The organism is Labilibaculum euxinicum, from assembly GCF_009795715.1.
Taxonomy (GTDB): domain Bacteria; phylum Bacteroidota; class Bacteroidia; order Bacteroidales; family Marinifilaceae; genus Labilibaculum; species Labilibaculum euxinus.
In genome coordinates, this window is record NZ_WTCR01000013.1 from 1 (window position 1) to 57671 (window position 57671).

The window sequence follows — 57671 nt, forward strand, 5'->3', positions numbered from 1 at the left end:
GGACAATTTCGCTGTAATCCCCAAGTTTCCTAGGGACTCACGAGCTCGTTAGCTCCCAAAGCGGGTGCAAAGATAAATCATTTATTTCATTATATCCTAATCCCAAAGTGAAAAAATTTCAAAAAAATAAAGCCCGTTCCGGTGATAAAAAAATTACTCCCCAAATCACCCAAAATCCTGCCCACTTTCCGTTGAAAGCGGTGCAAAGATAAACCATTATTTTTCCCAATTCCAAACCATTTCATAAAGTTTTTCCAAACATTAACTTAACTAACTGATAACATGAATAATTATTTTTTATAAAAAATAATTTAGCGAATGATTCCTGATGGTGCTGAGTAAAACATTATTCGCTGATGATCGGGAGAACCCTCCATTAGAAATAGAAGCGATATCCTTTTAACGAGGAACGAAGTAAAAGATTTAGCGGATAGCCCGACCAATTTCTCTATTCTTTCGTATACGAAATTGGAAATGGAATGAATTAAAATTAAAAATTTTAGGCTTTTTAACTATCGTTCGGAAAAGATTTTAGGTAGATATACTATCTTCGTATTGCAAAATTATTTTAACACATTAATCTCTCATGGTGACAAATCGTATTGTTATTATCCCAACTTACAACGAAAAAGAAAACATTGAAGCGATTGTAAGGAAGGTTTTTTCGCTGGATACAGCTTTTGATATTCTGATTATAGAAGATAACTCGCCAGACGGGACTGCTGCTATTGTAAAGAAACTACAAAATGAGTTTTCGCAGCTGCACATTGTAGAACGCAAGGGCAAACTTGGTTTGGGCACAGCATATATTACTGGTTTTAAATGGGCGTTGGAACGCAAATATGAATATGTGTTCGAAATGGATGCTGATTTTTCACACAATCCTGAAGATTTAGTTCACTTATATAAGGCTTGTTCGGAAAAAGGCGGCGATATGGCTATTGGATCGCGCTACGTTTCCGGTGTAAATGTTGTAAATTGGCCTATGGGTAGAGTATTGATGTCGTATTTTGCATCGAAATATGTCCGGTTTGTAACGGGAATGAAGATTCATGATGCTACAGCCGGCTTTAAATGCTACACAAGAAAGGTATTGGAAACGATTAATTTGGATAATATCCGATTTAAAGGCTATGCTTTTCAGATTGAAATGAAGTTTACCACCTGGAAATTTGGTTTTAATATTATTGAAGTACCAATTATTTTTACCGACAGAACCCAAGGAACCTCTAAAATGAGTGGTGGAATTTTTAATGAAGCTGTTTGGGGAGTGATTAAAATGAAATTGAGAAGCTTTTTCACAAAATATAATAGATAGGAGAAGTGAGATGTTAGCTATGAGATTAATTTATTTGATAAAATAGTGAGGCTTCCCAAACATCTATATACTATAATATACAAAATATTACAACGTATTAACTAAGCAACCAAATGTCAAGTTTTCTAATTAAAAACGCCTTGATTATTAATGAAGGCAAAAAGTTTGCAGGAAGTGTTCTTGTAAAAAATCAGCTAATTGAAGAAATATATACTTCAGCTCCTGAAGTTACGGATAAGAATTGGACTGTTGTTGATGCTGCCGGAAGATTACTGATTCCGGGTGTTATTGATGATCAGGTTCATTTTCGTGATCCGGGAATGCCACAAAAAGGTGACTTGTATACAGAATCGAGAGCTGCCGTTGCTGGCGGAACTACCTCGTTTATGGATATGCCCAATGTGAAACCACAAACGGTAACTCAGGAATTGCTAACTGAACGTTATAAATTAGGCTCTGAAAAATCTTTGGCAAACTATTCCTTTTATATGGGCGCTACAAACACAAACCTGGAGGAGATTTTAAAAACAGATCCGAAATCGGTTTGTGGCATTAAGATATTTATGGGCTCGTCGACCGGAAACATGTTGGTAGATGATATTGACACGCTTTCGCAGATTTTTGAAAAATCGCCCATGTTGATCGCAACCCACTGTGAGGACACTCCCACCATTGATAAAAATCAGGCTGAATATCAGAAAAAATTCGGTGATGACATTCCTATGGAGTATCATGGTGTGATAAGAAGTGCCGAGGCTTGCTACAAATCGTCATCGAAAGCTATCGAACTGGCAAAGAAATACAATACACGTTTGCATATTCTGCATTTGTCGAGTGCAATGGAAATGGATTTGTTTGATAATTCGATTCCTGCAAAAGATAAAAGAATTACCAGTGAGGTTTGTGTTCATCATTTATGGTTTGATGATAAAGATTACCTGACTAAGAAGTCGAGAATACGTTGGAATCCTGCAATTAAGACAAAAAAAGATCAGGATGCGCTTTGGGAAGCTCTTTTGGATGATCGTTTGGATGTGGTTGCAACTGACCATGCTCCGCATACTCCGGAAGAAAAGGATGGCAACTACATACAAGCCGCCGGTGGTGGTCCTTTGGTTCAGCATTCGCTGATAGCAATGATGGAACAAGCACGTAGAGGAAAAATCAGTATGGAAAAGGTAGTGGAGAAAATGTGCCATACTCCAGCTGAAATTTTTCAGGTTGAAAAACGTGGATTTATTCGCAAGGGATACTACGCCGATTTGGTTCTTTTAAAGGAAGATGACTGGACAGCTACCAATGCCAATTCGTTATACAAATGTGGATGGACTCCTTTTGATGGTGAGAAATTCCAATATAAAGTAGACAAAACCTTTGTTAATGGTCATTTGGCCTACGACAATGGTGTATTTGATGACAGTACTAAAGGAATGAGGCTGAGTTTTGAAAGGTAGAAGTGAGATTTGAGAAATAAGAAAAAAGGTAAAAGTAAAAAGGTGAAATCTTCAAAATATGAAACACTATAATCTTATAGTTACAGCTCTGATTTTTTCAGGGCTGTTTTTGTTTTCCTGCCAGCAGAAAGACACTGTTGAAAACAAAGAATATTCTGGTGTGAAAATCGCCAATCCTATTATTTATGAGGTTTTGGTGACTAATCCGAATCCGGAAGATGATTGGAAAACTGAATGCCTTGCAAATACCAATATTCACGATCTGGTGAAAGACATTATTAATGCGGTAAGAAATGGCGATCTTCCAGCCTTTGATTATTACGACAATCATCAGTTATCAATTCCTGAACTTGAAAAAATAATAGCCGAAAGTGATTTGATGAATAAAACGGGAAACATTCAGTTTGAAGAGGAATGGTTTTGGGATGCGAAAAAGCTTTCTCTTGAAAAGAGAGTTAAAAAAATGATGTTTGGCTACGAGATATATGATGCTCTGGGAAAAGTCAGAGGATACAAAGCCAGTTTTGTAGTGGATTTAGATGCTGATAAAAAATGATCGTTTGTAATTTTCACTGATTTTAAACCAATTCCAATTCTTAGCTATCAACCGCCATTAATACTTTCAAACAGATTGTTCATTTTCTAAATTTACATTTACTTTTGTACGGCATTTGAGAACATACGGCCTTGCCTAAGAAAAAAAGCCCGAAACTTCTCACATCTACAATCTTATATCATAAAAAGAATGAAAGTACTATTTATAGATTCAACCCACGCACGTTTGAAAGAAATGCTTGAAGAAGCAGGGTTTGAATGCACTTATGCTCCTGAAAAGAACAAAGAAGAACTTCTGGCAATTTTTCATGAGTTCGACGGCTTTATTATCCGCAGTAAATTCAAATTGAACAAGGAAGAATTAGACCAGGCTACTCGTCTGAAATTTATTGGCCGTGTGGGTGCCGGATTGGAAAACATTGATGTAGACTACGCCGAAAGCAAAGGGATTAGATGCTTTAATGCTCCGGAAGGAAACAGAGATGCGGTTGGCGAACATGCTGTAGGAATGTTGCTCTCTCTTTTCAACAACTTGTGCCGGTGCAATTTGGAAGTTAGAAATGGAATGTGGCGACGGGAAGAAAATCGAGGCATCGAAATAAAAGGAAAAACCATTGGTATTATTGGATATGGAAATATGGGCGGTGCTTTTGCCCAACGCCTGAAAGGTTTCGGTTGCAAAGTTATTGCCTACGACAAATATAAATTCGATTATTCGGATAAGTTTTGTGAAGAAAAACAGATAGAAGACTTGTTTGAGCAATGTGATGTTTTGAGTTTACATGTTCCGCAAACGGAGGAAACAATGTTTATGGTGAATGATGACTTCCTTAATAAATTTAAAAAGCCAATTTACCTTATTAATACTGCTCGCGGAAAAGTTGTTCGTATTGCTGATTTGGTGAAAAATTTAGAAACAGGAAAGGTTAAAGGTGCTTGTTTGGATGTACTGGAATATGAAAAAACTTCATTCGAAGATTTGCATGCATCGGAGCTGCCCGCAGAGTTTCAATATTTAATTGAATCGGAAAAAGTACTGCTTAGTCCGCACGTTGGAGGCTGGACACATGAATCGAATATTAAACTATCGGAAGTTACGGCTCAAAAGATTATTGATGAATTTGGAGAGTAATGATTCTTACTAAAATACAAAACCTTTAATTAAATTAAAGGTTTTGTATTTTAAATATGAAGCTCCAGCTTAGGCTCCTCAATCTGAATAATATGACTTCTGATTTCTTCTGCAATGCTGAATAAAGTTTCTATTTTTTCCGGCTCAACGAACCATCTGTCTGTAGTAAAAATTCCAAAATGAGATCTGTTTATTAATGACGGAACAAAACTGGTATTTACAAGATTCACTCCGATTTTAAGCCTTTTATCAAACTCCAATGAGTTACAAATCAATTCTTGTATCTCTAAATTCTTAAAAATATTATTTGTCCCGATAGAATCAAACTCCTCTATCACCACCTGAGAATCGAAAGATTCATTGCCCGTTTTATAATCGCTCTGCGATAAGAAGGGATTAAATATATCCTTTATATTTTTCTTTCTGATAAGTATTTTAGCTGATCTGCACATCGATATTGGGAAAAAAACACCACTAAACGTTGATTTTTCATTTATCTTTCGGGAATCTCCAAAACATACAAAATAACTATTCTCACCTCCATTATTAGGAATATACAGATTTCGAAGATTATAAATAAGAGGATTCAAAGCATTACCATGACAATGCTTCACTGAAAAGTCAATATTTCTATTAGACTGCCTTGCAAATTCTTTTAACTTCTGAATGCTTGTTTTTCGCTTTTTCATGAGTTTAAGTTAATTACATTATTTTATGTAAAAATAATCACCAATACCACAAGTATTACTGTTCAATTCAATTTACCTAAAATCCACTTAATAGAAAAATATTTTTTCTCAAAAATCTTTACTCAATAGCATTTAATCAACAATTAAAAGCCTTTCATCAACAAATATGAACCTATAAACAGAACCTAAAAAACGATATTATTAGAATTATGAGATACGGTACTACGGAAATTATTTTTGCCTATCCATTAAAAGTTTTGACAGAAAAGCAACTGATTACGACAAATTCAACTATTCAGGCGAGTTTTGCGAAGGAAGAATGATGGAAGACTTGTTTGAGCAATGCGATATTATGAGTCTGTATGTGCATGTGTAGCAAACAAAGGAAACAATGTTTATGATGAATAATGAATTCCTGAATAAATTTAAAAAACTGATTTGCCTTATTAATACTGCACGCGGAAAAGTGGTTCGTATTGCCATCTGGTGAAAAATCCGCATCTGGTCAGATGAAAGGTGTTTGTTTATCAGATTGAAGCGAAAAAAAGCATTGCTGAGTCTGCACGTTGGTGGCTGGACTCATGAATCGAATAGGAAACTATCGGAAGTTAGGGCTCAAAAAACTATTGATGAATTTGGAAAATAGAGATATTTAGAACAAAAAACTCCGCCCAAAGCGGAGTTTTTTTTATTTGTAATTGTGAATTCTAAAATCCGTAAGCCATTCCAATTCCAAAGTAATGGTAAGCCTCATCGGTTAATTCAATTTCAGCTTCCATAATCAGCGACCATCCATTACCGACTGCAACTCTTATGCCGATTGGCACCCAAAGAGGGATTGTTGTTTCATCGCCAAAATTAATATCCATATCTAATCCGGTAATCAATTTTGTGCCTGATGCCAGGGGAACCGTTACATTTGCTGTTCCATCCAAACCAAAATCATGAAAATGATGAGCTCCTGCTGACAATGAGAGATTCTTACTGATTCCGAACTCCACATCGCCACCGTAATAGGTTTCATCGCCAAAAGCACCAATCTTAGCTCCCAAATCGATATTTCTTCCAACGCCTACTCCAGCATGGAAAAACATTAAAAATTCATTTGATCCATTGGATACCAACATCGAGGGTTCAAATCCAATCGACGCCTCACCACTTTTTAAAATTCCTGATGTATTAAAAATTTGGGCATTCGAAAATGCTGCAACAAATAAAAACATCAGTACAAATAGTATTCTCTTCATTTCAATAAATTTTATCATTCTCTGTCAAATACACTTCAATCTCTATTTTATAGTGTATTCGCTGAAAATTCAAGGTGCATAGTCAAAAATAAATCGCACATAATTCTAAAAGATTACTTATACGATCTTCTTTGTAAATTTAATAAAAAGCTGCACAAAGTTTTAAATCCCTGAGCAGGATTAATTCACGAAACTCATCATTGGAGAGCTTCCCATCAATAAGCTAATCTTTCCTCTCTGAGCCAAAGGGATTTCCATACTGAGAAATGAGGGCCACTTTGTGAGAGAAAGCGTTCCATTTTATCCAAAAAAGTGCTAATCAAGTAAAAACACAAAGAGACCTCCCATTGCGGGATCGTTTTCTAACTGCCAACAGCTGAATACGAATTACAAATTCTGTTGCTCCTTACCCCCTGATTAAAAATCAGGGGTATGGTATCAGATCTTGAGCCTCTGGTTTAATTTGATACTGGATGCTTCTTTTTTCGAAGGAAAAAATAAACCTTAACGTATTTAATAGATTGCTTTTGCGATATCACGAACACAATCGGATGCCATAAGTGTATAAAAGTGTAAGGAAGGAACCCCGTGCTGAATCAATTCTTTTCCTTGCTGAATTCCCCACTCTATACCAACTTGCTTTACCTCATCATTGGTTTTGCATTTGCGAACTTCGGCAGCTAATGCTTCAGGAATATCGGTTTTGAAAATCTGCGGAAGCACTGTCAACTGGCTTAAAGCAGATATTGGCTTGATACCTGGAACAACAGGAACTGTAATACCGGCATCGCGTACTTTCTTTACAAAATCAAAGAATTTCTGATTATCGAAGAACATTTGGGTAACGATGTATTCAGCTCCGGCATCCACTTTCTTTTTCAACCAATAAATATCGGAATCAATATTTGGAGCTTCTTCGTGTTTTTCAGGATATCCGGCCGTACCGAAAGAAAACGGAGTTGCAAAAGGCTCTACATGTGTGCCATCCAAAAACCCGCCTTTGTTAATTTCATTCACCTGATTGATTAAATCGATCGCATATTTGTGCTCTCCTTCACTGGAAATAAAAGCATGGCGGGAAGATGAATCACCACGCAGTAGTAGTAAATCGTAAATACCCAGAAAATTTAAATCCAAAAGTGCATTTTCAGTCTCTTCCGGGGTAAATCCGCTGCAAATTACATGAGGAACAACAGTTATTTTGTATTCATTTTTTATTGCTGCCGCCACTGCTACCGTCCCCGGGCGCTTTCGGGTAATTTTTTTTTCAATTAAACCACTTTCCGATTCTGTGAAAACCACCTCGTCGCGATGTGCTGTGATATTAATGTACTTAGGATCGAATTCCTTTAGCTTATCTATCGTGTTAAAAACTTTGTATATGCTGTTTCCCCTCAAAGGAGGCAACAATTCAAATGAGAAATGTGTGGTTTTATTCTCAATTGCCTGATTTAATAGTTCGATTACTTTCATTGGTTAAATTTAGATGTGAGATATTAGATTTGAGAAATAAGATTCATTCCCGATACAACCAATTCTCATAAATCATATTTATAATATAGCTGTTAACAGCTTCTTTGCTTTCTCTTCGGATATTCCTTTTCGGGAGGCATAATCCTTTAATTGATCTTCCTTAATTTTATCGATAGAGAAATACAATGCCTCCGGATGAGCGAAAATCAATCCACTTACCGAAGCTGCCGGATACATGGCAAAACTTTCGGTTAATGTTGCTCCTATGTTTTTTTCAACATCCATAAAATCCCAAAGTACCTGTTTTTCGGAATGCTCGGGCAATGACGGATATCCAAAAGCAGGACGAATTCCCTGATAATGTTCACGAAGCATCATCTCTATGTCAAGATCTTCGTCGGCAGCATATCCCCAATCTTCTTTACGGATTTTTTCGTGCAGTAATTCGGTGAAAGCTTCCGCCAAACGATCAGCCAAAATCTTAATCATGATGCTGTTGTAATCATCATGATCTTCGGCAAATTTCTCCAGTATTTCTTCAATACCCAAACCTGCTGTTACCACAAAGGCGCCCACATAATCGATTCTTTCCGATTCGATTGGAGCCACAAAATCGCTCAAACACAAACTGCTCAGTCCTTTTTTAAACTTCTCCTGCTGACGAATGCCGCAGAATCTGGTAATTTCATTTGTTCTGTCTTCATCGGTATACAATACGATATCATCGCCAACACTATTGGCAGGAAACAATCCGTAAACCGCACTTGCTTCAATCAATCCTTCACGCTCAATTACATCCAACATGTAATTGGCATCATCGAAAAGAATTTTAGCTTGTTCCTTAAAATCCAGATCTTCCATAATTTCAGGATACATACACTTTAGCTCCCAGGCTACAAAAAAGAAAGTCCAGTCGATGTATTTACGGATTTCGCCAATCGAAAAGTTATTCAGAACCTGCAATCCTGTTTTGTTTGGCTGGTAAATAGGAGCGGTTTTCCAATCAATTTGCTCTCTGTTTTTTCGGGCCTCATCCAAAGTATAGTATTCAACCGGCTTTTTATTTTCATGATCTTCACGCACAATTTGATACTCATCACGGGTTTTTGCCAAAAAATCTTTTCTTTTATTCTTATCGCACAACTGTTTAAAAATTCCCACCGATTTAGAAGCATCTATAACGTGAACCACACCATTCTCATAATTTGGTTCAATTTTAACCGCAGTATGCAATTCCGAAGTGGTTGCACCGCCTACTACCAAAGGAATATCCAAACCTTGCCGCTTCATTTCTTCAGCAACAAAACACATTTCTTCCAAGGAAGGGGTTATCAGCCCGCTTAAACCAATTGCATCCACATTCTCTCGTATGGCAACTTCTATAATCTTTGAGCTGGGAACCATAACGCCCAAATCAATCACCTCGAAATTGTTACATCCTAAAACTACGCCAACAATATTTTTCCCAATATCGTGTACATCACCTTTAACGGTCGCCATTACTATTTTACCGGCATTTTTCGCATCGGTCAAACTATTTTTCTCTTCCTCGATAAAAGGTTGAAGATAAGCAACAGCCTTTTTCATTACCCTTGCTGATTTTACCACCTGAGGCAAAAACATTTTCCCTTCGCCAAACAAATTGCCCACAATGTTCATTCCATCCATCAAAGGTTGTTCAATCACATCCAATGCACGAGGCAACAACTGTCTGGCTTCTTCAGAATCCTGTTCAATATAATCGGTGATTCCTTTTACCAGAGAATAAGAAAGTCTTTCAAAACAAGGTTTTTCTCTCCATGCATCGGCTTTCACCTGAACTTTCCCTACCGATTTCAATCCTTCGGCCAATTCAATGAGTATCTCGGTAGCCTCAGGCTTGCGATTCAAAACCACATCTTCTACTTTTTGTAAAAGTTCTGGTTCTATTTCATCGTAAATCTGTAACATTCCCGGATTTACAATTCCCATATCCAAGCCTTCTTTTATGGCATGATACAAGAAAACGGAATGCATTGCTTCCCGAACTGTATTGTTTCCCCGGAAAGAAAAAGACAGATTGCTGATTCCTCCACTAATTTTAGCATGTGGCAAATTGGCTTTGATCCACTTTACGGTTTTGATATAATCAACCGCATAGTTGTTGTGTTCTTCGATTCCTGTGGCAATTGCCAATACATTGGGATCAAAAATGATATCCTCGGCCGGAAAGCCAACCGTTTCGGTTAATATTTTATAGGCTCTTGCGCAAATTTCAGTTCTTCGCTGGAAAGTATCGGCCTGTCCTTTTTCATCAAAAGCCATTACAACAGCAGCAGCTCCGTATCTTTTTACTTTGGTTGCATGATCGATAAATTCTTCTTCACCTTCTTTTAATGAAATTGAATTGACCACACATTTTCCCTGCACACATTTCAATCCTGTTTCCAACACCGACCATTTTGATGAGTCGATCATGATGGGAACACGGGAAATTTCCGGTTCAGACACCAATAACTTTAAGAAAATATCCATTTCCTTTTCAGCATCCAACATGGCATCATCCATGTTTACATCGATGATTTGTGCTCCGTTTTCAACTTGATTGCGAGCTATCGAAAGTGCTTCTTCGTATTTTTTCTCACGAATTAAACGGGCAAATTTTATAGAACCTGCCACATTAGTCCGTTCTCCTACATTCACAAAATTGGTGAGCGAATTAATCCGCAGTAATTCCAATCCACTCAAACGGGTTTCCTTTTCTACAACCGGAATTTCTCTGGGAGCAGCACCTTTAACCGCATCAGCTAATATTTTAATGTGTTCTGGTCGGGTTCCACAGCAACCTCCAACAATATTTATCTTCTTATTATCCAATAATTCTTTTAAATCACCCAACATGGTTTGAGGAGTTTCGTCGTACTCTCCCAATTCATTTGGCAAACCTGCATTCGGATAAACACTCACATAAACCGGAAGCAGCGTATCCAATTGTTGAATATACGGCACCAAATCTTTAGCTCCAAAAGCACAATTCAATCCAATACTCAGCAATCGGTCACATTTTACTGAAGTAACAAAAGCCTCCAGGGTTTGTCCCGAAAGAGTTCGTCCACTGTTGTCAGTAATGGTTCCCGAAATCATGATTGGTGTATCCAATCCTCTTTCTTCCAGCAATAAATCAGCCGCATAAATCGCAGCCTTGGCATTTAAAGTATCAAAAATTGTTTCTATCAAAAGGGCGTCTACTCCACCATCCAGTAATCCCTTTATCTGTTCGGTGTAAATTCTCACCAAATCATCAAAACCTACATCCCGATATCCAGGATCTTCAACCTTTGGCGACATGGAAGTCGTTTTGTTGGTTGGGCCTATTGCTCCCGCTACCCAACGTGGAGTATTTGGATCAATAACATTCATTTCATCAACAGCAGCACGGGCATTTTTCACTGCTTCAAAATTCAGTTCATACGCCAATTCTTCCAATTGATAATCGGCCAATGATATTGCATTGGCATTAAATGTATTGGTCTCAATAATATTGGCTCCGGCTTCCAAAAACTTTTGATGAATCTCCTTAATGATTTCAGGCTGAGTCAAAGTCAGCAAGTCGTTGTGTCCTTTCTGATCACTTGAAAAATCTGCAAAACGGGTTCCACGAAAATCTGCTTCAGTCAACTTGTGCGCCTGAATCATTGTTCCCATGGCACCGTCTAAAACAAGAATTTGCTTCTGTAATGCCTCTTTAATAGATGTAAATTTCTGTTCCATATTAATTTGCGACTGTTAGATAGATTGCAGTATTACTATTCTTTTGTTCTACCAAAACATGATGTTTGTTCTGTATTTCTTCGATTGTCGCCGGCGTATAATGCCGAACGGTGATCAATTCCAAATCCTCACTCAATTCAACCTCATACTTTTCTTCCAATTCTGCCACCAAATCCTGCATATTTCTGGCTGAGCTATTGGCACAGAATGCAAAGCTAACCGCAGTGTTCTGAGTAAAATTAAGCTTTATTCTATACTTTGTAACCAGTGTAAAAATAAAAACAAGGTCTTTTTCACCAATAAAAGAAAAATTCAGCGGTTTTAAAGTCACTAACAACTGTCTTTTTTTTACAATGTAATTTGGCAGCAATGGTTGTGGCTGATCTCCTTTTGTAATTAAAGTTCCTTTTTGCGATGGATCGATAAATGATTTCACCCACAAAGGAATCTTCTTTGCCTGCAACGGCTTTATGGTTTTCGGATGAATTACCCTGGCTCCGTAATAAGAAAGCTCTATTGCTTCATGATAAGGAATTAAATCCAATTTGGTTGTCACATCAAAATAATCAGGATCTGCATTCAAAATTCCCAATACATCTTTCCAGATGATCATTTTATCAGCGCCAAGCAAATGAGCTAAAATTGCCGCTGTGTAGTCTGATCCTTCTCTTCCTAATGAGGTGGTGAAACCATTCGGATCTCTGGCAATAAAACCCTGCGTAATGTACAATGCAGCCGGATTATCTGGAAATACGGCATTGGCTTTTTCTTTCGACGAATCCCAAAGAATGTTGGCATCTACGTAATTATCATCGGAATCCAAACAGGTTCGAACATCAATCCACTTATTATTTTGTCCGATATGATTTAAATAAGCAGCTACAATTGTTGTTGATAAAAGTTCTCCAAAACCAATCACCTGATCGTATTCAAAATTGAACTGATCGGATGATGGTTTTGAAATTTTGGTTTTCAGCTCGATGAAAAGAGCGTTTATTTCCGAACTGACCTTCGCCGGAACTTCTTCGAATAAATCATCGATCACTGAAGTGTGGTTTTCCTTCAGCAGATCAAAAAGTTCCAAGGCCTTATCATTTCCGGAAAAATAAGCATCTACAATTTCTTCCAGCAAGTTGGTTGTTGTACCAATTGCCGAAATCACTACTGTAAGCGGACGCTTTACTTTGCCAATAATTTGACAAATATTTTTAATAGCAGCAGCATCTTTTACCGATGCACCGCCAAATTTGTATATGATCATTTCTAGTTAGATTTGAGATGCAAACCCCGATAGTTATCGGGATGAGATTTTACATTGATTTCCATTATTCAAAATTACTCATCACCCAAATAAGCCAGGAAAATATCTTTCCCTGCAATTTGCTTACGGATATTTATCAGTTTGGAAAGATTCAATGTTCCAATTACATAGTTAAAATCTTTTCCAGTCAGCGATTCCGATATCTCCTTGAAATCAAATAATTCCAAATCGTTTTTATCTGTGTACCTCAAATAAATCTCAACATCCATATCGTTGGTGTATTCCAAACCACCATAATATTTCAGCTTTTTATATTCGTATTTGTAATTGTAGGCCAAAGCTGTTATATCCGATAAAACTGCCGATCCGGTTGGATGCGCACCAGCTCCTTTTCCATACATAAACTGGTTGTCGTAGAAATTCCCCTGAATTAAAACGCCGTTGTAATGACTCTCAACCGTATAAGCATGCTCTGTTGGTCTCACAAATTTTGGAGCCACAAACAAATTCACCCTATTGCCGTTTACTTTGGTTACTTTTCCCAGCAATCGAATTTTATATCCCTTTTGCGATGCCAACTCAATATCTTTTGGTGAAAGATTCGCGATTCCCGAATTAAAAACCTCATCGGGATGCACAAACAAACCAAATCCGTGAACGGTAAGGATAATCAGTTTGTATAAAGTATCGAACCCACCAACATCCGATGTAGGATCACTTTCAGCAAATCCTAAATCCTGTGCTTCTTTTAATGCCAGATGGTAATCCAGATTTTCATTGAAAATCTTTGTCAGGATATAATTAGATGATCCGTTCAGGATTCCACTTACCGATTGCAATAAATCATTGTCGTAGTATTCTTCCAAATTTCTGATAATAGGAATACTTCCACATGCCGAAGCTTCATACAAAAATGAAACCTTGTATTGCCACTGCAATTGAATCAGTTCCTCGATATGATAGGCCAGCATTTTTTTATTGGCAGAAACCACATGCTTTCCATTTTGCATAGCTGCCTTTACAATCTGGTAGGCCACATCTGCATCGTCAATTAATTCTGCAACAACATTAATTTCCGGATCATTCAAAATATCTTCCGGATTTAATGTAAGTACCTCAGGATCGATGTCCCGTTGCTTAGCTGCATCTTTCACACAAACTTTCACGATAGATGCATCCAAACCTTTGCTGTTTTTTAGAACGTGAGCCAATCCGGAACCTACAACACCGTAGCCAAAAACGCCTATTTTTAATTTATTACTCATTTGATTTTGCTATCGTTTAAGAATGTTTTTAATACTTCAGTTAATTGTTCCTGTTCCAAAAGGAAGCCATCGTGCCCGTAAATTGAATTGATTTCCAGGAATTCTGCATTTGGAATATTGTCAGCAATGAATCGTTGCTCCTGAATTGGGAAAATCTGATCGGAATTTACACCAATCACCAATGTTCTTGATTTGATTTCGTTCAAAGCAGAAACCAAACCATTTCTTCCACGGCCAATATCATGACTATCCATTATTTTTGAAAGATGCCAATACGAATAAGCATTAAATCTGCGCGCCAGCTTCTCACCCTGATACCTCTGATAAGAACTTGCCCGGTAATGATCTGTTTTGCCTTCTTCATTTTCCTGCTGAGAATGATCGTAAGTTGAATAAGTTCTGTAACTGAGCAGAGCAATCGATCTTGCCACGCGCATGCCATTCAAACCTGCCTCATCATTCGATTCTTTCCAGGTAGGATCAACTTCAATTGCCATTCTTTGCGATTCGTTGAAAGCAATTCCCCAAGGAGAATGTTTTGCATTGGAGGCCAATATCACCAAATTGTCCAACTTCCCATTCAACAGATAAGCCCACTCCATGGCTTGCATGCCGCCAAGTGAGCTTCCAATCATCATATGAATACGTTCTATTTTCAAATGCTTTCTCAAAATTTCATGTGCCCCAACCAAATCCCGAACCGTTAGTTGTGGAAAATCATGATAATATGCCTGTCCGTTGTCCGGATTTTTTGAAAGAGGTCCGGTTGAACCGTAGCAGGAAGCAAGAGTATTGTCGCAAACTATGAAGTAATCTTTTGGATTGAAAAAATCATTTTCTCCAAATAATCCTTCCCACCAATCGAAAACATCCGAATTAGCAGTAAGAGCATGACAAACCCAAATCACATTATTCCTTTGCGGATCGTATTCCCCATAGGTGTGATAGGTAAGCTCCAACTCTTTCAGACACTCACCTGATTCAAGTTGTAAACCTTCTTTATGGATGTAACATTCTGGATTCACTGTTTATTGATTTTGTTTTGTTTGTTGTTTTTTTACTTTGTGAAAATTTCACCCAAAATATTCTTGAGCGAAATCTTAAGTTCCCAGTCGAAAATCCGACTAAAAAATTTCCGACTGGGATTGACTATAAGAACTAATTGATTGTCTCTATGTTAATTGCTTTCTCAACAGATTGCTTGATGTCAGCTTTAATGTCTTCGATGTGTTCGATACCTACCGAAATACGAAGCAAGCCCGGCTCAACACCCGAAGCTTTTTGCTCTTCCAGACTCAATTGCTCATGAGTGGTTGAACTTGGATGAATAATTAAAGATTTTGCATCTCCCAAATTGGCAACATGTGAAAGAAGTTCCACACCATCAACCAATTTATCGGCAAGCTCTTTTCCACCTTTTACTTTAAAAGTTAAAACAGAGCCAGCGCCTTTCTTGAAGTATTTTTGAGCTCTTTCGTAGTAAGGACTGGATTTTAGGCCTGGATAATTTACCTGCTCTACCCAATCCTGTTCCTCTAACCATTTAGCTAGCGCTACTGTATTTTCAACATGACGATCCAAACGAAGAGAAAGTGTTTCCAATCCCTGTAATAAAAGGAAAGAATTGAACGGACTCTGGCTGCATCCATAATCCCGTAAACCTTCTACTCTGGCACGAATTGCAAAAGCAATGTTTCCAAATGGTCCGCCGGCGCCAAAAACATCCCAGAATACCAATCCATGATATCCTTCTGAAGGCTCAGTAAACTGAGGGAATTTTCCATTTCCCCAATTATAGTTTCCTCCATCAACAATTACTCCTCCAATAGCTGTTCCATGACCGCAAATCCATTTTGTTGCCGATTCCACAACAATATTGGCTCCGTGCTCCAACGGACGGAATAAATATCCTCCTGCACCCAGAGTATTATCCACGATAAGCGGCAAATCATATTTCTTAGCTATTGCAGATATCTTTTCAAAATCCGGTATTGAGAATTTAGGATTCGGTAAAGCCTCAACATAAATGGCTTTGGTTTTTTCATCGATCAACGGAATAATAGTATCCGGCTCATCGATATCAACAAAACGACACTCTATTCCCAGTTTTTTAAACTGAACCTTAAATTGATTGTATGTTCCTCCGTAAATCTGAGAAGCACTTACAAAGTTGTCGCCAACTTCCAGAATATTTGTTAGTGCTAAAAACTGGGCAGCCTGACCGGATGCTGTTGCAACAGCTGCAACTCCACCTTCCAAAGCCGCAATTCTTTTCTCGAAAACATCATTGGTAGGATTCCCCAAACGAGTATAAATATTCCCGAATTCTTTCAATCCAAACAGGTTTGCTGCGTGTTCTGAACTATCAAAAGTGTAAGCTGTGGTTTGGTACAAAGGAACTGCTCTCGAGTTGGTTACTGCATCAACTTCCTGACCTGCGTGTATCTGTAATGTTTCGTATCTTAAATTATTTGACATGGCGATTCTGTTTTACGAACAGGCTAATACTGTCAGCCATTCACTTTTAGCTATAATATAACAATCAGATTATCTGACTTGTTATTCAGCTTAAAAGCCTATTCCTTGATTTAAAAATTGATTAATTAGTTAGAAACTGAAGTTTCTGAATGTCGCAAAAACATATCTGCTTAGATTCAAACATTCTGAATGTGGTTTCAGATTTGGTTGTACCTATTCATCGTTCTGTAAAAACAGAAATATAAAAAGTAAGCAAGATTGAATTTGAATTCCCGGGTTCGGTGTTATTTTATACGCACCAGTATCTAAAAAAAGGGAAAGATTTTAGAAAGAATGCGTTAAATCATACGCATCATTTGCTGCATTCGCATCATCAACATGGTTGAAGATTGCAACGTGAAGTTTTGCTCCTGATGAGCCTGCTGATTGTAATTAATTTGAGTCTTCTTCATAATCTGTTAATTTATATTCACCAAAAATTTGGTCAGGATTTGACACCTTTCAGCTATGGAAGCCGCGGTTGTCAGAAGGTCAACGAGCCTGTTCTCTTACTTCTTCTGTATAAATTATAGATATTCTCCTGAGAGATTTACCTTATATAACGGGAACAAAGATAGGGAAGTTTTTGAATTCACCAAACATTCCCGACCTCTTTGTCTTTTATTTTTTTACAACAGCACAAATTGTGCAGTATCTCTGCTTCGCTGTTCCAGCAGTATTTCCCGGCCATTGGTCATTCTTTCAACGGCTTCAGAATTGTGATGGCGAATCGTAATCAACTCCAGATTCTCATTGTATCTCACTTCAAATTTGGTAGAAATTTCTTCAATTAAATTTTTCAACCTTCTATCTGAATTATCAACACATACCGAAAAACTAATTGCCGAATTCTGAATTAAATTTACTTTCACCTGATGTTTTGCGAAAATGGAAAACAACGAACTTAAATTTTCTTCCAGTATGAAAGAAAAATCACTTGGTCGTATCGAAATCAGCACCTGATCTTGTTTACGAATATAAACAGGAATCAACTGATCCTGCTTTTTAGAAGCTGTACTAATTAAAGTTCCTGACTCGTTCAGACTAAGAAACGAACGCACCTGCAAAGGAATTTTCTTTTTCTTAATTGGCTGTATGGTTTTGGGATGAATTACTTTAGCGCCGTAAAAAGCAAGTTCGATAGCTTCCTGATATGATATACGCTCTAATTTCTGCGCATCGGGCAGCCATTTTGGATCTGCATTCATAATTCCAGGAACATCTTTCCAAATGGCCAATTTATCCACATCAAGGATATAAGATAAAATTGCAGCGGTATAATCGGAGCCTTCCCGTCCTAAAGTTGTGGTTTGATTGGTTTTAGTTCCACCCAAAAATCCTTGGGTTACGTATACAAATGTGTTGGTAAAACCAAAAGCCTGAGGCACCAATCTCTGAGAAAGTTCCCAATCAATCCGTCCTTCTTTATAAGTATCATCCGTTTTTAAACAAGTACGGATATCCACCCACTTATTTGGCGTACCGCTTAAACGAAGGTATTCAGATACAATTGTTGTAGAAATCAACTCTCCAAAACACACAATTTGATCGTAATCAAATTCGTAACTTAAGGATGGCGATTTTTGCAGATAAGCCCGCAACTGCCCGAAAAGAGATTCTATTTTCGAAAAAACAGCATCATCCTTTTTGGAAAACAATTCATTTATGATCTTTGTATGGTATGTTTGCAATGCATCTACTTTAGATTCAATCCCATCCTTTTTAGCTGCAAAAGCATCAACGATCTCTTCCAAAGCATTGGTTGTTTTGCCCATTGCCGACAATACAATAATCATTTCCTCTCTGTAGGATTGTACAATTTTCACAAAATTCCGTACACCATCAGCACTATTTACCGAAGCCCCGCCAAATTTAAATATGTTCATCAAAAAAATGTTAGATAATTCTTACTAAAAGGTTATTTAAACCCGCTTTCAAAATAAAAATTGAAGTTACAAAATATTGTTTCAGCATTACAAAGTTTGTGAAATTTTAAGATCATTCTGTAATTCATTTCGCACTTTTTAATCGCAAAAAAGAAAAAAACGCGGTTGAAAACAAAAACCTGTTTAATGCCATTAAAACAACAATTTTCCTTTCACTTATTACATACCTAATATACCAAGGCTTCACACCTTAAAATTAATTACCGTAAACGTTTGAAATAAGTGTTTCGGCGTTTCACAAAAAAGCATAACTTTATGCCACCAAATGAATGTAAACCAAAAAGCCTTAAAAAAATGACTGAACACAACAATGTTCAAACTCTAAATCAATTCATCATCCAAAGACAATCCGATCATCCTGGAGCAAAGGGAGAATTATCCCGGTTACTTCATCATATTGGAATTGCATCTAAAATTGTAAACCGTGCTGTGAACAAAGCCGGTCTGGTTGATATTTTAGGTGAACATGGAGATCGAAATGTGCAGGGAGAAGATCAGCAGAAACTGGATGTTTTTGCAGATACTCACTTTATTGATGCCTTAAAAGCCTGTGGTGAATGCTGTGCTGTTGCATCGGAAGAAAATGAAGAAATCATTATTTTTGATGATGAATTGAGTAAACATGGAAAATATGTTTTCGCAATGGATCCGCTTGACGGCTCATCGAATATCGATGTAAATGTTTCGATCGGAACAATTTTCTCGATTTACGAACGCCTTTCTCCTCGGGGAGAAGTTGCTAAAATTGAGGATTTCCTTCAGGAAGGAACCAAACAGGTTGCTGCCGGATATATCATTTACGGTTCGTCAACCATGTTGGTATACACCACCGGAAAAGGAGTAAACGGTTTCACTCTGGATCCATCAATCGGTGAATTCTGTTTGTCGCATCCCAACATTAAAACACCAAAAACAGGAAAAATTTACTCCATCAACGAAGGAAATTACATCAATTTTCCAATGGGTGTAAAAAAGTACATTAAGTATTGTCAGGAATATGATCAAAAATCAAACCGCCCCTACACTTCCCGATACATAGGATCTTTGGTGGCCGATTTTCACCGAAATTTATTGAACGGTGGTATTTTTATCTATCCGCAAACCAGAAAAAACCCCAACGGAAAACTTCGTTTGATGTACGAATGCAATCCAATTGCTTTTATTGCTGAACAAGCCGGCGGTAAAGCTATCGATGGCACGCAGCGAATTTTAACCATTAAACCAAGTTCGCTTCACGAACGTGTTCCGTTTTATACCGGATCGACAAACATGGTGAAGAAAACCGAAGAGTTTTTACATTTCTTCAACAACATCTGAAATAGAATTTTCAGAAGAAAAATTTAACACACTACTAAACAAAGCCACTTTTCAATTGAGAAGTGGCTTTGTATTCTTTACTTATTGGTCGCTTATTCTTTTAAAACCATATCAATACACATTACCGCGGCAAGAATAAGAATTCTCATCGGATTATCTGCAGTCACTTTCTCATCAATCGCCAACATATAATTATCTGCTGATGTAAACAATTCCTTGCCAATTCCAGCCCATTTTTTACTTACATGAGCAAACTCTGTTTCCCCTTTACTGAATTTAAAATCCCAGCTGGTCCATTTTCCTTTAAGAGTGCACAAAATATTTTCAGTAGAATCAATAACATCAAATTTGCCACCTATTGAGAAAAATTTTTGTTTGAATTTTCCCAATAAATTATCATTCTCATCAAAAACTTCAACTGTAGACAAGAAGAATGAAACACCTCGTTTTATTGTTAGTACTTTTTCACCTGAAACAGTTTTAATTTCAATATTAAAAGGAGTCATTCTCTTGTAATCAGTAAAGCGAAGCATCTTGGTAAAAAAACCAAGTTTTTCTTCCCTGCAGGTCATTATCATTTCCTGATTTTCAGGATTGAAAATATCAAAATTATTTGCTGCTTTGAACATGCCAACATGTTCCTTCACGAAAAATGAATTTCGACTTAAAATTGGATTCATATTTTATCTATTTTGTTGAATGGTCTCACTCCATTTTGTAAGAGATGCCAAAAGGTTATCTTAATTTAATTTCATCGTTACTATTTTAGAGAAAAACACCTTGCCTGCCTGTAAGCCTTAAGCAATACTATTATCCATAAAATTTTTACGAAAGTAAACATTATTTACAATCAAGTATAATAATGAAAGCCTAAACTATGATACTTTAAACCGAATTTACAGAAGAAATTATTGTAACACACCACAAAACAAAAGCCACTTTCCAATTGGGAAGTGGCTTTTGTTTTGTTCTTACCGCAAGTTTGCAACCTGTAATTCTCCTCATATTACTTGCTTATGCCAGAAGTCGAAGATTTCTAGCAGATCAAACACTTAGAAATATCAATTCATTCCTAACAATTCTAAAATTTCACCTTCCTTCAAAATACAAGCATCTTTACCCTGCTCAATTTTAATTTCCATCTTCTCAACCTTTGAAGGGCCGACTCCTTTCCCTGCACATAAAATATTAGGCTGTTTCAAAATCTATTACTAAAAATTTCATTTTATATTTTCTTTAAATTATTAATCAATAAATATTCTTCACTAACACTTGCAATCACATGCTCTTCTTGCAAACCTGCAAACACCTCCCCATTTCGGTAGAGTTATTTCTACATGCCTGCAGCAACTGTTTTTTTTCGGTAAAATGTGCTTTGCAGGCGTGCAGCAACTATTCGACAGCTGTGAAATGGTGTATGCAAGCATGTTTACCCTATTTTACTACAATCGAACAGGCGCTGCAGTCATGCATCACCAATTTTATTGTGGCAAAGTATGCGTTGCAAGCCTGCGTACTATACTCCACCAAAAAAAAGTATGCGCTGCAGGCTTGCAGCGCATACTTTTCTGTATTTACAATCGGATTACACTTCGGGAGCAACAACCTCTTCCTCAACCTTTGCTTTCGATACCGTTCTGGGGAACAAACGATCGGCATATTTCCTGCCAAACAACTTTACCGCATCCAGATAATTGAATTCGTATTGTTTGCGCAAATCGGCCTGAGCCAATCCTTCGTTTGCCACAGCCATTTCTACATTGGTTTTGGCTTGTTGCTTGTTGGATATTGCTGTGCGCACTTCGGCAATGGCTCTGGTAAGTGGCGCATATTGTACCGCCAAAACGTGCTCTTCGCCTAAGGCTTTAATACGTTCAGCAATTTGATTAGCCTTATCAACTTCTTTGGCAAATGGTGCACGTACAATGTCGGAATACTTCCCATCGGGAAATAACATAGTAAAAACAGGTCGTCCCGGATTGTTACGGTCGTATTGTTTGGCCACATCGGCCACGTTTCGAATGCTATCGTCCAATACCGCATCTCTCAGCATCAAATCATCATGAGCAGCATCATACAATTCCCTCTTTTTATCGGTTTCATCTCTTTTTTCTTTTAAAACAATAATTTTAGGGGCTATTGCCTCTGCTAAACCTTCTGCTCCTTTGGTTTGTTTACAAAGCCTGGTATGGCGATTCGAATTGTTAATGTGTACCTGCGACGACATTTTGTCGTTTAATAGTTTTGCCATTTTATGTTGGTTTTAGTGAAACTAATTCTCTGTATTATTTTTGTAAATTGTTCCTACCTATACGGATCATAAACTATCATCAAGCTCTTCAAACTCACCAATCATCTCTGATCCCACTCAATTCTTCTATATTATTTTTTATGATCGAATTTTTAAATTTAACAATTCGATTATTAAAATACACATAATTCTCTTTATTATTTTTCACAACTCCATTTTAAACACTCATCAAGTCTCATCAACAAGCTATTGACACTCCATCATCTTTGTTGTAATTTTACACAAGCACCCTACATTGCTTCCAATTCTCTTCGCACACATATGGTATATTTTAAATCCAATTCGTGAATAAATCAATATCAAAAGCAATGAAAAATACAGTTTACAAACTCTTAATAAGCCTGTTTCTATTTACGGTTCCCCTTATTGCTTTCAGTCAAAACGGGAAAGTCATTATTAATGATATTGAGCTGAATGAAACTCAACTTACCAATCTTGAAAATGAATATGGACTAAAACCCAAAGCAGGAAATTACTGGTACGACAGCAAAAGTGGTTTGTATGGAGTTGTTGGTTATGCTTCTTTCGGATTTATGCTGCCCGGACACGATTTTGGGGAATTAAAATCAGACGCATCTGCCGGCAATACAAGTGTAGTTGTTAACGGGCGGGAACTGCCCGAGAACGAATGGTTGGTGTGGAGCTATGTATTGGGTTATTACATTCAACCAGGCTTTTACTGGTTCGATGATCAGGGTAATGCCGGTTACGAGGGCAATCCAATTCCTACTGTTAATTTGTATTTGGCTGCTCAGCAGAACTATTATATGGGACAAGGCAGTGGCGGAGATAATTTCTGGTCAACCCGCTTTAGTGCCGGCAATTCCGATCAGGGCAATACCCGCGGCTATGTTAGTGTTCCCGGATACGGCCCTGTCGGTTATGGATTTTAAATTAAACCTCCAGCAAACAAGTTAACTCGTCGCTCGTCATGCTGGGGATAAATTCAGTGATTGCATAATCTGCTAAATCATTTTTGTGAAAAGGATCTTTAGCCAGAATTTCTTCCAATTGTTTTTTATCCTTCACTGTTGAAAGTATTACGCCTCCTGTTCTCGGAACTTTTCTGCCCGAGGCCTGAAAATTTCCCAAAGCATACTGCTCTTTTAAATACTGAACGTGATTGTTCAATTCTTCTTCTACCTTTTCGATAGGTACTTTGTAGGTTAATGAAATGATAAACATGATTTTATTATTTTTTTAATCTTAAAATTATAGTCTCAACAGTTTCAAGTGGTATTCCACTTTTTCGTGCAATTTGTTTTATAGAAAGTCCTTCGTTTTTCATATTCATCACAAATACTTCCATAGGCTCTCCCACTTCAATCAGATGATTGTCGGGATCAAAAAAACGAATGGACCTTTGTCCCCAGGATTCTTTATGAATTTCATGTAAAAACACTGTTTTTTTCATTTTCAGTCTCTCACAAAACTCTTCAAGCAACTCCGTTTCAAAATACAATTCGAATCGATTCAAATCACCTTTTGTGTTCAACTCTTTCTCAATAATATGATTTGGTGCCGGTTCCCAAATCGTTAAACCACTCTTAAATATCACATTCTTTCCAAAATCATGTTCTATTTCCTGATTAAGTACACGAATGTAGAAATCTTTTGATATTTCGATATCCTTTACAAATAGTACTGACGAATGAAATTTCATATCCTTCTAATTTTTTTTACTTAAAAGCAACAAATGTGCATCCTATCAAACCAACGACATTTCCTTTTGCCTGCTTTATACTTGGTTCTTGGCACTTGTTACTTGGTTCTTGGCACTTTGTTCCTGATCCTTGGCACTTTTAACTTGTCCCTAAAATATTTTCCCTAAATTTGCGAATCAAATAATAAAAGGACAAGGGTTTGGAACTAAAACAACTTATACAAATTTTCTCGGAGCATCCTGCACGATACAGCATTGAAAAATATCTGGAACAAAAATCAAAGTTTCAGCTTCACCTAAAAGGTTTGGTTGGTTCTTCGCTTCCCTTGTTGGTTTCCGCCCTTAAACCCGGCCAACATCCACACATTTTACTGTTTAACGATAAGGAGGAGGCCGCCTATTTTTACAATGATCTGTGCAATCTGCTTGATGAAGATACCGTTTTGTTCTTCCCATCTTCCTTCAAACGTTCCGTTCAATATGAGAAAACTGACAGTTCGAACATTATTCTTCGTGCCGAATGTCTGAACCGTTTGAATTCCGATAAGCATCCTACTTTCATTATTACTTTTCCCGAAGCCGTTATCGAAAAAGTAATTAGTAAAGCACAACTGGAAGAAAATACCTTAACAATTAAGGTAGGCGAAAAATTATCTCCCGAATTTGTGGAAGAAGTCTTGATCGATTATGAATTTGAACGAGCCGATTTTGTGGTAGAACCAGGTCAGTATTCTATCCGCGGAAGCATTATTGATATTTTTTCCTTCTCGGATGAGCATCCTTTTCGAATTGATTTTTTTGGCGAAGAAGTAGACTCCATCCGAATGTTTAATGTGGAAAATCAACTATCCATAGAAAAACTAAACTCCGTTGATATCATTCCCAACATTCAGGAAAGTCTGCTGAAGGATTCCAGGATATCCTTTCTTTCTTTTGTGCCCGGCAATGCCGTTTTTTGGTGCAGGAATTTACAGTTTTCCTGCGACCGAATTCAATCTATATATGAAAGCACCATCGAAAAGGTTCCTTTTATGCAAATGGGTGAAGATTCCGTATCCACTAAAGATTATCTGATAAACAGCAAAGAATTTTTGAATCAGTTAAGTGATTTTTCGACATTGGAATTCGGACAAAAATTCTTTTTTGTGGCTCAGGAAGAGCTTCAGTTCAATCAAAATCCGCAGCCAGCATTCAACAAAAACTTTGAATTACTTGGCCAGCATTTGCTAAATAACAATGCCAAAGCAGAATCGAATTACATTCTTTCCGACAATCCAAAACAGATTGAACGAATCCACAATATTTTTGAAGATCAGGGAATTGAAGTTGAGTTTCAGGATGTAAACCATACGCTTCACGAGGGGTTTTCGGATAAAGACCTGAGAATATCGATCTTCACCGATCATCAGATTTTCGATCGTTACCACAAATTTCAGCTTAAGAACTCAACGGTTCACAAAGCCAAGGAAGTGGTAACTCTTAAAGAGATTAACCGCCTTCACCCAGGTGATTACATCGTTCATTCCGATCATGGAATTGGTCGTTTCGGAGGTTTGCAGCTAATCGATACAAACGGCAAACCACAAGAAGTAATTCGTCTGGTTTACAAAGACAACGACATTCTGTATGTGAGTCTGCACTCGCTTCATAAAATTTCAAAATACAAAGGCAAAGACGGATCTGCTCCTAAAATATACAAACTGGGTAACGGCACATGGCAAAAGCTAAAGGAAAAAACCAAAGGCAAGGTAAAAGATATTGCCAAGGATTTGATTGCCCTTTATGCCAAACGAAAATCAGAAAAAGGTTTTTCGTTCAGTCCCGACACCTATATGCAACAAGAATTGGAAGCTTCTTTCATTTACGAAGATACTCCCGATCAGGTGAAAGCAACAATCGCAACCAAAGAAGGAATGGAATCGCCTTACCCAATGGACAGGTTGGTATGTGGTGATGTTGGTTTCGGAAAAACCGAAATTGCCATTCGTGCCGCTTTTAAGGCTGTTGCCGATAACAAACAGGTCGCTATTCTGGTTCCGACCACAATTCTGGCTTTTCAGCATTTCAAAACTTTTAACGATCGATTGAAAAATTTTCCCTGCACGGTAGATTATATCAGTCGAATGAGAACCTCGAAAGATCAGAAACAGATTCTGAAAAATTTAAAAGCCGGACAAACTGATATTATAATCGGGACACACCGGATCATAGGAAAAGATGTTGAGTTTAAAGATTTGGGTTTACTCATCATTGACGAAGAGCAGAAATTTGGTGTATCGGTAAAAGAGAAACTGAAACAATTTAAAGTAAATGTTGATACCTTAACATTAACTGCTACTCCAATTCCAAGAACATTACAATTTTCATTGCTGGGTGCGAGAGATTTGTCCATCATCAATACGCCGCCACCAAACCGTTATCCGATTGTAACCGAAATTCACAATTTTAATGAAGACATTATTCGGGAAGCAATTACCTACGAAGTGGAACGAAACGGACAGGTTTTCTTTATTCATAACAGGGTTCAAAATATCAAGGACGTTGAAGCAATGATTCAGAGAGCCGTTCCAGGAGTTTCAACTGTGGTTGCCCACGGACAAATGGAAGGACCTAAACTGGAAAAAATCATGCTCGACTTTATCCGAGGTGATTTTGATGTTCTGATTGCAACTACCATAATTGAATCTGGATTGGACATTCCGAATGCCAATACCATCATCATTAATAACGGACAGAATTTTGGATTGAGCGAACTGCACCAGTTAAGAGGCCGCGTTGGCCGATCGAACAAAAAAGCATTTTGCTATTTGTTAACTCCTCCGCATGATTCCATGACTCAGGAAGCCAGACAAAGACTTCAGGCCATTGAAAACTTCTCGGAACTGGGAAGTGGTTTTAATATTGCCATGCAGGATTTGGATATTCGTGGCGCCGGTAATTTACTGGGTGGCGAACAAAGTGGTTTTATTGCTGATATTGGTTACGAGACTTATCACAAAATTCTGAATGAAGCACTTCTGGAATTGAAGGAAAATGAATTCAAAGATGTTTTCGAAGATGAAAAGAAAGAAGAAGGAAAAAATGTTCTCCGATTTATAAGCGAATGCCAAATAGATACCGATTTGGAAATTCTATTTCCTGAGAAATATGTTGAAAGCATTTCAGAACGAATTCGTTTGTACCGCGAATTAGATAACATTCAAACCGAAGAGGAAATAGAGAAATTTGAATCTCAACTAAAAGATCGGTTTGGAGACTTACCCGAACCATGTCTTGAACTGCTAGATGTTGTTCGTTTGCGTTGGATTTCTTTGGATTTAGGAATCGAAAAAATCATTCTTAAAAAGGGAAAACTGGTTCTGTATTTTATTTCTGATCAGGATTCAGCTTTTTATAAATCAGCGCAGTTTAGTAAAGTCCTGCAATTTCTGCAGACACAAGTTGTTCCCTGCAAAATGAAAGAAGCAAAAAACAGACTAAGTCTTAGTTTCGAAAAAATTAAGAACATTAAAAAAGCCAGCGAAATACTGGCTCTAATTAATGAGATATAATATTATTACTCCGATCGATAAATTGATCGGAGTTTATTTTTTATGAACACGAATGATCCCGGATGTAGCAAACCACTCCGGTTTCTTCTCCTTTTTCGTTACGCAACAAACTAGCAATCATCTTCACGTTCTGCTTTTTATCATTTATCTCTAAAGTAAAATTCACTTCATGTTTCCCGTTCTCCCCTAATGGAATTAAAATATCTTCGGCAAACGATTTTTGTCCCTCGTAAAGAAACAAACTACAGTATAATTTACCGATAGTGCTGTCTTCAGAAATACCAAAAATCCGTTCACATGCCCGGTTCCACGATTTCACCTTTCCCTCAAGGTCGAAAGTAACAACACCATCAACAAAATTATTAATGATATTCGCTTTTTCAGCTAACAACTGACGATAGGCAAACTCCCGCGTAATATCACGAACAATTAATTGTAAATTTTTCTTACCATTAAATTCAATTTGAGCTCCGGTCAAACCAACATCAATCAATTCGCCATGTATGGTTTTTAATTTCAGATGAGTATAAGAGATTCCTTTTTCCATAGCCGACGAATTCTCCAATCTCTCTTTAAAAACTGCCGAGTAATCATCATCAACAAATGACAACAAGGGCAAGCCCATTAAATCTTCGATGTATGCTGTTTTGAATAATTTTAATCCCAAACAGTTCACATATTCGATCAAACCATTTTCATTGATCACAATAATAGCTTCGGGAGAATCAGTAATGAAGTTTCTAAAACGCTGTTCACGCATTTTCTGATCCAAATCAAATTGATGTTTATAAAAAGCCAATTCTATTGAAATTCCAAGTTCCCTCTTATCAATTGGTTTCACCAGATATCCATAAGAATGAATATTAATGACTCTCTGAATAGTGCTTTCTTCAGTATCGCTGGAAAGGAAGATAACCGGAATGTCAAATTTGGTTTTAATTAATTCTGTAGTTTGAATTCCATCCAGACCTCCACCCAAATGAACATCCATCAGAATAATATCCGGCTTCATTGTTTCACACAAACGAATAGCCTCTTTTCCATCTTCTACTATTCCGATAAGATCGTAACCCAGTTCTTTTAAAAACATCCGAAAGATGGTCGATATTAAACTGTCATCTTCTACAATTAAAATTTTTTTCTTCATCAATCTAAAATTGAATGTGTGATCGATTTTAATCTAAAAAAAGGATATACAATCATTTAAATTGTATTTACTGAATAATTAAATAGCATCTTATTTAAAATGATTATAAAAAACCTAAGTATCAATAGACTAATATGCCTAAAGTTTACTAATTTTATGCGATTTTACAAGACATTTACAATAAATTACCATCATTCCGACTCTTTTGAATTTAATAGTAGACATAGGGAACACACAAATAAAGTCAGGCTTCTTTGAAAACAATCAATTAGTTAGACTTGAAAACTCGACATTAGGGGAAACTGAATTCGTTTCCGGCCTTTTATCAAGATGTGAAAATGCACCTAATGTTATTATTTCTTCTGTTAGAAAATATCCTGAAGAATTAATCTCCAGATTAAAATTGGCCTGCAAAGTCGTTCTGTTTTTTAATTCAGAAATAGGCACACCACTGGAAAACTTATATGAATCGAAAAGCACACTCGGCTACGATCGATTAGCCGCTTGCGCAGGCGCACATGGTTTATATAAAGGAAAAGACATACTGGTAATAGATGCCGGAACCGCTATCACGTTTGATTTTGTTACTGCTAAAGCCCAATATTTAGGAGGCTGTATATCTCCCGGTTTAAAAATGCGTTTCAAAGCTTTACACGAATTTACTCAAAACCTGCCCGAGCTGTCAAAAAATGAAGGTTTCAATTTAATTGGTAAAAACACCAATGATGCAATAGTGTCAGGCGTTCAAAATGGTCTGATCTTCGAAATAGATTCATACATCAACAAATTAAAAGCCATACATCCGGAATTACGTGTGGTAATTACCGGAGGAGATGCCCGTTTTTTAAATAAATCAATAGATAACAAAGTAGCATATCATCCCGAAATCGTATTGGAGGGGTTGAATAAGATATTGGAATTTAATTTATTGATTCACTCTTAATAAGACGTATTTTTTGCAGCTTTATATTTTATTTATAGTTTTGCAAAGGGCTCTCAAATATAGATGTCCCAACCAGTTTCGAAGCTTGTACTAAATTTTTGGTATGAGTTTTGCAGTTTTAGTTCTGACAAAACTAAAACTTTCGTTATATTTAGACCCTGGTTTAAAATATTGAGATTTTACAGGTAAATCTAAATGTCATTTTTGGTTTTGAAATAAAAAGTAACTTGATTATAAAAAAAATAGTAATATGAAGACAAGACTTTTAATTGTAACAATGGTTCTTTTGTTTTCGGGTCTGTTTAAGGCGGAAGCTCAGACTTTGGAATCAAAATATGGGTTGGATAGTGCTAAAACAATTTTAAACGCATCTCTCTACATCGAGATGGTAAAACAGGGAAATTACAAAGAAGCACTTACTGGATGGAGATACGTTTATAGAAATGCACCTGCCTACCAAAAATCCACGTATATTAATGGTGTGAAAATAATGGAAGGATTATACCGCGCTACTAAGAATGACAAATACATTGACACTTTAATGATGGTTTACGATAACCGAATTAAGTATTTTGGTAAAGATCGTAAATATTCTACAGGTTGGATTCTTGGTCGTAAAGGTGGTGATTTGTTTCAATACCGGGAAAAAGATATCCCTTCTGTAAAAGAAGCTTATGCCATGATGAAAAAATCCATTGAAATGCAAGGACTGAATGCTGAAGCGAAAGTTATTGCCAACACAATGGAAGCATCAAAAGTTTTGGTTCAAAACAATCAAATAGAAGCAGAAGAAGTGATCGACAATTACCTTCTTTTTATGGATATGGCTAAGAAGCAAATGGATGCTGAGACTGATCCAGCTAAAAAAGACAATATCAACAACGCAAGATTGAATGTAGAACAAATTTTCTTTGCTGCCGGAGTTGCTGATTGTGAAACCTTAAGCAATATCTTTACTCCTAAATTTCATGCAAATAATAATGATTTGGTTCTGATCAATAAGATCTTAAGAATGTTGAATCGTCAGGAATGTGAAGATGGAGCTTTGTATGCTGAAGTTGCGGAAAGAAAATATGAATTGGATCCGAATGCTGATGCTGCTCACAACTTGGCAAAAATGTTTATCAAGAAAAAAGAATTTGACAAGAGTAAAGAGTACTTAGTTAAGTCTATCGAATTGGAAGCAGATGCTGATATTAAAGCAGACCTTCATTTCAAATTAGCTACAATTCTTTTAATGCAAGGCAAATACAGTGATGCTAAATCTAACGCATTAAAAGCAGCCAAATACAGAGCTAATTGGGGACAACCTTATTTGTTGATTGGAAAAGCTTATGCTGCTTACAGCAAAAATTACGGATCAAGTCCGCTTGAAAAGCAAGCTGTTTATTGGGTAGCTGTTGATAAATTTGCTAAAGCTAAAGCTTTAGATCCTGATTGTTCTGAAGAAGCCCGCGAATTAATTACTACTTACTCTAAGTATTTCCCCCGCAAAGAGGAAGCTTTCTTCGAAGGAATTAAAGAAGGAGATACTTATAAAGTTGGAGATTGGATTAACGAATCAACCAAAGCAAGATTAACAGAATAAAACATTGAAAAATATCAATAATATTATCAAAAGCATTGTGATCCTTTCCGGGATTACAATGCTTTTGTCTTGTGAAAACAGTATTAAAGAGGTACAAAGTATTACAAGTAACGAAAAAAACCCGGAGCGTTCGGGCAAAGATGTTGAATTTATTTTCACTGATTCAACACGAATTAAATATCGTGCTTTTGCGGTTGAATTTATTGATGTGAAAACCGAAGATAAAGAGTATCAGGATTTCCCAAAAGGAGGAAAAATTACTTCCTATGACGATGACGGAACTGTTGCAGGACAAATAGAAGCAAATTATGCCAAACACTTTACCTCAGATCAATTGTGGGAACTAAGAAATAAAGTTATTGCTGTTAGTGATGACGGGAAAACCATAAATACCGAGTTAATGTATTGGGATCAAGGTAAAGGTCTCATTTATTCGGATCAATATGTTAGAATTACCACAGATGATGGTCAGGTTTTGGAAGGAATCGGTTTTTCTTCTGATGATAAAATGGATAAGATTACCCTCAAAAAAGTTACTGGTGAAGTATATTTAAATGATGAAACAGAACAATAAGAATAAAATCGTACTATATTGCATCTAAAATCATTTAACACATGAAACAAAAACTCCCTTTCATTTTAGAAATCATCTGGTTAATCGTTATGATTGTTGGCTTGATTGCTGCTGTACACAAAACAATTGATTACGGATTTGCTGAAAGTATTATGCTGTATGTTATCGCCGGCATTGCTGGTTTGATGTATGTTTGGAGAAGATACATGCGGAAATTACAAGAGAAAAACAAAGCCCGGAAATAAATGAACGAGCTGATCATCATTTTTATCATGTTGGCCTTATCGGCATTTTTCTCAGGAATGGAAATTGCTTTTATTGCCGCAAACAAGTTGCGAATGGAGCTTGATCGAAACAAAAATACAGTTTCGGCTAAGGTTATTTCTATTTTTTCTCAAAACCCAGGACATTATATTAGTACCATGCTCGTTGGCAACAACATTGCCCTTGTAATATATGGTATTCTTATGGCTAAGTTATTGGAACCTTCTATAGCGCTATGGATTGATTCCGATTCAATAATACTGGCTGTTCAAACATTTCTTTCAACCATATTAATTTTGGTTACTGCAGAATTTATACCCAAAACTCTTTTTAGGATCAATCCAAACATGGCTTTGAACCTGTTTGCCCTTCCGGTGATGTTTTTTTACATTTTATTCTATCCGATAACATCGTTCACTATATTCCTATCAAAAAATATTATCCGAAAAATTTTTAAAACTAACATTACCGAAGAAGAAGAAACGCAGGCTTTTGGGAAAGTTGATCTGGATCATTTGGTACAGGAAGGCCATGATGCCCAAACCATAGCCGAAGACGATCTTCACGACATAAAAATATTTAGAAATGCGCTCGATTTTTCGAAAGTGAAATTGCGCGAATGCATTGTGCCCCGAAATGAAATTGAGGCAATGGAAATTAATGGTGATATTTCAAGCCTGACGCAACGTTTTATAGAAACCGGATACTCCAGAATTTTAATCTACAAAGATTCAATCGACAATATTGTTGGTTATATACACTCGTCTATAATTTTTAAAAACCCACAAAGTATAAAGGCAGGCTTAAGCAATATTATTATTGTACCCGAAACAATGCCCGCTCATAAATTACTAAATCTTTTTACGCGCGAACATAAAAGTGTTGCCGTAGTGGTTGATGAATTTGGAGGAACAGCGGGAATGGTTACCATCGAAGACATCATGGAAGAGATATTTGGCGAAATTGAAGATGAACATGATGACGTAGATCTGGAAGAACAGAAAATTTCAGATACAGAATACATTTTCGCAGGCCGTTTGGAAATAGATTATCTGAATGACAAGTATGAACTTAACCTGCCTGTATCAGAAGACTTTGAAACATTAAACGGCTTTCTTATTTTCACTCACGAAAGTATTCCCACGTATAATGAAACAATTCGCATTGAAAATTTCAATTTTAAAATTTTGGAAGTAAGCAATACACGTGTTATTAAAATACGCTTAACAATTCTATAAAATATCCTTCATTCCCAATTTTCTTATCCTCATTTAAATCATCTCTATTTATATCCAAAATAGATATCCGGGTTTGTCCGCATCCTCAATTGTAAGTAGGATCAGGTCAATATTATTCCAGATAGAAATAATTACTTTCAAGTCTCTTTTTATTTTACTATAAAAGCGAGTAATCCAATTGCAATAAAAAGCGATCATTTCCCATTTTTTTGTATATTCGTAGCCTAATTAAGAATATTTAAATCTTTTTCGATGGCAACATTACAAAAAATAAGAAATCGTGGTGTTTTTATAGGGATCATTATTGGTGGTGCTCTTCTTGCATTTATTGCTGGAGATGCTCTAAAATCAGGTGGTTCGTTATTAGCAAACTCACGAAATGAGATGGCAGAAATTGCAGGGGAATCAGTAAACATCCGTGATTTCCAAAACCGATTCAATCATAGTCTTGAGATTAACAAACTCATGTCCGGACAGAACTCAATTCCATCGGAACAGATTGAGCGTTTAAGAGAGCAGGTTTGGCAACAGATGGTTCAGGAATTTGTAATGAACCGTGAGTATGATGAGTTGGGAATTTCTATTTCTTCTGAGGAATTATTTGATATGGTTCAAGGTAGAAATATCGATCCTGCTATTCGTCAGTTATTTCAAAACGAAAACGGATTGGTTGATAAGGATCAAGTTGTTGCAACTCTTAAGAAATTAATTGCAGCTCCTAATGGAACTCCTCAAAAAGCTTACTGGTTAAACATCGAAGAATCAATTATTACGCAAAGAAATCTTGTTAAGTACAATACCTTAGTTCAAAAAGGTCTTTACATGCCAAATGTATTGGTTAAAGACATGGCAACTAAAGGAAGTAAAAAAGTAGATTTCAATTATATTGTGAAAAGTTACAATCTAATTCCAGACAGTACTATTAATGTAACTGAATCTGAAATCAGAGATTACTATAGTAAACACGAAGATCTGTTCAAACAAACAGAATCAAGAAAGATTGATTACGTATCATTTGACGTTATACCTTCTACTGAAGATTACAAAGCAACTGAAAAATGGATTGTTGACTTGAAAGAAGACTTCACAAATGAAAGCAATGACGTTCAGTTTGTAGAATTGAATGGCGACAGCGATTTTAATGCTTACTATTTCAAACAAGACGAAATCACAAATGCTGATCTTAACGCATTCGCGTTTTCTGCAAATAAAGGTGATGTATTTGGCCCTTACTTCGAAAACGAAATGTATAAAATGGCAAAACTGCATGAAGTAAAAATGCTTCCTGATTCAGTAAAAGCCCGTCACATTCTAATTCGTCCTGTTAATCGTGATTATAAAGGTGCTGAAGCAAAAGCTGACAGTTTGAAAGCTTTACTTGATAAAGGAGCTAAGTTTGCTGTTTTAGCAAAAGAAAACTCATCAGATCAAGGTTCTGCTGTTAATGGTGGTGACTTAGGATGGTTTTCTCAAGGAAAAATGGTTCAGCCATTCAACGATGCTGCTTTCTCTTCGAAAAAGAATGAAGTAAAAGTTGTTCTGACTCAATTTGGAGCTCACGTTATTCAGGTTACCAATATGAGTAAGGCAGTGAAAAAAGTTCAACTTGCTATTGTTGACCGTAAGGTTGAAGCCAGTCAAAAAACAATTCAGGCAGCTTATGCTAAAGCCCGTACTTTTGCAGGAAACAATCTTGACAAAAATGCGTTCGAGAAAGCAAGCACTGCTGATGGTTTAAATCGTAGAACAGCAAATCTTAAAAGAGAAACTAAATTGATCCCCGGACTGGAAAATTCAAGAGATCTTGTTAGAGCTGCCTACAACACGGATAATATGGAGAGTATTTTATTGAATAATGATAACTCTGCAGTTTTCGAATTTGGAAACAAGTTTGTTGTTGCAATCCTTTCTGATATAAAAGAAGAAGGAATTGCGTCTATTCAAGATAAGGTTTCTGAAATCAAGAGAGCGATCAGAAAAGATAAAAAAGCTGAACTAATTATTGCTGAGATGACAAAGAGTAGTGCCGGAGCTCAAAGTTTACTTTCTGTGGCACAAAAAGAAAACTTAGAAGTTAAAACTGCAACAGGTATCAGTTTCCAATCGTTTCAGATTCCTGGTGCAGGAATTGAGCCTAAAGTAATAAGTACAGCTTCAATGCTGGAGAAAGGTAAAATTTCATCTCCTGTTGAAGGCAATCAAGGTGTTTACATGCTTGTTGTTACTAACGAAAACAGCGATGAAGTTTCTGATGTTACCGTTCAAGCTTTTAAATCAAGATTAGAGCAAGGATATCAATACAGAACAAACTATCAGGCATTTCAGGCATTGAAAGAAAATGCAAATGTTATTGATAAAAGATACAAGTTTTATTAGAGAGTAAAACTCATTAAAAAGCGGGATGATAATTTATCATCCCGCTTTTTTTGTGCATTTAAGTTTATCCATAAAAAAAGAGATGCTGCAAATGCAACACCTCTTAAAATTCCTTATTGAAAGCTAAGACAAAAGCTCCTTAACTTTATCAGCAATTGCTTTACCATCAGCTTTACCGGTTAATTCTTTGGAAGCCAATCCCATTACTTTCCCCATATCTTTCATGGAAGATGCTCCGGTTTTAGTAATGATTCCCTGAACGGCAACGGTCAAATCTTCATCAGACAATTGAGCAGGAAGATAAACCTCTAAATAACTTAATTCCAGAAGTTCCTTCTCTGCTAAATCTCCACGCCCTCCGGCAGTGAATGTACTGGCTGAATCTTTACGTTGTTTCACCAATCGCTGAATGATCTTAAGTGCAGAATCATTGTCGATATCGGCAGCTCCTGTTTTTGTCATTTCCATGGTAAAAGCTGTTTTTACAGCTCGGAGTGCTTCCAATCTGTCTCTTTCCTTCGCCTTCATGGCAGTTTTTATATCTGAATTGATCTGTTCTAATAAACCCATTGTTCTGTATTTTAAGTTTCTATTTATGACTGTATGACTACTCTTCGTCTAAAGTAAAGCGAATAACCTTACCCGATTGAAATTTCTGGTTGTCTATATTCTTCAGTTTTCGCTTGTAAGCAGGAATATTTTCAATTTCATCAATTTCAGTATCCTTCAAATCTGTCAAGATTAACTGATTCTCTTCCGATTTTTCATTCGCCTCTTCTTCTAAAATAGTTTTTACTTGATCGACAGCACTGTTGCGTCCTCTGCCAGCCTGAAAAGATGCAGTTTTGGGTGTCGCCTTCTCCTCTGGAATTAAACCATTATCGAAACCCGTTGCTATGATTGTAACCGATACTTTGTTTCCTAATACCAAATCCTGCCCTGTACCCCAAATAATAGAAGCACTATCGCCAACAGCTTCCTGAACGTAGTCGGTTATTTGTCCCACCTCATCCATGGTTACCTCTTCCTGACCGGAACTAATATTTAAGAGAATATTTCGGGCACCTCTAACATCATTGCTGTTCAATAATGGTGATGTAAGAGCCTCGCGAATGGCATTAACAGCACGATCCTCTCCCTCGGCCGAAGCAGATCCCATTACTGCAACCCCACTATCTGTCATTACTGTTTTTACATCTTCAAAATCTACGTTGATATAACCGTGAAGCGTTATAATCTCAGCAATTCCTTTAGCTGCGGTTGCCAACACATCATCCGCCTTGGAAAAGGCTGTAGACAACTTTAAATCGCCGTAAATTTCGCTTAGCTTTTCATTGTTTATGACTAAAAGTGAATCCACATTCTCTTTTAGTTTATTGATTCCTTCAATGGCCTGGTGCAATCGCTGGCGTCCTTCAAAACGAAATGGTATCGTAACAATACCCACCGTTAAAATCCCCATTTCTTTAGCCGCTTTCGCGATAACCGGAGCGGCACCTGTACCTGTTCCTCCTCCCATACCAGCAGTAATAAAAACCATTTTGGTATTATCAGCCAGCACTTCAATTATATCTTCCAAATTCTCAATCGCGGATTGCTCACCCCGCTCGGGTTTGTTACCCGCACCACGACCTTCAGTCAGCGATTCACCCAACTGAATTTTCACAGGAATTTCACTTGTTTCAAGGGCCTGGGCATCAGTATTGCAAATGACAAAATCCACATCTTTTATGCCCTGCTTATACATATAATTTACAGCGTTACCGCCACCACCACCAACACCAATTACTTTTATAATCGATGATTCATTTTCCTGCAAACTAAAATCAATTAAATCCTCAGTCATTAATATCTAAAATTATCTCTTTTATGATTTCACGCAACTTAAAACGCTACATCGAAGAATCATTATTATCAAATATCTGTGTAAACTTATCTTTAAACCAATTGTCAAGGCTTCCTTTTTTATGTTCCTCTTCTCCACTTTCTTCCTCAACTTCAATAGGTTCCTTACTTTTAGTTACAGGCGTTTTTTTCTCTTCTGTTACCTCATACTCCTCACGGTCTTCATCGGAGCGTTTTCTCATCAACTCTTCTCTTCGTTGCCTTTCCTCCCGCTTCTTCATTGCCGCAATCTCCTCAGCTTCGGCTGGATTCTCAATAATCAGCTCCAATTTAGGAGCTTCATTTTGAACTGATTTCCGAGGTTCTATACTTAATTCAGGAATAGGGCTTTCGGAAAATCCGGTAGCAATAATTGTAACGCTTAATTCATCGTCCAATCTATCACTATTACCATTTCCCCAAATAATACTCACCTCGTCACCCACTACATCGTGAACGTAATCGGTAATCACACTAACCTCCTGCATGGTCACCTCATCTTTACCCGAGATGATATTTAATAAGATATTTCTTGCTCCGCAAATATTATTACTGTTCAATAACGGAGATGTAAGTGCCTCTTCAATAGCACGAAGCGCTCTATCTTCACCTGAAGCAGAAGCTGATCCCATTACGGCTACACCACTATCCCTCATCACGGTTTCCACATCGGCAAAATCGACATTTACATAACCATGAACAGTAATTATTTCAGCAATACTTTTGGCGGCAATAGATAAAACATCATCAGCCTTTGCAAAGGCATCCGATAATTTTAAATCACCATACATCATCCTCAACTTTTCGTTATTGATGATTAGAAGTGCATCCACATGCTTTTCCAGATTTGCAATTCCTTCCATCGCCTGCTCAATTCTTCTTTTCCCCTCAAATCGAAATGGGATCGTTACAATTCCAACAGTTAGGACTCCCTGCTTTCTGGCTGTTTCTGCAATTATAGGAGCTGCACCTGTTCCGGTTCCACCTCCCATACCGGCAGTCACAAATATCATTTTGGTTTTCTCACTTAAAACTTTATTGATGTCATCAATACTTTCAAGTGCAGATTCCCGTCCTCTTTCAGGTTTGTTTCCAGCTCCTCTACCCTCGGTAAGTGATTTACCAAGCTGTACCTTAATCGGCACCTGACTGTTTTCCAAAGCCTGAGAATCAGTATTACATATTACAAAATCGACCCCCGTGATTCCTTCTTTTAACATGTGATTAACAGCGTTACTTCCACCGCCACCCACACCAATCACTTTTATAATGGATTTCTCTTTAGGTTCAAAATCAACCGGTAACAATTCGTCAATCATGATGTCACAAGTATTAGGGTTACAATATTTTATTTACATTTTTAAATCATCAGTATCAAACAAAGCACTAAAAAATTTCTGAAATCCTTTCTTTTTGCCTGTTTTATTTTTGTCTGTATTCTGATTCTGAATTTTTTTACGAGGTTTATTCAAACCTTTTAGCATCAATCCAATTCCTGTTGCATAAATTGGCTGATTTAAGGTTTCATCTAAAATAATTTTAGATGATGCTCCGGGATAGCCTATGCGAACATCTATTCCGGTTTGTTTTTGAGTCAGTACGTCAAGATTCGTAAGTAATGCACCTCCACCTGTCAATACTATTCCGGCACCAATTTTATCGTGCAGTCCTGTAATTTCGATTTGAAATTTAACACTGTCAATAATCTCCTCCATTCGGCATTGAATGATTTGAGCCAAGGTTTTAAAAGAAATTTCCTTTGGATCCCAACCACCAACACTTGGAATGGTAACCACCTTTTCTTCGTCTACTAAATCAGCGACAGCTTCTCCAAACTGAATTTTTAAAGCTTCGGCCTGTTTTATAAGTACCGAGCAACCTTCCTTTATGTCTCGGGTAACAATATCGCCACCAAAAGGAATTACTGCAGTATGCCTTAGTATACCATCAAAATAAACTGTAATATCCGTAGTTCCGCCACCAATATCAACCAAAACAACTCCAGCATCTTTTTCTTCTTCGCTTAACACAGATAAAGAAGAAGCTAAAGGTTCCAAAACCAATTCTTCAATTTCCAATCCAACTTCCTTCACACATTTCTCAATATTGCGTGCAGATGCAGTTCTTCCAATAATAATATTGAAATTCCCGTCCAGCCTTCGTCCGGCCATTCCTATTGGATTCCGAATGCCAGCCTCCTTGTCAACTACGTAATCTTGCGGAATCACATGCAGTATTTGTTCTCCAACCTCAATTGGAATCCTAAAATTCTCATTTATGATTTCCTCAACATCCTGTTTAGTAATTTCACCTATTCCATTTTGGATGTATTTAAACTGTCGGTTCTTTATGCTCCGTATATGCTGTCCGGCAATACCTACATAAACTGTAGAAATGTCTTTGTTAGTTTTCTCCGCCAATCGATCAACTACCTCACTGATAGCACCAATTGTATCTTCAATACTATGAATCACGCCCCTCTTAACGCCCCTCGATACGGTTTTTTCCATACCTATAATCCGCAACCTTCCATCGGTGTCTACTTCACCCATAATGGCAACAATTTTAGTTGTGCCAATGTCGATAGCTGCTATGATATTATTCCTGCTAGTCATTTAAATTCTTTTTTGTGCAAACTACCTGATTCTTATATTTCAAATTGATTTTACTATACGTATTCCAACCTTTTTTTGAAAATCCTTTGATATACAAAGCTCTCAATTTTTGAAATTTCTGCTCGTAGTTTTCAATGCTCCCCAATTCAATTTTATGAGCTCCAACACGAGGAATTAAAACGTACTCCTTGTTTCTGTCTACATCAATTTGTGTGATCTGCGATTTCCAAAATTCATCATTTGTAATAAATTTTACCAACTCAAACAGTTCTTCTTTTATCAACTGATCATTTACAGCCCCTGAAACCACCAAAACCCTTGATGTAAAATTTGCAGACAAAGGCATTTTCTCTCCATCCGCATCAATATAATATCCATTCCCCGATAAAATCCGCACAATTGGGTTGCGTTGTTTAATTTCAACAATTAATTTTCCGGAAAGCGAATTGTACACTTCCGATTTTTTCACATAAGGAATCTTGTCTATTAGATCCTCCAATGCTTCTTTATTAACTTCGGAAATAGTAGTCCCTACCACTCCCGGATATTTTTTCTTAATAATTCTTTCAACATCAGAATTGTTTACAAAACCTCTTTTCACACTATCAACCACATTTACCAGTGTACCTGAAAACACCAGCTTCTCCGATTTGCCATTGGCAAAGGAAAAAACTACAATTAAGTACCCCAGCAAGAATACCCAAATTAATGTGTTTGCAATTTTTTTTAGCATTCCAATCGTTCGCAGATTAAATTTTTAATCGGCTCGACCAACTTGTCGATATCGCCTGCACCTAAAGTTAGTAAAACTTCAAATTCTTTCTCTCTAAGTAACTCTATCAAATCACCTTTAGTACATAATTTAGCTGGCACCTTCAGGTTTTTCAAAATAATTTCAGAATTAACCCCTTCTATTGGCAATTCTCTGGCTGGATAAATATCCAAAAGAATGACTTCATCTAAAAGATTTAAACTTGCAGCAAAACCTTCTGCAAAATCTCTTGTTCGTGAATATAAATGAGGTTGAAATATTCCGGTTATTTTCTTTTCAGGATACAATTCCCTTACTGATGATATACTTTCCCACAACTCTTTTGGGTGATGTGCATAATCATCAATAAAAACAATTTTTTCATTTCTGATTTGATAATCAAACCTTCTTCTAACACCTTTAAAAGTTGAAAGAGCTTTTCTCAACTCATCAGCTTCAACACCGCAAAGAAGAGCCATAGCTGATGCTGCAATTGCATTTTCAACATTAATTTTCCCTGGGTAGGAGAACAACAAATCTTTAATTGTTCCATCCGGATACACCAAATCAAATTGATAAAATCCTTCCACTAATTTGATGTTCTCAGCATAAAAATCTGCTTTATCCTCTAATGAATAAGTATAAGCCGAAAGTTTATCATGAGTGAGAACCAATCCCTTTTTATAGACAAGGATTCCCCCTTCCTTTATTTGATGAACAAAAGCCTGAAAGCTCTTTTCCAATTCATTTCTATCGCCGTAAATATCCAAATGATCAGCATCCATTGAGGTAATTACAGCCAACTGCGGGTGTAATTGAAGAAATGAACGATCAAACTCATCAGCCTCAAGAATCATCCAAGGACTGGTTTTTGACAGTAAAAGATTAGACTGATAGTTGCGGGAAATTCCTCCTAAAAAAGCATTGCAATCTAAAGCTGATGTTTTGAAAATATGCGCTGTGATGGTTGAAACCGTAGTTTTACCATGGGTTCCGGCAATACCTATACCATTCAAATTATCGGAAAGCAAACCCAGAACCTGCGATCGCTTCATAATTTCAAATTGTTGCTGCTGAAAATAAATCAATTGAGGATGATTTGCAGGAATAGCAGGTGTGTACACTACTAAAGTATCATACTTAGATTGATAACGTACTGGAATTTGATCGACATCTTCCTGAAAAGTTATACCAATACCTTCCGCAGTTAATTCCGCAGTAAGCTGAGTGGCCATTCGGTCATAACCAAACACATTCTTACCAATGGAATTAAAGTAGCGGGCTATAGCACTCATGCCAATTCCACCAATCCCGATAAAGTAAATATTTTTATAATCCTTAATCTGCATAATCTATGTTAATGCTATTATTTGTTCTGCAATTTCATCTGCTGCATCGGGCTTCGCCAAAGCTTTGCAATTCGCCGAAAGCTCAGATAATTTATCTGCATCATTTATCAGTTTTAATGCCTCCACAACCAATTCCTTTTCAGCATCAATATCTTTTACCATTATCGCAGCATTCTTATTTACCAGAGCCATGGCATTCTTGGTTTGGTGATCTTCAGAAACATTAGGTGACGGTACCAAAATACATGGCTTTTCCACCAGGCATAGTTCTGATATTGTACCCGCTCCAGCTCTGGAAATAACCATATCGGCAGCAGCATAAGACAAGTCCATTCTCCCCAAAAAATCAAAAACTTTTAATCCGGGGATGTCCCAATTTTTCAATTCTTCGCGAACCTTTTCAATGTAAAACTTTCCTGTTTGCCAGATTACCTGAACTTCTGAATCTGAAATTGCCGAAAGCGAACGCAACATACTATTATTAATGGTTCTTGCTCCCAAACTTCCCCCTACAACCAAAATGGTTTTCTTTTCAGGATCTAACTCAAAATGAGCCATTGCCTCCTGCTTTTTCAAAGCAATATTTATTAAATCTTTTCGAACAGGATTTCCTGTCAATAATATTTTGTCAGCAGGAAAAAAACGTTCCATTCCTTCGTAAGCCACACAAATCTTTTTTGCTTTTTTTGCCAAAAGTTTGTTCGTTATTCCCGCATACGAATTCTGCTCCTGAATTACGGTAGGAATTCCCATTTTAGCTGCGGCATGTAAAAGCGGACCACTGGCATATCCTCCAACACCAACAACTGCGTCGGGCTGAAAATCCTTAACAATGGCCTTGGCTTTTTTCAAACTTTTAAACAGTCTCGAAAAAAATTTCAAATTCTCCTTCGAGAAATTTCGTTGAAGTCCCCGTATTGGCAATCCAACTATTTTATATCCTGCAGAAGGAACTTTTTCCATTTCCATTTTCCCTTCGGCTCCTACAAATAAAATTTCACAATCGTTATGCTTTTCTTTTAAAGCATTTGCAATTGAAATAGCCGGAAATATATGGCCTCCTGTTCCGCCTCCGCTAACAATTATTTTAATTTTCTGCTTCATTTACTTTTGCTTCTTCATTCAATTTCTCTTCCTCATTTACCCAATTACTCACACTTAGTATCATTCCAAACGCAGCACTAGTAAAAATTAATGACGTACCTCCCATACTCACTAAAGGCAAAGGTTGTCCCGTTACCGGGATTAAATTAACCGATACAGCCATATTAGTCAATGCCTGAAAAACAATACTTAAAGTTAAACCAACCACCAGCAATGCCGGAAAAGTCCGATTGCATTTCCGGACAATCAAGCCGGCGCGATACAGTAATATGAGATAAAAAGCCAGTATGATAAAACCTCCAATCCAGCCCATTTCCTCCAAAATAATGGCATAAATAAAATCAGAATACGGATGTGGTAAAAAATTCCGCTGTGTGCTATTTCCTGGGAACTTTCCGAAAATTCCCCCGGAAACAACTGCAATTTTTGCTTGTTCTACCTGATAATTCTGGTTGTTATTTACATTTGACTCATCTTTATCAAAAAAGTTAACGATTCGACTCCGCACGGTTTGAACACGTCCGATGCTGGGAAGCAGAGGTGCCATTACAATCAGCATAATCACCAATCCCAAAACAACACCCACCGATCCAAACAAATATTTTTTTGCTATTCTACCAATAAACATCAGCAAATAACATACACCTCCCAACAATACTGAAGTAGAAAAGTCATCCAAAAAAATCAACAAACACACAATTCCTACAGGAATAACAATGTGCCAAAACGCCTCTTTTTTGCAGGAATCTTCAGCCTGATATCGTGACAACGTTCTGGAAACATGCAATATTAAGGCAAGTTTAGCAAGCTCCGACGGCTGAAAGTTGAACCCTATCCCAGGAATTGTAATCCACCTTGATGCATCGTTTAAGTTTGTACCAACGAGTTTTGCCAATATGAGCAATCCGATTGAAATGATCAGAACCAGATTGGCTGAACTGGAATATACCTTAAAATGTATCCGATGAACTACATAAATAATCATGTAGCAACCGCCCAAAAGAATCAATTGCTTAATGAAAAAATAGGATGTATTCCCGCCTTTCACCTTATAGGCAAGTGTTCCGGTTGAACTATATACAACCAGCAAAGAAATCATTGAAAGAAAAAAGATAATGATCCAGATCGTTTTATCTCCCTTCAAGCTTAAATTCTTAAAAAAACCCGCCATATCTTCAATTTATAAATTTCTTACTTCTTCCTTGAACTGATTTCCGCGGTCTTCATAATTCTTGAACAAATCGAAACTTGCACAAGCTGGAGACAACAAAACAACCTCTTCCTTACTGGCTATTTGATATGCTTGAGTCACTGCCTCTTTCATAGATCCGGCATCAACTATAAAATCCACTTTACCATCAAAAGCTGCATGAATTTTAGAATTGTCAACACCCAAACACACAATTCCTTTCACCTTTTCTTTCACCAAATCGGCCAAAACGGAATAATCATTTCCTTTATCAACTCCACCAACAATCCAAACTACCGGCTCATCCATACTTTCCAATGCATACCACGTAGAATTGATATTTGTAGCTTTTGAATCATTAATAAACTGAATTCCCCTTACACGAACCACCTTTTCCAATCGATGATCAACACCTTGAAAATCACTTAAACTTTCGCGAATTACTTCCTTCCGAATTTGCAGTACACTTCCGGCAATTCCTGATGCCAATGAATTATATACATTGTGAATTCCAGGTAAAGACAAATCTTTTTTATCCATAGAAAAGAGATTTTCGTTGTATTGAATTTTTAAAAGTTCATTCTCAATCCATCCGCACATTTCTTCTATTTCCTGAACGGAAAACGGCAATAATTGAGCAAGAGTATCACAATTCATTAATTCTTTTTTGATGATATCATCATCGGTGCAAAACACAAAAGAATCCTCGGATTTCATATTTTGCAATATTCTGAATTTTGAATTGATGTAATTTTCCATTTTATAATCGTACCGATCCAAATGATCCGGCGTAATATTTAACAGTATAGCAATGTTAGCTCTAAAATCATACATCCCATCCAACTGAAAACTGCTCAACTCAACCACATAATGCGTATAATCTTTTTCGGCAACCTGCCAAGCCAGACTATCTCCTACATTTCCGGCTAAACCAACATGCAATCCTGCCTTCTTCAGCATATGATACAAAAGCAAAGTTGTTGTTGTTTTTCCGTTACTGCCGGTTATACATATCATTTTAGCATTGGAGAATCTTCCCGCAAATTCAATTTCAGAAATTACAGGAATATTTTTTTCTTTCAGCTTAACAATTAAAGGCGCTGTATCAGGAATCCCCGGACTTTTCACAACTTCATCTGCCGATAAAATAAGAGATTCAGTATGTTGCTTTTCCTCAAAATCAAGCTGATATTTATTCAGCACAAGCCTGTACTTGGGACTTATTTCTCCTAAGTCTGAAACAAACACATCAAAGCCTTTTGATTTGGCCAACACAGCCGCACCAACACCACTTTCTCCTGCACCTAATATGACGATTCGTTTTGCCATTTGTACTTATCTGATTTTTAGAGTTACTATTGTTATAATTGCCAGAAAAATTCCAATGATCCAAAATCGGGTAACAATTTTTGGTTCTGGATATCCTTTCATCTGATAATGATGATGAAGAGGTGCCATTTTAAAGATTCTTCGCCCTTCACCATATTTTTTTCTGGTGTATTTAAACCAGGAAACCTGCATCATCACCGAAATATTCTCAACAAGAAAAATTCCGCATAAAACAGGAATCAACAATTCTTTGTGAATAACAATGGCAAAAACAGCTATAATTCCTCCCAAAGACAAACTGCCTGTATCACCCATAAAAACTTGTGCCGGGTAAGAGTTGTACCACATAAAGCCAATGGTTGCTCCAATAAAAGCAGCAATAAAAATTACCAGTTCGCCTGAATTTGGAATGTACATGATATTCAAATAATCAGCATACACCACGTGACCGGAGACATAGGCCAATATTCCTAAAGTGGCACCAATAATTGCTGACGAACCTGTCGCCAGACCATCTAAACCATCGGTAATATTTGCACCGTTTGAAACGGCTGTAACAATAAATATGGTAATAATTATAAAAACCAGCCAAGCCAACATAGGTGCATATTCTCCACCAAAAGCAACTAACGATTCGTAATCAAATTCATTATTCTTAAAAAAAGGTATCGTTGTTTTTGTAGATTTTTCATCAGTTGTTAAACGAGTTGTTCCGGGAGCCTGAGATGTAAATCCTTCGTCAACCAATTCGGTTTGAATTCCTATTTCAGACATACTCGTTTTTTCACGTACAACTACATCATCATTTATATAAAGGGTTAACCCAACAATTAGACCTAAACCTATTTGGCCAGCTACCTTAAGCTTGCCACTTAAACCGGCCTTGTCCTTTTTAAAGACTTTTATATAATCATCGACAAAACCAATTAATCCTAACCAGATAGTTGTAATAATCATTAGTATAATGTAGACATTATCGAGTTTGGCAAATAGTAAAACCGGAATTAAAATGGAGATAATGATAATGATTCCCCCCATGGTTGGTGTTCCTTTTTTTTCCATTTGACCGGCTAAGCCCAAATCCCTAACAATCTCGCCAATTTGCTGCTTTTGCAATAAGAGAATGATCTTTTTCCCAAATACAGTCGCAATAAATAACGAAGTCATAATGGCTAATGCCGACCGAAATGAGATATATTCAAACATCCCGGCTCCCGGGAAATCCAATTGATTTAAATACCTAAATAAATAGTATAACATAACTACAGCTTAAAAATTTCCTTGATTATTTCCTTATCATCAAAATGATGCTTAATTCCTTTTATTTCCTGATAATCTTCATGACCTTTCCCTGCAACCAAAATAATATCATCCTTTTGCGCCAACATACAGGCTGTTCGTATAGCTTCTTTTCTATCAGTAATCGCTAATACTTTTCGAGTATTGTTTGCAGTCACTCCTTCCTTCATATCTTTAATAATCTGATCAGGATCTTCCGATCTTGGATTATCCGATGTCAGAATTACTTTATCGCTTAATTCGGCACTAATTTTTGCCATTAATGGTCTTTTGGTTTTATCTCTATCGCCACCGGCACCAACAACTGTTATTACCTGCTCGTTTCCTGTTCGTAAAGCTTCGATTGTTTCCAAGACATTTTTCAAGGCATCCGGAGTATGAGCATAATCTACAATAGCCATAATGCCATCTGTAGAAATGATACTTTCGAACCTTCCATCAACAGATTTCAACTCACTTATTCCTCGTAACACCTCATCTTTGTCTTGATTCAGCAGACGAGCCGTACCATAAACGGCCAATAAATTATGAGCATTAAAATCACCAATAAAGTTGGTCCATATCTCTGTGCCATCCATTTCCAAAAGCATTCCTGTAAAGTGCTTTTCTAAAATCTGACAGCGATAATCAGCAAAAGAACGAGTTGAATAGGTAAATTTATGCCCTTTCATATTTTGGAGCATCAGCTTTCCATTTTTATCATCGGCATTTGTAACAGCAAATGATTTCTTCCCCAGCTGATCAAAAAAAGCTTTTTTCACCTTTAAATAAGCATCGAATGTTTTGTGATAATCGAGATGATCGTGTGTGATATTTGTAAAAATTCCGCCCTTATAATTCAATGCTCCAACCCGTTTTTGATCGATAGCATGCGAACTAACTTCCATAAAACAATATTCACATCCGGCCTCAACCATTTCTGCCAACAAGGCATTTAACTGCAATGCGTCGGGAGTAGTGTGAGTTGCCTTAATTTCTTTTTCATCCACATAATTGCAAACTGTCGACAACAAGCCAACTTTGTAACCTAGTTTTTTAAACAAATCATACAACAAAGTAGCAATTGTAGTCTTTCCGTTTGTTCCGGTTACACCAACCAGTTGTATATTTTCGGTTGGTTTGTTGTAAAAATTATGTGCAATCTGCGAAAGCGTGGCCGAAGAGTCTTCAACCACAATAAAGGTTGTTTCAGAAGTACTGCTGTCAGGTAACTCTTCGCATACAATCACCGTTGCTCCCTTTTCAACTGCCGTATTTATAAAATCATGACCATCAGACATGGTTCCTCTGCACGCAACGAATAAATCGCCGTGTTTCACCTTTCGGGAATCAAAATGAATCTCATTCACTTCAACATCCCTGTTCCCCTTTATGCTCTGTATATTTACCGAACCAAACAGTTCATTTATATTTATTCCCATCTGTCACATTTTAAGATAAATCGATTGTAATATGATCTCCTTTATTAAAATAAGCTCCTGGTTGTATAGATTGTCCGGACACAGATCCCAAGCCTTTTACCCGAACCTTCAGTCCTGCATTTTCCAATATATAAAGTGCATCCTGAACGCCCATCCCTTTTACATTCGGAACCATAAATTTCTTAATTGTTCTGTATTTGTATTCAATAATTGAGTCTTTCCGCGAAGTTATTACCCATTCCGACTGAATATCTTTATTCGCTATTTCAATGTTTAATTCATCAAACACTTTGTCCAGATCATTTTTATATCCATTCAATGAAACCGGTACCTTTGGTTCCAAACTTGCATCATCCGGTTTTATTGGATGCATTGAATAGCTCATCGCATACACTTTATCTGCAATTGTTTTAAAAACCGGACCGGCAACCTGATTTCCATAGAATCCTTTGGTTTTATTTGGTCGGTTAATTACAACAATACACGAATACATAGGATCATCAGCAGGAAAATACCCAACAAATGAAGCTTGGTACACTTTAACTTTATAACCTTTATTTTTATCGGCTATTTGTGCCGTTCCAGTCTTTCCGGCAATGGTATAGTTCGCATTCCGCAGGTTTCTGGCCGTTCCTCTTAAAACAACACCTTCCAACATGTTTTTCACATTTTTAAGTGTTTCTCCGGAACAAATTTTAGATTTCAAGACTTCTTTATCAAAAGTTTGAATTACATCGCCATGATACCTCAATTCCTTTACAAATTTAGGCTTCATCATCTTACCATTATTAGCTATTGCATTATAAAATGTAAGAGTCTGCAAGGGTGTTTGCTGAACCGCATACCCAATCGACATCCAAGGCAAAGAAACTCCCGACCATGATGGATCATCAGGATATTTGATACTTGGAATTCCTTCTCCTTTAATAGCAAGCCCCAATGGTTCATTCAACCGAAACTCGTAAAGACGATTAATAAACGATCTAGGTTTGTTTTTATAGTGATCGTTTACCAATTTCGAAATCCCCACATTCGATGATTTTTCAAAAGCCTCCTGAACCGTTATTTTTCCATATCCGCCTACATGAGAATCGCGCATTTTTTCTTTGTAATAGCTAAATACGCCATTCCCTGTATCCACAGAGTCCATAGGGCCAACATATCCATCCTCAAACAAAGCCATTATTGAAGCCAACTTGAATGTTGAACCAGGTTCTGTTGCCTCACCAATAGCATAATTATAATCTTCCTTATATGATTGCGATTTTTCATCGAAACCTAAATTGGCTATTGCTTTAACTGCTCCCGTTTTCACCTCCATTAAAACCACAGATCCATGATCTGCATTGTATTTTATAAGCTGTTGCTCTAAAGCAGATTCAGCAACATCCTGATAATTCACATCAATGGTAGTGATCAAATCGTTCCCATCTTTAGGCTCGACCATATTTACAGGCAACCATCTGCCTGACATTTTTTGAATGATACTTATTCCATCAACTCCTTTTAAATCACTTTCAAAAGCCCCTTCGATACCCACCTTACCAATTTGCTGATTTTGTTCGCCTTCCAGCAAATATCCTATTGTTCTGTTGGCCAGATTTAAGTGAGGCTGTATGCGTCTGTTTTCCTGTTCACAAATTAATCCACCTTTATTCTGCCCCAAACGAAAAATAGGAAAGGTCTTGATCTTTTTAAGTCCGATGTAATTAATTTTCTTTCGGTGAATTAAAAAATACCGGTTCGACTTGGTTCGATATTTCGCTTTCCAAAGCATATTTCTATAATCCTTTGCAGATTTATCCTGAAAAAACCGCGATAAGCAAAGTGCCAAAGAATCAACATCGGCACGAAAAAGAGAATCTGTCAATCCGGAAGCACGAAAATCCATTCGTAATTGATAGTAAGGCAATGAACTTGCTAAAAGCCGGCCGTCAGCGGCACAAATATCTCCCCGATTGGCCGACACGATCACATCTCGCTGCGAAAGAGACTGAGCTTTACTTCGCCATTTATCTCCTTCGAACAATTGCAAGGCTACCACCCTACCAACAATGAGTATTGCAAAAATAATCACCAAAGTATAGATCGCCCCTACCCGCCATATGATATCCTTTTTTATCGGCACTACTTCTCTAAATATATTTTAATAGGAGGCTCGGTTGCTTCAATCAAATCAAGACCTTCATTTTCCACTCTTTTTACAACTTCTGATTGCTTGCTCATATACATCAGATCGGAGGCTGTTGTTATCGATTCAAACCTTAGCTCCTTTAACTCTTGCTCCAAACCGACCATATCACGATAAACTCTTTCGGAACGATACCTGTTGCTGATATAAAAAATTCCTAAAACAACTAAGAAAATGATAAAAGGCAACTGTTGAACCACTTCCGTTTTCGTTAAAATACTTCCATCAATAAAATCCTTGACCGAACCTGAAGATGTCTCTTTCAGTTCCTCACTAGGCTTAATGAAATCGTTGTATTTTTTTCGAAATTTAAACATCCTTATAATGATTTAGGTTGAGCAATCCGAAGTTTCGCACTTCGCGCTCTTCCATTTAGCTCAATCTCCTTTTCACCCGGAAGAATTACCTTTCGGTTAATCGCGGTTAACGGCGTTTGCACATTCCCAAAGAAATCTTTTTCTGCATTGCCTTCAAATTTTCCATCCCGAATAAAATTCTTCACCAATCTATCCTCCAAAGAGTGGTAAGTGATCACAACCAATCTTCCATCCGGCTTTAACATTTCTGCAGACTGCAATAACATTTCCTTCAAAACATCCATCTCCTGATTCACCTCTATCCTAATAGCCTGGAATACCTGAGCTAAATATTTATGCTCTTTAAACTTAGGCGTACAAGGAGCAATCACCTCCTTAAAATGCTGAATAGTAGTAAACGGCGTTTCTTTTCTTTGATTATCAATTACCCGCACGAGCTTTCCTGGATTTTTAACCTCTCCGTAAAATTTGAAGATTCGAAACAAATCCTCAACACTATACTCATTCAATAAATCAGCAGCAGTAAAATTTGAATCCTGATTCATTCTCATATCAAGGTCGCCATCGAAACGAAAAGAAAAACCTCGTTCGGCCACATCAAATTCATGAGAAGAAACACCCAAATCGGCTAAAATTCCATCCACTTTAGGGTAACCTAAATATTTCATGAAATTCTTAAAGTACCTGAAATTATGACGGACAAATATGAACCGATCGTCTTTTGGCACATTTTCTTCTGCATCCACATCCTGATCAAAGCCAATCAATTTGCCTGTAGTAAGATGCTTTAAAATCTCTCTTGAATGGCCTCCTCCACCAAAAGTGAGATCTACATAGATTCCATCTGGTTTTATATCCAACCCTTCAATACTCTCTCCTAGTAAAACTGGAATATGATATGTACTCATTTTTTTATCTTTTAATTGAAACACAAAGGAACAACTCTAAATGCTCATACTCAACGATTACCCGTTATTTAAATCCCCTCCTAAAATTTCATCAGCCAAAGTACTGAATCCATCCTGCCCAAGAGCTGATTTTTCGTAAGTTTCAGTATCCCATATTTCGATTTTCCCATCTTGTCCGGCCAGGGTAACATCTTTTGAAAATCCGGCAAAATCAAAAAATTTCTTAGGAATTAAAATCCGTCCATTCCCATCAATTAAGACCTCTGCAGTACCTCTAAAAAACTCCCGCAAAAATCCTGCATGCTTCTTATTAAAAGGATTCACCTTCGTCCGTACCATCTCGGTTTGCTTCTCCCATTCCGAAATAGAGTAGAGGTCTAAACATTTCTCGTAAAGATTTTTCCTTAGAACACAACGATTTTCAGAACCTCCATTAAGGAGCTTCCGAAAAGCAGAAGGCAGCAAAACACGGCCTTTTGAGTCCAACCTACAAGGATAATCACCTATAAATGTTACCATTGGGAAAAATAATTTACAATTGTAAAATTAGAGAAAAATTTACCCACTTTCAACCACATACTCCCACTTTTATAGTTTTGTTAATAACTTTTAACAAGCAGCCCAACTAATTATCACTCAATTATATTGAGATTGTTATAAATCTTTGAGAAACAAAGCAAGAAAATTGCGATATTTGCTAACTATATTAAAATATTTAAGATTTTTATGCAAAAAGAAAACACTCCCGAGAGCTATTTAAAAATTGATATAGAGAAGGTTTTTGCAAGTAAAAGTGAAAGAATTTCAAAACTACTCCCTAAGTTTATAATTCGTTACCTTAAAAGAATCGTTCATCAGGATGAGCTTAATGATTTCTTATCAAGAAACTATCAAAAAGAAGGTATTGAATTTGCAGATAGTGTTTTGGAAGAACTTCAAATTACTTTTGAGATTAAAGGTCTTGAAAACATCAATAAAGAAGGCAGATATATTTTCGCTTCCAATCATCCATTAGGTGGTCCCGACGGGATTATTTTAATCAGCATTTTTGGCAAGCATTTTCCGAAAATTAAATTTTTGGTTAATGATATCCTAATGAATATCAAAAACTTATCAGACGTTTTTGTGCCAATAAACAAACATGGAGGGCAAGCAAAAGAAGCTGCAAGAACAATAGTAGAAGCCTACCAATCGGAAGCAACAATACTCACCTTTCCGGCAGGTTTAGTTTCCCGAAAACAAAAAGGGAAAATTGAAGATTTAGAATGGAAAAAAAGTTTTATTTCGAAGGCAAAAAAATACAAACGCGATATAGTACCTATTCATATTAACGGAAGAAACTCTAATTTCTTTTATAACCTTGCCAATCTTAGGAAATTCCTAAGGTTAAAATCTAATTTGGAAATGTTATATTTGCCAAACGAGCTTTTTAAGCAAAGAGGAAAAAAATTCACTATTTGCGTAGGTAAGCCTGTCTCATACCAAACCTTTGACAAAAGTATGTCGTATGACAAGTGGGCTGAAAAAATGAAAGAGAAAACATATAATTTAGCAAATCAATAAATCCTTATCCCTAAGGTTCTATTCGTTTGATCAAATATTAGCCACAGTACTATTCATTATTATCGATAATGTAAGTATTTTTGAAAATCATTTTTAGTAAAAAAAAAAAACCAAAATAATAATTATCCTTGCAAAGGAATCAATACAACGACTAATGAAAGAAATTATTCCCCCTGTACCACGAGAGGAGCTTGAGAAAGAACTGACTGAAGAAAGATTTGTACGCAAGACCAACAAGGGATCGAATGAAATCTATTGCTTCACACATCATGATTCTCCTAATCTGATGAGAGAAGTTGGACGTTTACGTGAAATCACTTTCCGTAAAGCCGGAGGAGGTACAGGTAAAGATATTGATATTGATGACTTTGATCTGGATGAAAAACCATATCATCAATTAATTGTTTGGGATCCTAAAGCAAAAGAAATTCTTGGCGGCTACCGTTATATTTTGTGCAGCGAGGCTCCTAAAGATGAAAATGGAGAAATCTATCTTGCAACTTCCAGATTGTTTAATTTCTCAGATGAATTTAAAAAGAACTATATGCCTCACATGATCGAATTGGGGCGGTCGTTTGTACAACCGGAATATCAATCGATCAGAAAAGGCCGTAAAAGTTTATATGCACTTGATAATTTATGGGATGGATTAGGTGCTTTAATTATTGATTACCCTGAAATTAAATATTTCTTTGGCAAAGTAACAATGTATCCTGATTACAACAGAGATGCCCGAAATCACATCCTGTATTTCATGAATAAAATGTTCAACGATCCGGACAAACTTGCCACTCCTACAACTCCTCTTGTAACCAATATGGACACAGAGCTGTTAGCAAAAGATTTTTGCAAAGATACTTTTGAGGAGAACTACAAAGTTCTATCACAAAATGTTCGTAAGAATGGAGAAAATGTTCCCCCACTCATTAATGCTTACATGGGATTATCCCCTACAATGAAGTGCTTTGGCACAGCCATCAACACACATTTTGGAGATGTTGAAGAAACAGGTATCATGATTACAATTGCCGATGTTTACGAGAACAAAAAAGACCGGCACACGGCATCTTACCTTTCTTTACTGCACATCAAGCTTCCAAAAACAAAACTGAATATTTTTAAAAAGAAATAATCTCAAAAAGCATTCTGAAAAGAATGCTTTTTTTTGTAACACATTCAAACAAAAAACCCGCCTTTTGCAAGACGGGTTTCCATTTTATATCGAACTTATTTTAGTAAGCCCGTCTGTCATTTCCTTCACAATAGTTAATAAAAGAAGTATTCACCACTTTATTTCCTCCTGGAGTTGGATAATTTCCTGTGAAATACCAATCACCAGTATGCTCAGGACAAGCTACATGAAGATTTTCAACTGTCTGATAAACAATCCTCACCTCAGCATCCATCACTTCCGGAGTTAGTAACACCGCAATTTTATCCGATATTTCTTCCGCAGTAAAAGGCTTGTAAATTTCTTTCACAAAGTTAACTACCTCTTCTTTAGGCAAATTTTCCTGAGCTTTACACTTCTTATATGTTTCATCAATTACAGCCTCCAAACCACGCTCTTTCAGCATTGCAATTGCAGCATTAAAAGCAATAAATTCACCCATTCGGGTCATATCTATTCCATAACAATCAGGATAACGAATCTGAGGAGCTGAAGAAACAATTACAATCTTTTTTGGATGAAGACGATCTAAGATCCTAAGAATACTTTGCTTTAAAGTTGTCCCTCTAACAATAGAGTCATCAATAACAACCAGATTATCCTCTTGATTCTTAACAATCCCGTAAGTAACATCATAAACATGACCTACCAAATCGTCACGCCCTTCATCATTGGAAATGAAGGTTCTCATTTTCGCATCCTTAATAGCTATTTTTTCTACTCTGGGCTCAACAGAGATAATCTCCTGAAGTTTTTCCTCTGTCCAACTTCCGTTCAAATCATGAATCTGCTGTTTTTTTTGCTCCATTAAGTGATGTCGAACACCTTCCATCATGCCATAAAATGCTGTTTCAGCAGTATTTGGAATAAATGAAAAAACAGTATTTTTAATGTCATGATCAACAGAATCCAAGATAGCCGGAGTCAACAGTTGCCCCAGCCTCTTCCTTTCCTTATAAATATCTCTATCGCTTCCCCGGGAAAAATAGATTCTTTCGAAAGAACAAGATCTTCTTTTTTGAGCAACACGCACAGGAACCTCGGCAACATCACCATTCTTACGAACAATAACTGCATTTCCCGGAGCAATTTCTTTAATCGAATTTGCTCTAACATTTAAAGCTGTTTGAATAACCGGTCTTTCCGAAGCAACTACAACAATCTCATCATCATGATAATAAAATGCCGGACGAATACCCCAAGGATCTCTCATCACAAAAGAATCGCCATGGCCAAACATACCTGCAATTGCATATCCTCCATCCCAATCTCTACTGGCTCCCGAAAGCACCTTTTGTATATCTATATTCTTTTCTATTTGAGGGGATATCTCCTGATTCGATAAACCATCATTTTTATACTGACGGAATAGCATTTGATTTTCTTCGTCTAAATAATGCCCTACTTTTTCAAGAATTGTTACTGTATCAGTATAATTTTTAGGATGTTGTCCCAATCCAACCAACAAATCAAATAGCTCATCAACATTAGTCAGATTAAAGTTTCCGGCCAACACCAGATTTCTCGACTTCCAGTTATTTTCTCTCATTACCGGATGAACGAAATCAATACTGTTTCGTCCAAAAGTTCCGTATCGTAAATGTCCCAAATACACTTCTCCTGCAAAGGGTAAGTTTGCTTTGGCCCAAACAGGGTCATTAAATTTCTCAGGATATTTTGCCTCTGCGGCCGCCAGCTCTTTGTAAACACCGTCAAAAACATCTTTTATTGGCTGATCACTGCATGAACGCTCACGATGAATGTATTTGTTCCCTGGAGGCATGTCCAATTTCAACCCAACAGCTCCAGCACCTTCCTGGCCTCTGTTGTGTTGTTTTTCCATCAACAGATAGAGTTTTTGAATACCATATCTCCACGATCCGTATTTTTCCTGATAGTACTCAAGAGGTTTTAGCAATCGAATCATTGCTATCCCACACTCGTGCTTTAGTTGGTCACTCATTATTAACTTCTTAAATGGTTATTTAGTTTGCATTTTGTTGTTTATCCTCTTCATCAAGAATAAGCTCTTCAAGATCTTGCTCGTTTGGTGTCAAATCTGAAAATAAAATATAAGTCTTAACCGGATAACAATTCGGAAAGAACTTTAAACAAGCTTTGTAAAGCTCGATTGATTCTATTTTACTTCGAAAATTACCAACACTAACCCTAAAATCAGGAGCCTTATATACTACATAAGCCCTTTCTTCAGGAAACAGCTCTTTAAATTCTTCCTTAATCTTAAATGCTTTTTCCCGATCGGTACTTCTACCTGAAAAAATCTGAATTCTATATCCTGAAAATCCAGGATCCTTTGAGCTAATCATTTTATCTGTATCGAGCAGCTCTTTAATTCGATCATCCTGAATGAGCCTAACACTCCCCAGCGAGTCTACTCTTTGTTCACCACTAGATTTCACGTCTTCAACAAATTGTGCATTTGATGAGACACCTAACAGAATAAAGATAGATAAGAATAATATTTTAATGTACTGCATTTTTTGTTGTTTATAAACACCTAATAAAAACAGAAGATGAATCACCTGTTAAACCAGCTGCCGGATTCATTAATTAATTGTTAGGAACAGATAATATTGGAATTTCAGAACGATTTATCATCTGTTGAGCGTAAGATCCAAAAAACATATTAATCGAGCTTTCAGCTTGTTCTGTCATAATTGCAATTAAATCTGCATCTACTTCACGAGCATAATCCAGAGAAGAGAAAGTATTATTGTCTCCTTTACGAATGCTCTTCACATAGTCAATATTCCCATCCTTTAAGTAGTCTTCAGCCTGTCTCATATAATGTTCAATCTTCCCGATCACATTGGTGTCGGAAGTTTCATGAACACCCAAAATATGAACTTTCGCATTACATCGGGAAGCAATTTCAGACACAAATGGAATTTTCTTTCTTGTATCAGTGCTTGCATCAATAGGCATTACAATTGTTTTTACCTGCCCCTTAGTGAATTCTTTTTGTACCGTTATAACAGGA

Annotated in this window: 48 protein-coding genes and 1 riboswitch (1 of these 49 running past the window's edge); of the genes, 16 read left to right on the plus strand and 32 right to left on the minus strand. The window is 36.8% G+C overall.

Annotation, left to right across the window (positions count from 1 at the left end; all coding sequences use genetic code 11):
* Positions 1–586: 586 nt before the first annotated feature.
* The 4 genes from GQR60_RS15870 (at position 587) to GQR60_RS15885 (ending at position 4459) form a co-directional block, all read left to right on the plus strand.
* Positions 587–1318, plus strand: a complete 732-nt coding sequence (locus tag GQR60_RS15870) for a polyprenol monophosphomannose synthase (protein WP_124993880.1) — start codon at positions 587–589, stop codon at positions 1316–1318.
* A gap of 113 nt (positions 1319–1431) precedes the next feature.
* Positions 1432–2772 carry a dihydroorotase gene (locus GQR60_RS15875; RefSeq protein ID WP_124993881.1) on the plus strand — a complete coding sequence of 447 codons (1341 nt, stop codon included), beginning with the start codon at positions 1432–1434 and terminating at the stop codon, positions 2770–2772.
* A 58-nt stretch (positions 2773–2830) separates the two neighbouring features.
* A complete protein-coding gene (locus GQR60_RS15880; protein WP_124993882.1) occupies positions 2831–3328 on the plus strand; it encodes a hypothetical protein in 498 nt (165 codons plus the stop codon).
* Between the two features lie 189 nt (positions 3329–3517).
* Positions 3518–4459, plus strand: a complete 942-nt coding sequence (locus GQR60_RS15885) for a 2-hydroxyacid dehydrogenase (RefSeq protein WP_124993883.1) — start codon at positions 3518–3520, stop codon at positions 4457–4459.
* A gap of 50 nt (positions 4460–4509) precedes the next feature.
* Here the strand turns inward: GQR60_RS15885 and GQR60_RS15890 are convergent, their stop codons facing one another.
* Entirely contained in the window at positions 4510–5148 is a 639-nt protein-coding gene (locus tag GQR60_RS15890) for a hypothetical protein (RefSeq protein ID WP_124993884.1), read from the minus strand.
* 391 nt (positions 5149–5539) lie between these two features.
* Between GQR60_RS15890 and GQR60_RS20445 the strand changes: the two genes are divergently transcribed.
* Positions 5540–5638 (plus strand): hypothetical protein, encoded by a 99-nt coding sequence (locus GQR60_RS20445; RefSeq protein ID WP_124993885.1) that lies wholly within the window; start codon positions 5540–5542, stop codon positions 5636–5638.
* A 217-nt stretch (positions 5639–5855) separates the two neighbouring features.
* Here GQR60_RS20445 and GQR60_RS15900 read toward each other — a convergent pair whose 3' ends face one another.
* The 8 genes from GQR60_RS15900 to GQR60_RS15935 form a co-directional block, all read right to left on the minus strand.
* Positions 5856–6395: a hypothetical protein gene (locus GQR60_RS15900; RefSeq protein WP_124993886.1), complete on the minus strand. Its 540-nt coding sequence runs from the start codon at positions 6393–6395 to the stop codon at positions 5856–5858.
* 513 nt (positions 6396–6908) lie between these two features.
* Complete coding sequence (metF, locus tag GQR60_RS15905; RefSeq protein ID WP_124993887.1) at positions 6909–7868, minus strand: methylenetetrahydrofolate reductase [NAD(P)H]; 960 nt, start codon at positions 7866–7868, stop codon at positions 6909–6911.
* 78 nt (positions 7869–7946) lie between these two features.
* The gene (metH, locus tag GQR60_RS15910; protein WP_124993888.1) at positions 7947–11618 is read right to left on the minus strand and encodes a methionine synthase; all 3672 of its coding nucleotides are present in this window, start codon (positions 11616–11618) and stop codon (positions 7947–7949) included.
* Between the two features lies 1 nt (position 11619).
* Positions 11620–12879, minus strand: a complete 1260-nt coding sequence (locus GQR60_RS15915) for an aspartate kinase (protein WP_124993889.1) — start codon at positions 12877–12879, stop codon at positions 11620–11622.
* Positions 12880–12953: 74 nt separating this feature from the next.
* On the minus strand, positions 12954–14144 hold the full coding sequence (locus tag GQR60_RS15920; protein ID WP_124993890.1) for a homoserine dehydrogenase: 1191 nt from the start codon (positions 14142–14144) through the stop codon (positions 12954–12956).
* Positions 14141–15169, minus strand: coding sequence for a homoserine O-acetyltransferase family protein (locus GQR60_RS15925; protein ID WP_124993891.1), 1029 nt, complete (start codon positions 15167–15169; stop codon positions 14141–14143). The genes GQR60_RS15920 and GQR60_RS15925 overlap by 4 nt, the downstream gene beginning before the upstream one ends.
* 133 nt (positions 15170–15302) lie before the next feature.
* The gene (locus GQR60_RS15930; protein ID WP_124993892.1) at positions 15303–16622 is read right to left on the minus strand and encodes an O-acetylhomoserine aminocarboxypropyltransferase/cysteine synthase family protein; all 1320 of its coding nucleotides are present in this window, start codon (positions 16620–16622) and stop codon (positions 15303–15305) included.
* Positions 16623–17082: 460 nt separating this feature from the next.
* A riboswitch (SAM riboswitch) is annotated at positions 17083–17190 on the minus strand.
* 100 nt (positions 17191–17290) lie between these two features.
* A complete protein-coding gene (locus GQR60_RS15935; protein ID WP_124993893.1) occupies positions 17291–18547 on the minus strand; it encodes an aspartate kinase in 1257 nt (418 codons plus the stop codon).
* Positions 18548–18901: 354 nt separating this feature from the next.
* On the opposite strand from GQR60_RS15935, the gene fbp reads away from it, so the two are divergent.
* Positions 18902–19924, plus strand: coding sequence for a class 1 fructose-bisphosphatase (gene fbp / locus GQR60_RS15940; protein ID WP_124993894.1), 1023 nt, complete (start codon positions 18902–18904; stop codon positions 19922–19924).
* A gap of 92 nt (positions 19925–20016) precedes the next feature.
* On the opposite strand, the gene GQR60_RS15945 is transcribed toward fbp, so the two are convergent.
* Positions 20017–20604 (minus strand): phospholipid scramblase-related protein, encoded by a 588-nt coding sequence (locus tag GQR60_RS15945; RefSeq protein ID WP_124993895.1) that lies wholly within the window; start codon positions 20602–20604, stop codon positions 20017–20019.
* A gap of 905 nt (positions 20605–21509) precedes the next feature.
* Positions 21510–22175 (minus strand): hypothetical protein, encoded by a 666-nt coding sequence (locus GQR60_RS15950; protein WP_124993896.1) that lies wholly within the window; start codon positions 22173–22175, stop codon positions 21510–21512.
* Between the two features lie 368 nt (positions 22176–22543).
* Between GQR60_RS15950 and GQR60_RS15955 the strand changes: the two genes are divergently transcribed.
* A complete protein-coding gene (locus GQR60_RS15955; RefSeq protein WP_124993897.1) occupies positions 22544–23128 on the plus strand; it encodes a hypothetical protein in 585 nt (194 codons plus the stop codon).
* Between the two features lies 1 nt (position 23129).
* Here GQR60_RS15955 and GQR60_RS15960 read toward each other — a convergent pair whose 3' ends face one another.
* Together GQR60_RS15960 and GQR60_RS15965 are read right to left on the minus strand one after the other, a co-directional pair.
* Positions 23130–23420, minus strand: a complete 291-nt coding sequence (locus GQR60_RS15960; RefSeq protein ID WP_124993898.1) for a YciI family protein — start codon at positions 23418–23420, stop codon at positions 23130–23132.
* Positions 23421–23427: 7 nt separating this feature from the next.
* Positions 23428–23898: a VOC family protein gene (locus GQR60_RS15965; RefSeq protein WP_124993899.1), complete on the minus strand. Its 471-nt coding sequence runs from the start codon at positions 23896–23898 to the stop codon at positions 23428–23430.
* A 200-nt stretch (positions 23899–24098) separates the two neighbouring features.
* Between GQR60_RS15965 and mfd the strand changes: the two genes are divergently transcribed.
* Entirely contained in the window at positions 24099–27449 is a 3351-nt protein-coding gene (gene mfd / locus GQR60_RS15970; protein WP_124993900.1) for a transcription-repair coupling factor, read from the plus strand.
* Positions 27450–27489: 40 nt separating this feature from the next.
* Here the strand turns inward: mfd and GQR60_RS15975 are convergent, their stop codons facing one another.
* Positions 27490–28596 (minus strand): PAS domain S-box protein, encoded by a 1107-nt coding sequence (locus GQR60_RS15975; RefSeq protein ID WP_124993901.1) that lies wholly within the window; start codon positions 28594–28596, stop codon positions 27490–27492.
* 205 nt (positions 28597–28801) lie between these two features.
* Between GQR60_RS15975 and GQR60_RS15980 the strand changes: the two genes are divergently transcribed.
* The 6 genes from GQR60_RS15980 (at position 28802) to GQR60_RS16005 (ending at position 35579) form a co-directional block, all read left to right on the plus strand.
* Positions 28802–29539 carry a type III pantothenate kinase gene (locus GQR60_RS15980; RefSeq protein WP_160463502.1) on the plus strand — a complete coding sequence of 246 codons (738 nt, stop codon included), beginning with the start codon at positions 28802–28804 and terminating at the stop codon, positions 29537–29539.
* A gap of 250 nt (positions 29540–29789) precedes the next feature.
* Positions 29790–31127, plus strand: a complete 1338-nt coding sequence (locus GQR60_RS15985; RefSeq protein ID WP_124993903.1) for a tetratricopeptide repeat protein — start codon at positions 29790–29792, stop codon at positions 31125–31127.
* A 4-nt stretch (positions 31128–31131) separates the two neighbouring features.
* Positions 31132–31701 (plus strand): LPS export ABC transporter periplasmic protein LptC, encoded by a 570-nt coding sequence (gene lptC, locus GQR60_RS15990; protein ID WP_124993904.1) that lies wholly within the window; start codon positions 31132–31134, stop codon positions 31699–31701.
* 41 nt (positions 31702–31742) lie between these two features.
* Positions 31743–31946 (plus strand): hypothetical protein, encoded by a 204-nt coding sequence (locus GQR60_RS15995; RefSeq protein WP_124993905.1) that lies wholly within the window; start codon positions 31743–31745, stop codon positions 31944–31946.
* The gene (locus GQR60_RS16000) at positions 31947–33203 is read left to right on the plus strand and encodes a hemolysin family protein (RefSeq protein WP_124993906.1); all 1257 of its coding nucleotides are present in this window, start codon (positions 31947–31949) and stop codon (positions 33201–33203) included.
* A gap of 252 nt (positions 33204–33455) precedes the next feature.
* Positions 33456–35579, plus strand: a complete 2124-nt coding sequence (locus tag GQR60_RS16005; protein WP_124993907.1) for a peptidylprolyl isomerase — start codon at positions 33456–33458, stop codon at positions 35577–35579.
* A gap of 123 nt (positions 35580–35702) precedes the next feature.
* On the opposite strand, the gene GQR60_RS16010 is transcribed toward GQR60_RS16005, so the two are convergent.
* The 15 genes from GQR60_RS16010 to GQR60_RS16080 are packed head-to-tail and all read right to left on the minus strand — an operon-like array spanning position 35703 to position 52455.
* Complete coding sequence (locus GQR60_RS16010; protein WP_124993908.1) at positions 35703–36149, minus strand: GatB/YqeY domain-containing protein; 447 nt, start codon at positions 36147–36149, stop codon at positions 35703–35705.
* Positions 36150–36186: 37 nt separating this feature from the next.
* Positions 36187–37425, minus strand: coding sequence for a cell division protein FtsZ (gene ftsZ / locus GQR60_RS16015; protein WP_191991637.1), 1239 nt, complete (start codon positions 37423–37425; stop codon positions 36187–36189).
* Positions 37426–37471: 46 nt separating this feature from the next.
* On the minus strand, positions 37472–38782 hold the full coding sequence (ftsZ, locus tag GQR60_RS16020) for a cell division protein FtsZ (RefSeq protein WP_124993909.1): 1311 nt from the start codon (positions 38780–38782) through the stop codon (positions 37472–37474).
* 33 nt (positions 38783–38815) lie between these two features.
* Positions 38816–40078: a cell division protein FtsA gene (ftsA, locus tag GQR60_RS16025; protein ID WP_124993910.1), complete on the minus strand. Its 1263-nt coding sequence runs from the start codon at positions 40076–40078 to the stop codon at positions 38816–38818.
* Positions 40071–40811, minus strand: coding sequence for a cell division protein FtsQ/DivIB (locus tag GQR60_RS16030; RefSeq protein WP_124993911.1), 741 nt, complete (start codon positions 40809–40811; stop codon positions 40071–40073). Before GQR60_RS16030 ends, ftsA begins: the two co-directional genes overlap by 8 nt.
* Positions 40805–42178, minus strand: coding sequence for a UDP-N-acetylmuramate--L-alanine ligase (gene murC, locus GQR60_RS16035; RefSeq protein WP_124993912.1), 1374 nt, complete (start codon positions 42176–42178; stop codon positions 40805–40807). The genes GQR60_RS16030 and murC overlap by 7 nt, the downstream gene beginning before the upstream one ends.
* Before the next feature lie 3 nt (positions 42179–42181).
* A complete protein-coding gene (gene murG, locus GQR60_RS16040; RefSeq protein ID WP_124993913.1) occupies positions 42182–43282 on the minus strand; it encodes an undecaprenyldiphospho-muramoylpentapeptide beta-N-acetylglucosaminyltransferase in 1101 nt (366 codons plus the stop codon).
* Positions 43266–44453 (minus strand): FtsW/RodA/SpoVE family cell cycle protein, encoded by a 1188-nt coding sequence (locus tag GQR60_RS16045; protein ID WP_101309396.1) that lies wholly within the window; start codon positions 44451–44453, stop codon positions 43266–43268. The genes murG and GQR60_RS16045 overlap by 17 nt, the downstream gene beginning before the upstream one ends.
* Before the next feature lie 9 nt (positions 44454–44462).
* A complete protein-coding gene (murD, locus tag GQR60_RS16050) occupies positions 44463–45800 on the minus strand; it encodes a UDP-N-acetylmuramoyl-L-alanine--D-glutamate ligase (protein WP_124993914.1) in 1338 nt (445 codons plus the stop codon).
* 6 nt (positions 45801–45806) lie between these two features.
* Positions 45807–47060 (minus strand): phospho-N-acetylmuramoyl-pentapeptide-transferase, encoded by a 1254-nt coding sequence (mraY, locus tag GQR60_RS16055; protein ID WP_124993915.1) that lies wholly within the window; start codon positions 47058–47060, stop codon positions 45807–45809.
* A gap of 2 nt (positions 47061–47062) precedes the next feature.
* Positions 47063–48520 carry a UDP-N-acetylmuramoyl-L-alanyl-D-glutamate--2,6-diaminopimelate ligase gene (locus GQR60_RS16060; RefSeq protein WP_124993916.1) on the minus strand — a complete coding sequence of 486 codons (1458 nt, stop codon included), beginning with the start codon at positions 48518–48520 and terminating at the stop codon, positions 47063–47065.
* Positions 48521–48530: 10 nt separating this feature from the next.
* Positions 48531–50648, minus strand: a complete 2118-nt coding sequence (locus tag GQR60_RS16065; RefSeq protein ID WP_124993917.1) for a penicillin-binding protein — start codon at positions 50646–50648, stop codon at positions 48531–48533.
* Complete coding sequence (locus GQR60_RS16070) at positions 50648–51028, minus strand: FtsL-like putative cell division protein (protein ID WP_101309401.1); 381 nt, start codon at positions 51026–51028, stop codon at positions 50648–50650. Before GQR60_RS16070 ends, GQR60_RS16065 begins: the two co-directional genes overlap by 1 nt.
* A gap of 2 nt (positions 51029–51030) precedes the next feature.
* Entirely contained in the window at positions 51031–51936 is a 906-nt protein-coding gene (gene rsmH, locus GQR60_RS16075; RefSeq protein WP_124993918.1) for a 16S rRNA (cytosine(1402)-N(4))-methyltransferase RsmH, read from the minus strand.
* 57 nt (positions 51937–51993) lie between these two features.
* Complete coding sequence (locus GQR60_RS16080; protein WP_124993919.1) at positions 51994–52455, minus strand: division/cell wall cluster transcriptional repressor MraZ; 462 nt, start codon at positions 52453–52455, stop codon at positions 51994–51996.
* A 207-nt stretch (positions 52456–52662) separates the two neighbouring features.
* Here GQR60_RS16080 and GQR60_RS16085 point away from each other — a divergent pair, with 207 nt between their 5' ends.
* Both GQR60_RS16085 and GQR60_RS16090 read left to right on the plus strand, forming a co-directional pair.
* Positions 52663–53499, plus strand: a complete 837-nt coding sequence (locus GQR60_RS16085) for a 1-acyl-sn-glycerol-3-phosphate acyltransferase (RefSeq protein WP_124993920.1) — start codon at positions 52663–52665, stop codon at positions 53497–53499.
* A gap of 154 nt (positions 53500–53653) precedes the next feature.
* Positions 53654–54631 (plus strand): GNAT family N-acetyltransferase, encoded by a 978-nt coding sequence (locus GQR60_RS16090; protein ID WP_124993921.1) that lies wholly within the window; start codon positions 53654–53656, stop codon positions 54629–54631.
* A 100-nt stretch (positions 54632–54731) separates the two neighbouring features.
* On the opposite strand, the gene GQR60_RS16095 is transcribed toward GQR60_RS16090, so the two are convergent.
* The 3 genes from GQR60_RS16095 to GQR60_RS16105 all read right to left on the minus strand — a co-directional run.
* Complete coding sequence (locus GQR60_RS16095) at positions 54732–56633, minus strand: amidophosphoribosyltransferase (RefSeq protein ID WP_124993922.1); 1902 nt, start codon at positions 56631–56633, stop codon at positions 54732–54734.
* Between the two features lie 22 nt (positions 56634–56655).
* Positions 56656–57168, minus strand: coding sequence for a hypothetical protein (locus tag GQR60_RS16100; RefSeq protein ID WP_124993923.1), 513 nt, complete (start codon positions 57166–57168; stop codon positions 56656–56658).
* A gap of 73 nt (positions 57169–57241) precedes the next feature.
* Positions 57242–57671, minus strand: the 3' portion of a protein-coding gene (locus GQR60_RS16105) for a universal stress protein (RefSeq protein ID WP_124993924.1). Its footprint extends 404 nt past the window's final position; only the last 430 of its 834 coding nucleotides appear in the window; its start codon lies off the right edge, out of view; the stop codon is at positions 57242–57244.

Coding starts and splice junctions, on each gene's coding strand:
- GQR60_RS15930 (WP_124993892.1), bottom strand. CDS start 16,622: ATGTCAAATAATTTAAGATACGAAACATTACAGATACACGCAGGTCAG.
- GQR60_RS15950 (WP_124993896.1), bottom strand. CDS start 22,175: ATGGCAAAACTATTAAACGACAAAATGTCGTCGCAGGTACACATTAAC.
- GQR60_RS16010 (WP_124993908.1), bottom strand. CDS start 36,149: ATGGGTTTATTAGAACAGATCAATTCAGATATAAAAACTGCCATGAAG.
- ftsA (WP_124993910.1), bottom strand. CDS start 40,078: ATGACTAGCAGGAATAATATCATAGCAGCTATCGACATTGGCACAACT.
- GQR60_RS16085 (WP_124993920.1), top strand. CDS start 52,663: ATGCAAAAAGAAAACACTCCCGAGAGCTATTTAAAAATTGATATAGAG.
- GQR60_RS15920 (WP_124993890.1), bottom strand. CDS start 14,144: ATGAGTAATAAATTAAAAATAGGCGTTTTTGGCTACGGTGTTGTAGGT.
- GQR60_RS15890 (WP_124993884.1), bottom strand. CDS start 5,148: ATGAAAAAGCGAAAAACAAGCATTCAGAAGTTAAAAGAATTTGCAAGG.
- murG (WP_124993913.1), bottom strand. CDS start 43,282: ATGAAGCAGAAAATTAAAATAATTGTTAGCGGAGGCGGAACAGGAGGC.
- metH (WP_124993888.1), bottom strand. CDS start 11,618: ATGGAACAGAAATTTACATCTATTAAAGAGGCATTACAGAAGCAAATT.
- GQR60_RS15915 (WP_124993889.1), bottom strand. CDS start 12,879: ATGATCATATACAAATTTGGCGGTGCATCGGTAAAAGATGCTGCTGCT.
- metF (WP_124993887.1), bottom strand. CDS start 7,868: ATGAAAGTAATCGAACTATTAAATCAGGCAATTGAGAATAAAACCACA.
- GQR60_RS16030 (WP_124993911.1), bottom strand. CDS start 40,811: ATGCTAAAAAAAATTGCAAACACATTAATTTGGGTATTCTTGCTGGGG.
- GQR60_RS15955 (WP_124993897.1), top strand. CDS start 22,544: ATGAAAAATACAGTTTACAAACTCTTAATAAGCCTGTTTCTATTTACG.
- ftsZ (WP_124993909.1), bottom strand. CDS start 38,782: ATGATTGACGAATTGTTACCGGTTGATTTTGAACCTAAAGAGAAATCC.
- GQR60_RS15960 (WP_124993898.1), bottom strand. CDS start 23,420: ATGTTTATCATTTCATTAACCTACAAAGTACCTATCGAAAAGGTAGAA.
- GQR60_RS16080 (WP_124993919.1), bottom strand. CDS start 52,455: ATGGTAACATTTATAGGTGATTATCCTTGTAGGTTGGACTCAAAAGGC.
- GQR60_RS15885 (WP_124993883.1), top strand. CDS start 3,518: ATGAAAGTACTATTTATAGATTCAACCCACGCACGTTTGAAAGAAATG.
- GQR60_RS15870 (WP_124993880.1), top strand. CDS start 587: ATGGTGACAAATCGTATTGTTATTATCCCAACTTACAACGAAAAAGAA.
- GQR60_RS15995 (WP_124993905.1), top strand. CDS start 31,743: ATGAAACAAAAACTCCCTTTCATTTTAGAAATCATCTGGTTAATCGTT.
- GQR60_RS16070 (WP_101309401.1), bottom strand. CDS start 51,028: ATGTTTAAATTTCGAAAAAAATACAACGATTTCATTAAGCCTAGTGAG.
- GQR60_RS16060 (WP_124993916.1), bottom strand. CDS start 48,520: ATGGGAATAAATATAAATGAACTGTTTGGTTCGGTAAATATACAGAGC.
- fbp (WP_124993894.1), top strand. CDS start 18,902: ATGACTGAACACAACAATGTTCAAACTCTAAATCAATTCATCATCCAA.
- GQR60_RS16005 (WP_124993907.1), top strand. CDS start 33,456: ATGGCAACATTACAAAAAATAAGAAATCGTGGTGTTTTTATAGGGATC.
- murD (WP_124993914.1), bottom strand. CDS start 45,800: ATGGCAAAACGAATCGTCATATTAGGTGCAGGAGAAAGTGGTGTTGGT.
- GQR60_RS16095 (WP_124993922.1), bottom strand. CDS start 56,633: ATGAGTGACCAACTAAAGCACGAGTGTGGGATAGCAATGATTCGATTG.
- mraY (WP_124993915.1), bottom strand. CDS start 47,060: ATGTTATACTATTTATTTAGGTATTTAAATCAATTGGATTTCCCGGGA.
- GQR60_RS15900 (WP_124993886.1), bottom strand. CDS start 6,395: ATGAAGAGAATACTATTTGTACTGATGTTTTTATTTGTTGCAGCATTT.
- GQR60_RS15875 (WP_124993881.1), top strand. CDS start 1,432: ATGTCAAGTTTTCTAATTAAAAACGCCTTGATTATTAATGAAGGCAAA.
- ftsZ (WP_191991637.1), bottom strand. CDS start 37,425: ATGACTGAGGATTTAATTGATTTTAGTTTGCAGGAAAATGAATCATCG.
- GQR60_RS15945 (WP_124993895.1), bottom strand. CDS start 20,604: ATGAATCCAATTTTAAGTCGAAATTCATTTTTCGTGAAGGAACATGTT.
- GQR60_RS16100 (WP_124993923.1), bottom strand. CDS start 57,168: ATGCAGTACATTAAAATATTATTCTTATCTATCTTTATTCTGTTAGGT.
- GQR60_RS15985 (WP_124993903.1), top strand. CDS start 29,790: ATGAAGACAAGACTTTTAATTGTAACAATGGTTCTTTTGTTTTCGGGT.
- GQR60_RS20445 (WP_124993885.1), top strand. CDS start 5,540: ATGTTTATGATGAATAATGAATTCCTGAATAAATTTAAAAAACTGATT.
- GQR60_RS15975 (WP_124993901.1), bottom strand. CDS start 28,596: ATGAAGAAAAAAATTTTAATTGTAGAAGATGACAGTTTAATATCGACC.
- GQR60_RS16045 (WP_101309396.1), bottom strand. CDS start 44,453: ATGGCGGGTTTTTTTAAGAATTTAAGCTTGAAGGGAGATAAAACGATC.
- rsmH (WP_124993918.1), bottom strand. CDS start 51,936: ATGAGTACATATCATATTCCAGTTTTACTAGGAGAGAGTATTGAAGGG.
- GQR60_RS15965 (WP_124993899.1), bottom strand. CDS start 23,898: ATGAAATTTCATTCGTCAGTACTATTTGTAAAGGATATCGAAATATCA.
- GQR60_RS15880 (WP_124993882.1), top strand. CDS start 2,831: ATGAAACACTATAATCTTATAGTTACAGCTCTGATTTTTTCAGGGCTG.
- GQR60_RS16000 (WP_124993906.1), top strand. CDS start 31,947: ATGAACGAGCTGATCATCATTTTTATCATGTTGGCCTTATCGGCATTT.
- GQR60_RS16090 (WP_124993921.1), top strand. CDS start 53,654: ATGAAAGAAATTATTCCCCCTGTACCACGAGAGGAGCTTGAGAAAGAA.
- GQR60_RS15935 (WP_124993893.1), bottom strand. CDS start 18,547: ATGAACATATTTAAATTTGGCGGGGCTTCGGTAAATAGTGCTGATGGT.
- murC (WP_124993912.1), bottom strand. CDS start 42,178: ATGCAGATTAAGGATTATAAAAATATTTACTTTATCGGGATTGGTGGA.